Annotated in this window: 48 protein-coding genes and 2 tRNA genes (2 of these 50 cut by a window edge); 15 read left to right on the forward strand and 35 right to left on the reverse strand. The window is 70.2% G+C overall.

Annotated elements, in window-relative coordinates; genetic code table 11:
• The 6 genes from AB0D74_RS09420 to AB0D74_RS09445 all read right to left on the reverse strand — a co-directional run.
• On the reverse strand, window positions 1-1,416 hold the 5' portion of the coding sequence (locus tag AB0D74_RS09420) for an HAD-IC family P-type ATPase (protein ID WP_362582288.1). It extends 1,314 nt beyond the left edge of the window; the window shows 1,416 of its 2,730 coding nt (coding positions 1-1,416); it begins with the start codon at window positions 1,414-1,416; the stop codon falls past the left edge of the window.
• Window positions 1,413-2,468, reverse strand: a complete 1,056-nt coding sequence (locus AB0D74_RS09425; RefSeq protein ID WP_362582291.1) for a polyphosphate kinase 2 family protein — start codon at window positions 2,466-2,468, stop codon at window positions 1,413-1,415. Before AB0D74_RS09425 ends, AB0D74_RS09420 begins: the two co-directional genes overlap by 4 nt.
• Window positions 2,469-2,557: 89 nt before the next feature.
• Window positions 2,558-2,860 (reverse strand): DUF6400 family protein, encoded by a 303-nt coding sequence (locus AB0D74_RS09430; RefSeq protein WP_362582294.1) that lies wholly within the window; start codon window positions 2,858-2,860, stop codon window positions 2,558-2,560.
• A 105-nt stretch (window positions 2,861-2,965) separates the two neighbouring features.
• Window positions 2,966-3,574: a VOC family protein gene (locus AB0D74_RS09435; RefSeq protein WP_362582297.1), complete on the reverse strand. Its 609-nt coding sequence runs from the start codon at window positions 3,572-3,574 to the stop codon at window positions 2,966-2,968.
• Between the two features lie 87 nt (window positions 3,575-3,661).
• A complete protein-coding gene (locus tag AB0D74_RS09440; protein ID WP_362582299.1) occupies window positions 3,662-4,435 on the reverse strand; it encodes an SDR family oxidoreductase in 774 nt (257 codons plus the stop codon).
• Complete coding sequence (locus AB0D74_RS09445; protein WP_362582302.1) at window positions 4,401-5,123, reverse strand: isochorismatase family cysteine hydrolase; 723 nt, start codon at window positions 5,121-5,123, stop codon at window positions 4,401-4,403. Before AB0D74_RS09445 ends, AB0D74_RS09440 begins: the two co-directional genes overlap by 35 nt.
• Window positions 5,124-5,456: 333 nt before the next feature.
• Between AB0D74_RS09445 and AB0D74_RS09450 the strand changes: the two genes are divergently transcribed.
• Window positions 5,457-6,272 (forward strand): S1 RNA-binding domain-containing protein, encoded by an 816-nt coding sequence (locus AB0D74_RS09450; protein ID WP_362582305.1) that lies wholly within the window; start codon window positions 5,457-5,459, stop codon window positions 6,270-6,272.
• A gap of 138 nt (window positions 6,273-6,410) precedes the next feature.
• On the opposite strand, the gene AB0D74_RS09455 is transcribed toward AB0D74_RS09450, so the two are convergent.
• Entirely contained in the window at window positions 6,411-7,106 is a 696-nt protein-coding gene (locus AB0D74_RS09455; protein ID WP_362582308.1) for a DUF899 family protein, read from the reverse strand.
• 110 nt (window positions 7,107-7,216) lie between these two features.
• Entirely contained in the window at window positions 7,217-8,560 is a 1,344-nt protein-coding gene (locus tag AB0D74_RS09460; RefSeq protein WP_362582311.1) for an alpha/beta hydrolase, read from the reverse strand.
• A 69-nt stretch (window positions 8,561-8,629) separates the two neighbouring features.
• Between AB0D74_RS09460 and AB0D74_RS09465 the strand changes: the two genes are divergently transcribed.
• Entirely contained in the window at window positions 8,630-9,247 is a 618-nt protein-coding gene (locus AB0D74_RS09465) for a TetR-like C-terminal domain-containing protein (RefSeq protein WP_362582314.1), read from the forward strand.
• A gap of 309 nt (window positions 9,248-9,556) precedes the next feature.
• Here AB0D74_RS09465 and AB0D74_RS09470 read toward each other — a convergent pair whose 3' ends face one another.
• From AB0D74_RS09470 to AB0D74_RS09480, 3 genes are all read right to left on the reverse strand, one after another.
• On the reverse strand, window positions 9,557-10,687 hold the full coding sequence (locus AB0D74_RS09470) for a catalase family protein (protein WP_362582318.1): 1,131 nt from the start codon (window positions 10,685-10,687) through the stop codon (window positions 9,557-9,559).
• 55 nt (window positions 10,688-10,742) lie between these two features.
• Window positions 10,743-12,095, reverse strand: coding sequence for a Dyp-type peroxidase (locus AB0D74_RS09475; protein WP_362582322.1), 1,353 nt, complete (start codon window positions 12,093-12,095; stop codon window positions 10,743-10,745).
• Between the two features lie 116 nt (window positions 12,096-12,211).
• Entirely contained in the window at window positions 12,212-12,802 is a 591-nt protein-coding gene (locus AB0D74_RS09480; RefSeq protein ID WP_362582325.1) for a hypothetical protein, read from the reverse strand.
• Between the two features lie 448 nt (window positions 12,803-13,250).
• Between AB0D74_RS09480 and AB0D74_RS09485 the strand changes: the two genes are divergently transcribed.
• The gene (locus AB0D74_RS09485; RefSeq protein WP_362582328.1) at window positions 13,251-13,928 is read left to right on the forward strand and encodes a GAP family protein; all 678 of its coding nucleotides are present in this window, start codon (window positions 13,251-13,253) and stop codon (window positions 13,926-13,928) included.
• Between the two features lie 48 nt (window positions 13,929-13,976).
• Here AB0D74_RS09485 and AB0D74_RS09490 read toward each other — a convergent pair whose 3' ends face one another.
• From AB0D74_RS09490 to AB0D74_RS09545, 12 genes are all read right to left on the reverse strand, one after another.
• Window positions 13,977-15,959 (reverse strand): TIGR03960 family B12-binding radical SAM protein, encoded by a 1,983-nt coding sequence (locus AB0D74_RS09490; protein ID WP_362582331.1) that lies wholly within the window; start codon window positions 15,957-15,959, stop codon window positions 13,977-13,979.
• A gap of 124 nt (window positions 15,960-16,083) precedes the next feature.
• A complete protein-coding gene (locus tag AB0D74_RS09495; protein ID WP_362582334.1) occupies window positions 16,084-17,589 on the reverse strand; it encodes a CYTH and CHAD domain-containing protein in 1,506 nt (501 codons plus the stop codon).
• Window positions 17,590-17,724: 135 nt separating this feature from the next.
• Complete coding sequence (rodA, locus tag AB0D74_RS09500) at window positions 17,725-18,924, reverse strand: rod shape-determining protein RodA (protein WP_362582337.1); 1,200 nt, start codon at window positions 18,922-18,924, stop codon at window positions 17,725-17,727.
• Window positions 18,921-21,176 (reverse strand): penicillin-binding protein 2, encoded by a 2,256-nt coding sequence (gene mrdA, locus AB0D74_RS09505; RefSeq protein ID WP_362582340.1) that lies wholly within the window; start codon window positions 21,174-21,176, stop codon window positions 18,921-18,923. The genes rodA and mrdA overlap by 4 nt, the downstream gene beginning before the upstream one ends.
• 115 nt (window positions 21,177-21,291) lie before the next feature.
• Complete coding sequence (gene mreD, locus AB0D74_RS09510; RefSeq protein WP_362582343.1) at window positions 21,292-21,969, reverse strand: rod shape-determining protein MreD; 678 nt, start codon at window positions 21,967-21,969, stop codon at window positions 21,292-21,294.
• Between the two features lie 14 nt (window positions 21,970-21,983).
• Window positions 21,984-22,937: a rod shape-determining protein MreC gene (gene mreC, locus AB0D74_RS09515; RefSeq protein ID WP_362582346.1), complete on the reverse strand. Its 954-nt coding sequence runs from the start codon at window positions 22,935-22,937 to the stop codon at window positions 21,984-21,986.
• Window positions 22,938-23,134: 197 nt separating this feature from the next.
• The gene (locus tag AB0D74_RS09520; RefSeq protein WP_004001297.1) at window positions 23,135-24,154 is read right to left on the reverse strand and encodes a rod shape-determining protein; all 1,020 of its coding nucleotides are present in this window, start codon (window positions 24,152-24,154) and stop codon (window positions 23,135-23,137) included.
• 328 nt (window positions 24,155-24,482) lie between these two features.
• Complete coding sequence (gene ndk / locus AB0D74_RS09525; RefSeq protein WP_093503045.1) at window positions 24,483-24,896, reverse strand: nucleoside-diphosphate kinase; 414 nt, start codon at window positions 24,894-24,896, stop codon at window positions 24,483-24,485.
• Window positions 24,897-25,367: 471 nt separating this feature from the next.
• A complete protein-coding gene (locus AB0D74_RS09530) occupies window positions 25,368-25,724 on the reverse strand; it encodes a DUF4233 domain-containing protein (protein WP_362582350.1) in 357 nt (118 codons plus the stop codon).
• 2 nt (window positions 25,725-25,726) lie between these two features.
• A complete protein-coding gene (locus tag AB0D74_RS09535) occupies window positions 25,727-27,184 on the reverse strand; it encodes a folylpolyglutamate synthase/dihydrofolate synthase family protein (protein WP_362583055.1) in 1,458 nt (485 codons plus the stop codon).
• A 73-nt stretch (window positions 27,185-27,257) separates the two neighbouring features.
• On the reverse strand, window positions 27,258-29,753 hold the full coding sequence (locus AB0D74_RS09540; RefSeq protein ID WP_362582353.1) for a SpoIIE family protein phosphatase: 2,496 nt from the start codon (window positions 29,751-29,753) through the stop codon (window positions 27,258-27,260).
• Window positions 29,754-29,921: 168 nt separating this feature from the next.
• Window positions 29,922-32,546 (reverse strand): valine--tRNA ligase, encoded by a 2,625-nt coding sequence (locus AB0D74_RS09545; protein ID WP_362582356.1) that lies wholly within the window; start codon window positions 32,544-32,546, stop codon window positions 29,922-29,924.
• 137 nt (window positions 32,547-32,683) lie between these two features.
• Between AB0D74_RS09545 and AB0D74_RS09550 the strand changes: the two genes are divergently transcribed.
• Window positions 32,684-33,682, forward strand: a complete 999-nt coding sequence (locus AB0D74_RS09550; RefSeq protein WP_362582359.1) for a hypothetical protein — start codon at window positions 32,684-32,686, stop codon at window positions 33,680-33,682.
• 66 nt (window positions 33,683-33,748) lie between these two features.
• Here AB0D74_RS09550 and clpX read toward each other — a convergent pair whose 3' ends face one another.
• From clpX to AB0D74_RS09575, 5 genes are all read right to left on the reverse strand, one after another.
• A complete protein-coding gene (gene clpX, locus AB0D74_RS09555; RefSeq protein WP_093503035.1) occupies window positions 33,749-35,035 on the reverse strand; it encodes an ATP-dependent Clp protease ATP-binding subunit ClpX in 1,287 nt (428 codons plus the stop codon).
• A 202-nt stretch (window positions 35,036-35,237) separates the two neighbouring features.
• On the reverse strand, window positions 35,238-35,903 hold the full coding sequence (locus AB0D74_RS09560) for an ATP-dependent Clp protease proteolytic subunit (protein ID WP_362582364.1): 666 nt from the start codon (window positions 35,901-35,903) through the stop codon (window positions 35,238-35,240).
• A gap of 67 nt (window positions 35,904-35,970) precedes the next feature.
• Complete coding sequence (locus AB0D74_RS09565) at window positions 35,971-36,579, reverse strand: ATP-dependent Clp protease proteolytic subunit (RefSeq protein WP_362583058.1); 609 nt, start codon at window positions 36,577-36,579, stop codon at window positions 35,971-35,973.
• A 371-nt stretch (window positions 36,580-36,950) separates the two neighbouring features.
• Entirely contained in the window at window positions 36,951-38,339 is a 1,389-nt protein-coding gene (gene tig / locus AB0D74_RS09570) for a trigger factor (protein ID WP_362582367.1), read from the reverse strand.
• Window positions 38,340-38,525: 186 nt separating this feature from the next.
• Window positions 38,526-38,602, reverse strand: a tRNA-Pro gene (locus tag AB0D74_RS09575).
• A gap of 224 nt (window positions 38,603-38,826) precedes the next feature.
• On the opposite strand from AB0D74_RS09575, the gene AB0D74_RS09580 reads away from it, so the two are divergent.
• Window positions 38,827-38,897: transfer RNA gene (locus AB0D74_RS09580), tRNA-Gly, on the forward strand.
• A 98-nt stretch (window positions 38,898-38,995) separates the two neighbouring features.
• On the forward strand, window positions 38,996-39,208 hold the full coding sequence (locus tag AB0D74_RS09585; RefSeq protein WP_362582369.1) for a hypothetical protein: 213 nt from the start codon (window positions 38,996-38,998) through the stop codon (window positions 39,206-39,208).
• Between the two features lie 41 nt (window positions 39,209-39,249).
• Here AB0D74_RS09585 and AB0D74_RS09590 read toward each other — a convergent pair whose 3' ends face one another.
• A complete protein-coding gene (locus tag AB0D74_RS09590; RefSeq protein ID WP_217549461.1) occupies window positions 39,250-39,444 on the reverse strand; it encodes a hypothetical protein in 195 nt (64 codons plus the stop codon).
• 460 nt (window positions 39,445-39,904) lie between these two features.
• Here AB0D74_RS09590 and AB0D74_RS09595 point away from each other — a divergent pair, with 460 nt between their 5' ends.
• Entirely contained in the window at window positions 39,905-41,029 is a 1,125-nt protein-coding gene (locus AB0D74_RS09595; RefSeq protein ID WP_362582373.1) for an acyltransferase family protein, read from the forward strand.
• Window positions 41,030-41,035: 6 nt separating this feature from the next.
• Here the strand turns inward: AB0D74_RS09595 and AB0D74_RS09600 are convergent, their stop codons facing one another.
• Together AB0D74_RS09600 and AB0D74_RS09605 are read right to left on the reverse strand one after the other, a co-directional pair.
• Complete coding sequence (locus AB0D74_RS09600) at window positions 41,036-41,482, reverse strand: HD domain-containing protein (protein WP_362582375.1); 447 nt, start codon at window positions 41,480-41,482, stop codon at window positions 41,036-41,038.
• Between the two features lie 399 nt (window positions 41,483-41,881).
• Window positions 41,882-43,045 (reverse strand): PP2C family protein-serine/threonine phosphatase, encoded by a 1,164-nt coding sequence (locus tag AB0D74_RS09605; RefSeq protein WP_362582377.1) that lies wholly within the window; start codon window positions 43,043-43,045, stop codon window positions 41,882-41,884.
• 174 nt (window positions 43,046-43,219) lie between these two features.
• Between AB0D74_RS09605 and AB0D74_RS09610 the strand changes: the two genes are divergently transcribed.
• A complete protein-coding gene (locus AB0D74_RS09610; RefSeq protein WP_362582380.1) occupies window positions 43,220-44,461 on the forward strand; it encodes a GNAT family N-acetyltransferase in 1,242 nt (413 codons plus the stop codon).
• Between the two features lie 22 nt (window positions 44,462-44,483).
• On the opposite strand, the gene AB0D74_RS09615 is transcribed toward AB0D74_RS09610, so the two are convergent.
• Both AB0D74_RS09615 and AB0D74_RS09620 read right to left on the reverse strand, forming a co-directional pair.
• Window positions 44,484-45,287 (reverse strand): DNA-formamidopyrimidine glycosylase family protein, encoded by an 804-nt coding sequence (locus tag AB0D74_RS09615; protein ID WP_362582383.1) that lies wholly within the window; start codon window positions 45,285-45,287, stop codon window positions 44,484-44,486.
• 345 nt (window positions 45,288-45,632) lie between these two features.
• A complete protein-coding gene (locus AB0D74_RS09620; protein ID WP_362582386.1) occupies window positions 45,633-46,118 on the reverse strand; it encodes a ribose-5-phosphate isomerase in 486 nt (161 codons plus the stop codon).
• Window positions 46,119-46,333: 215 nt separating this feature from the next.
• On the opposite strand from AB0D74_RS09620, the gene AB0D74_RS09625 reads away from it, so the two are divergent.
• Complete coding sequence (locus AB0D74_RS09625) at window positions 46,334-47,779, forward strand: amino acid permease (RefSeq protein WP_362582389.1); 1,446 nt, start codon at window positions 46,334-46,336, stop codon at window positions 47,777-47,779.
• A 3-nt stretch (window positions 47,780-47,782) separates the two neighbouring features.
• Here AB0D74_RS09625 and AB0D74_RS09630 read toward each other — a convergent pair whose 3' ends face one another.
• Window positions 47,783-49,492: a protein kinase gene (locus tag AB0D74_RS09630; RefSeq protein WP_362583060.1), complete on the reverse strand. Its 1,710-nt coding sequence runs from the start codon at window positions 49,490-49,492 to the stop codon at window positions 47,783-47,785.
• A 249-nt stretch (window positions 49,493-49,741) separates the two neighbouring features.
• Here AB0D74_RS09630 and AB0D74_RS09635 point away from each other — a divergent pair, with 249 nt between their 5' ends.
• On the forward strand, window positions 49,742-50,473 hold the full coding sequence (locus AB0D74_RS09635; protein WP_362582391.1) for an LPXTG cell wall anchor domain-containing protein: 732 nt from the start codon (window positions 49,742-49,744) through the stop codon (window positions 50,471-50,473).
• Between the two features lie 66 nt (window positions 50,474-50,539).
• On the opposite strand, the gene AB0D74_RS09640 is transcribed toward AB0D74_RS09635, so the two are convergent.
• Window positions 50,540-51,124, reverse strand: a complete 585-nt coding sequence (locus AB0D74_RS09640) for a biotin transporter BioY (RefSeq protein ID WP_362582394.1) — start codon at window positions 51,122-51,124, stop codon at window positions 50,540-50,542.
• Window positions 51,125-51,563: 439 nt separating this feature from the next.
• On the opposite strand from AB0D74_RS09640, the gene AB0D74_RS09645 reads away from it, so the two are divergent.
• The 5 genes from AB0D74_RS09645 to AB0D74_RS09665 all read left to right on the forward strand — a co-directional run.
• Entirely contained in the window at window positions 51,564-52,772 is a 1,209-nt protein-coding gene (locus tag AB0D74_RS09645) for an ROK family transcriptional regulator (protein WP_362582397.1), read from the forward strand.
• 195 nt (window positions 52,773-52,967) lie between these two features.
• Window positions 52,968-54,035, forward strand: a complete 1,068-nt coding sequence (locus tag AB0D74_RS09650; protein WP_362582399.1) for an ABC transporter substrate-binding protein — start codon at window positions 52,968-52,970, stop codon at window positions 54,033-54,035.
• Window positions 54,032-54,877, forward strand: coding sequence for an ABC transporter permease (locus tag AB0D74_RS09655; RefSeq protein WP_362582402.1), 846 nt, complete (start codon window positions 54,032-54,034; stop codon window positions 54,875-54,877). Before AB0D74_RS09650 ends, AB0D74_RS09655 begins: the two co-directional genes overlap by 4 nt.
• Window positions 54,853-55,560 carry an ABC transporter ATP-binding protein gene (locus AB0D74_RS09660; RefSeq protein WP_362582404.1) on the forward strand — a complete coding sequence of 236 codons (708 nt, stop codon included), beginning with the start codon at window positions 54,853-54,855 and terminating at the stop codon, window positions 55,558-55,560. Before AB0D74_RS09655 ends, AB0D74_RS09660 begins: the two co-directional genes overlap by 25 nt.
• 93 nt (window positions 55,561-55,653) lie before the next feature.
• A protein-coding gene (locus AB0D74_RS09665) for an LLM class flavin-dependent oxidoreductase (RefSeq protein WP_362582407.1) crosses the window boundary here: on the forward strand, window positions 55,654-56,724 show its 5' portion. It continues 267 nt past the right edge of the window; 1,071 of the gene's 1,338 nt are visible here — the first part of the coding sequence; the start codon lies at window positions 55,654-55,656; its stop codon lies beyond the right edge, outside the window.

Genomic DNA, 56,724 nt, shown 5'->3' on the forward strand with positions numbered 1-56,724 from the left:
GGGCGCCGCGCCCTTCACGAAGCAGCGCACGACGGGGCGGCCCTGCTCGTCGGTGGCCCGGTTGAACGTGGCCATCAGCTTGTAGGCGGGATCGAAGGGCAGGACGGCGAGCCGGGGCAGCCGTTCCCGGGTGGCGTCGACGTCCAGGCCGGCCTTGTGGCCGAGGACCAGCAGGGCGCCCTCGGTGGGGTCGCCGACGACCTTGCCGTCCACCAGCCGGGCGTCGTTGGCGACCAGGTAGGGCAGGATCGCGTCGGTCATGTCCGGGGAACTGCCCACCGGGTGCCGGATCCTGCCCTCCAGGCCGTAGCCGGTGCCGGAAACGGTGTAACGGTCGCCGGCGTCGACGACCTCCACGGCCGTCATCTGGTTCATGGTGAGCGTGCCGGTCTTGTCGGAGTTGATCGCCGAGGTGAAGCCCAGCGCCTCCACCGACGGCAGGTCCTTCACGATGGCCCGGCGTTTCGACAGGTCGACGGCTCCGATGGACAGGATCGTCTGGGAGACGGTGGGCAGCGCCTCGGGGATGGCGGCGATCGCCAGCGAGACGGCGCTGACGAAGAGCGCGTCCCACGCGGTGCCCCGGCCTCGGCCGAGCACGAACATCAGGATCATCGTCACCCCGGCCGTACCCGTGATCCACAGGGTGAGCCGGTCCATCTCCCGGGTCAGCGGCGAGGCCTCCCGGCGGGTGGTCGACAGCATGCCCGAGATCCGGCCGAGTTCGGTGTCCGCGCCGGTCGCCGTGACCACCATCGTGCCGCTGCCGTGGGTGACCGGGGTGTTCATGAACGCCATGTTCCGGCGCTCCCCCGGCGGCAGATCATCGGCAGTGAGCGTGCCCGCCTCCTTGGCGGCCGGCACGCTCTCGCCGGTCAGTGCCGATTCGTCGATCTGCAGGGCGTTCGCCGTGACGACCCGGCCGTCCGCGGGGACCTCGTCGCCGGCCGCGAGCAGCACCACGTCACCCGGTACGACCTCCTCGGCCGGGATCTCCGACTCGGTGCCGTCCCTGCGTACGCGCGCGTCGGCCTTCATCATCGACTTCAGCGCGTTCATCGCGCTGTCCGCCTTGCCCTCCTGGCGCATCCCGGCGACCGCGTTGACGACGGTCAGCACGAGCAGCAGGATCCCGGTGCTCCACTCCTTGATGACGAGCGAGACGACGGCGGCGGCCACCAGGACCAGTTGCATGTAGCTGCGGTACTGGGCGAGATAACGGCGCCAGCCCGGCAGCGGTTTCTCCTCGGGCAGCGCGTTCGGGCCGTGGGTCCGCAGCAGTTCCGCGGCGCGGGCGGTGGACAGACCGGCGGCCGGATCCACGTCGAAGGCGGCGGCCACCTGCTCGGGCGGACACGCGTACCACGGCCTGCCGTCGGCCGCCCGACCCTGCGGGACGTCTGCCGGCGCGGTCACGAAAACGCCTTCTTGTTCTTCTTGTTCTTCTTGTCTTTCTCGCCCTTCTCGCTCTTCCCGTTCTTCTTGTTTTTCTTGGTCTTCGGCCTGTTCTGCTTCTCCGTGGCCTCGTACGGGTCCGGGGCCGCCCCTGCGGGTGCCTCCGCCTCCAGGTCCTCCCTGACCTCGGCGAGTTCACGTCGTTTCTCGTCGCTGACCTGCGGGTACTGCGGGTCGATGTCCATCAGGGTGTGCACCAGGACGGCTGCCGCGCAGACCCGGGCGAACCACTTGTGGTCGGCGGGAACGACGTACCAGGGTGCCCAGCGCGTACTGGTGGCGGACAACATCTGCGAAAACGCCTGCTGATAGTCGTCCCAGTAGGCTCGTTCGCGCACGTCGGCCGACGAGAACTTCCAGTTCCGCTCGGGTACGTCGATGCGTTTGAGGAAACGGGTGCGCTGTTCTTCCTTCGACAGGTTCAGGAAGACTTTCACGATCCTGAAGCCGTTGTCGGTCAGGTAGCGCTCCCAGTCGTTGATCTCGCGGTAGCGCCGCTCCCACACGTCCGGGCCGCGGGCCGCGTCGGGCAGCTTCTGGCGGCGCAGGTTGTCGGGGTGCACCCGCACCACGAGCACTTCCTCGTAGTGGGAGCGGTTGAAGATGCCGATCTCGCCGCGGCCGGGCAGGTTCCGGGAGTAACGCCACAGGTAGTCGTGGTCGAGTTCGTCGTTCGAGGGGATCTTGAAGCCGACCACGCGCACGCCCTGCGGGTTCACTCCGCTCATGACGTGGCGGATGGTGCCGTCCTTGCCGCCGGCGTCCAGGGCCTGCAGACAGAGCAGCACGCCGTAGGTGTCCTGGGCGGCCAGCCGCTGCTGGTAGTCCGCCAGCAGCTCGATGCCGCCGCGGAGCAGTTCGACGCCGTCCTTCTTCTTGCGGATGCCCGCTCTGAAACCGGGGTCGAAGTCCTCGGCCAGTCGTACCCTGCTGCCGGGTTTCACCCGCAGCGGCTCGATGAACTCCGCGATGCGGTCGGCACCGCCGACTCCGCCGACTCTGTCGTCGCCCATGGCCCACCCGCCCTTCCGGACCGACCATGCTCCCGCCGGCCGCTGAGGACGGCCTCACCCTTCGGGGGTGGTTCCCGTCCGCGGGTGGTTCAGACGGCCGGGCCGTCGCCGCCGGGACGGTCGCCGCCCCCGCCGTCACCGCGGCCCCCGCCGTCACCGCGGCGCGGAAGGACACCGGCCGCGAGGAGGGTGTCGTACAGCCGCTGCTGTTCCGGATCGAGGCCGGAGTACAGCATGTCGTACGCCTCCTCCTCGCCCCGCATCGTCTCCACGGGGTCCCAGCCGTCGCCGAGCGCCGCCATGACATGGGCGCGGCGGGTCAGCTCGTGACCGGTGAGGTCGACGGAGAACTCGACCGGCTCGGCGGGAAGGGAGGCATCTTTGTCGGACATATAACCGAATTTAGGTAGGCCTTCCGGGTGACGACAAGGGCCCGTGGGGCACTTCACAGCAGGTCGGAGCTGAGGGAACGCTGCTCGTCACCGTCTGCGGCCGGCTCACGAGGGCGGTTCGGTCCCGGCCTGCTCGCTCACCAGGTACCGCGCGTACCAGTCCGGCCAGTCGGGGTCCTCGCCGCCGGTGCGTGCCTCGTGCTCACCGTGTGCGGCCTCGGCCCGGCGCAGCGCGTCCGCCAGGTCGTCCACGGAGGAGAAGGTGGTGGTGGCGGGGTCGAGCCGTCCCGGGAGCCGGGTGGTGACCTCCTGGAGGAGCCAGCCGTTGCCGTCCGGGTCGCTGAACGACAGGAAGGAGCCGTAGCTGCCGTCGGGGCCGGCCACCCGGGCGTCGGCGCCGGCGTGGTGGAAGACGCCGCCGGTGTCGTGGAACACGTCGCTCGGGCGGGCGCCGTGCCGGGCGAGTTCGTCGTGGGCGGTGCCGATGTCGTCGACGATCAGGTGCAGGCCCTGGGCCGAGCCCGGAGCCTGGTCGGTGACCGAGGAGCCGAAGATGACCGATGCCGGGGAGCCCGGCGGGGTCACCTGCACCACCCGGAAGTCCCCGTCGCCCTCGACGTCCGCGTCGAGCCGCCAGCCCAGCGTGGTGTAGAAGTCCTTGGCCCGGTCGACGTCGGTGACCGGCACGACGACGACCTCCAGTTTCATGTCCATGGTTTGCGTCTCCCGTCTCGTAGGCGTAGGCGTTCAGGGATGTGCGGGGGCGTGTGAGGGAGCGGGGATGCCCGCGGGCGCGGGCGGTCAGTGGGCGAGCAGTTGCTGACCGCCGTCGATGTCGTAAGTGGCGCCGGTGAGGGCGTCGTTGACCATGATGTGCACGGCGAGAGCGGCCACGTCCGCCGGGCCGACCACCCGGCCGATGGGCAGCATCCTGCGCAACTCCTCACGCCGTTCCTCCAGTCGGTCGCCGAGGAGGGCGGCGGACAGCGGGGTGTCCACGAACCCGGCGGCGATGAGGTTGACCCGGACCGGGGCGATCTCCAGGGCCAGGTTGGCGGTGAGTGCCGGCAGCGCCGCGGTGACCGCGCCCGCGACGGCCATCCCGGGCGCGGGCCGCCGGCCGCCGGTGCCGCCGATGAACAGCAGTGTTCCCCCGGCTCTGACCTTCTCCCGGCCCGCCCGCGCCACCGCCAGCGTCACGGCGAGCCGCGCGCCGAAGTCCCGGGCGGCGTCGGCGGGATCGAGTTCGTCGAGGGGGGTGTACGACGGGCTGCCCGCCGTCACCAGCACGTGGTCGACGCGTCCGGGCAACTCGCCGAGGTAACGCTCCAGGCGGGCGACGTCCTGGGCGTCGAACGCGGCCGTGCTCAGCGGGCGCAGTTCGTCCGCGGCCCGCTCCAGGCGCTCGGCGTTGCGCGCCACCAGCACCAGGTCGCCGCCGGCCGCCCGCACCTGGCGTGCCGTCTCCAGCCCGATGCCGGCGCTGCCGCCCACCACGACGACCGTCTGCCCGGCCAGCTCTCCGTGCGCGCCGCTCGGTTCACCGCCCATGACCGCCTCCATGAGCGACTCCATGACCGGTTCCAGGAACAGTTCCAGGAACGGCTCCGGGAACGACTCCAGGGCCGCCCGCGTCCCCGTCGTCCACGAGGCCGGCGAACTCGTCGGTGGTGAGCACGGCGTGGGCGTACAGGGGTGCGTTGAGATCGAGCGTCGCCGTCATCTCCGCCCAGCTGAAGGAGCCGATGGCGTCGCGGACGAGGGTCACGTGGTAGCCGAGTTCCTGTCCGAAGCGCGCGGTGGTGTCGACGCAGGTGTTGGCCCGCATGCCGATGATCACGATCTTGCGGATGCGGTGCTGCTTGAGCATGAGGTCGAGGTCGGTGTTGGCGAAGCCGCTGGAGGCCCAGTGCTGCCGTACGACGATCTCGTCCTCGCGCGGCCGGAAGTCGGGGTGCCACTCGCCTCCCCAGCTTCCTTCCGCGAACGTCTGGTCGGCCATGGTGCGCTGCTGGGTCGGCGACAGGTGGTCCCAGGTGCGGTAGTCGCCCGGTGTCGTCCGGTGGTGGGGCACGATGAGGACGGGGCAGCCGTGGCCGCGGGCGGTGGCCAGTACGGCCCGCATGTGGTCGAGCAGCCCGACCCGCTCCGCCACCTCCTTCGCCCGGGGCCACAGTTTTCCGCCCTCGGACAGAAAGTCGTTGTAGGGGTCGACGATCAGCAGAGCGGTTTCCCGCGGGGAGTACCGCGCTTCAGAAGTCATGGGGAGTTCCCGACTGGCCGGCGAACGGGCCGATCGCTGCTGGGACGCGCAGAGCGGGGAGGGACGGGGCCGCCCTCGCTCTCCGCCACGGCCACCCGACTCCGGACCTCAGTCTGTCACCCACCTGGCGGAACGGCATCCGGGCCCGCTGCCCGGTTCCGCCGCGTGCGGCCCCTCTACCGCCCATGTACCGCCTGTGTACCGCCTCCGTACCGTCGTCGCGCACCTTCACCTTGACGTCGAGTCGCCGTCTTTCGATCTGGCGAGCGCGGGCCACGATGGGGATCACCCAAGCCATGCGTTGAGCGATCTGTCCGTGAGAGCCTTGGCGGCATGGGGGATGCGTCGGCTGGACCGGACGTCCGGCGGTTTCTGGCGGCGATCCGTGTAGGCGACGTCTGCCGTGGGACGGTCACTGCGGTTACTCAGTCCGAGATGTTGGTACTCCTGGACGACTTCACCGACCGGCCGCTCGGGAAGGTGGGGCCGTTGGACGGTTCCTGGTGCCGGCGCTTCTCCGATGTTGCTGTGGTCGGGCAGAGGGTCGCTGGCGAGGTGATGGCGGTAGATCTCGATACGGGCCGGGTGCGGCTGTCGATGGCGGCCACTGAGAACCCGGAGCTCTGGGCGTTCCTCAAGCGGCTTCGTCCTGGTGAGTTCCTGTCCGGCACGGTGGCGGCGATCGAGCCGTTCGGGGTCTTCGTGGCATTGGACGAGGGGCCTGAGCATCCGGTGTATCCCGGCGTCGGCTTCATCACGCATCCCGAGCTGTCCTGGCGTCGTTTCGAGGCAGCGTCCGATGTCGTTGAGATCGGGCAGCGGGTGGTGTGCGAGTTCTTGCAGTTCGACACATGGAACGGGGAGGCCCGGCTGTCCCTGCGGGCGACGCAGCCGGACCCCTTCATAGTGTTCGTCGACGGCATCGCGGTGGGACAACGGCTGAGCGGGCGGGTGACGAAACTGGTCCCGTTCGGTGTCTTCGTGGAGGTCGCCGACGGCATCGAGGGCCTGGTGCACCTGTCCGAGCTGAGCTCGGTGCCCGTGGCGGCGCCGGAGGACGTCGTACAGGTCGGCGATCAGTTGACGGTCGTCGTCACGGACATCGACCCCGAGCGTCGTCGGCTCTCGTTCTCTCGGCGACAAGCTTGAACGGTTGCGGTTCAGATCGTGCCCGCAAATGGACACCGGCATCCAGATCGGCCCGACCGGCCCGGCGGACGGCCCGACCGGTGGCCTGCGTGGCTGTCGCGGGCCGATCGGGTCGGGCGGTCGTCGGCCGGGGCTCGTTCACCCGGGGTCCGGGCCGTAGAGCGCGGCGATGTTCTCGGACGTCGCCCATCGGCTGTACGTGGGGGACTGGGGCCAGCCCGCGGGTGAGTCCTGCCATTCCTCCTGGCGGCCGTACGGCAGGAGATCTATCAGTGCGAAGCTGTGGCTGAGCTGCTCGGTGCCCCGGCCGGCGGTGTGCCAGGTGCGGTAGACGGTGTCGCCGTGGCGCAGGAACACGTTGACCGCGAAGCCTCCGTCGGGCGGTGCCCCGACGTCCGACCCGAACGGGCTGTTCGCGGTCGAGTACCACGCCATCCGGTTGCCGACCCGCTGCCTGTAGGCGAGTGCCTCTTCGATCGGTCCCTGGGTGACGACGACGAAACGCGCATCGTAGGTGTCCAGGAACTCCAGGCGGGTGTACTGCGAGGTGAACCCGGTACAGCCCGGGCACTGCCATTCCTTGCCGGCGAACCACATGTGGTTGTAGACGATCAGCTGGCTCTTCCCCTCGAAGACGTCCGCCGGCCGAACGGGGCCGTTCCCGCCTTCGAGTGTGTAGTCGGGCATCTCGACCATCGGCAGGCGGCGGCGCTCGGCGGCGATGGCGTCGAGCTCCCGCGTCGCGGCCTTCTCCCGGGCTCGCAGTGCCTGGAGCCGGTGTTCCCAGGTTGTCGCGTCGACGACGGGTGGTAGTGCGATGTCGGTCCCGGTCATGGTTCCCTCACAGATCTCGTGCGCGGCTTCGGCTGGTACGGAGGCAGACTCCACGGCCCCGCGGAACTGATCGGTCGGCCGGTGAACGCGGCAGAAGGCGCCGGTCCGGATCAGGTCCCGAGGAACGCGGGGATGTCCGCGCGGGTCGGGTAGTCCGGCAGGGGCGCCGGCCGGTCCTGAAGGAATGCGGTGATGACGGCGACGGCCCGTTCGTCGTTGTCGTCGAGGCCGTTCCACATGTGGTGTCCGACCCCGGGCATGTACTGCGTGCGCCGGACGGCGGGGTCGTCCGCGAGGACGGCGGTCGCCCATTCACGGAGCTGGGAGGAGCACTCGGCGATCATCAGCATCGCGGGGGTCCGGGAGCGCCTCAGCTGCGGGGCGATGGAGGGGGAGTCCTTGACCGTCTGCTGGATGCGGAGGCTGGCGGCCGGGCTGAAGGAGAAGTTCCGCGCCGTGTCCTCGGCGGGGATGCGGTGCGCGTCCCGTGCGCAGTAGGCGGACGCGGTGTCGCCGCCGAGATCGGCGGCGGTGAACGCGTTGTCGCCCTCGGCCTGTCCGATCAGTCCGGTGCCGGGGGTGAGCAGCCCGAGCCGCATGAGGCCGAACGCGACGGCGTAGCGCGGAACATGCGTCGAGCGTGGTCCGGTCGGCGCAGGCGTGAGGCCGCGCGCGGACCGGCGGCCTTTGTGCCCGGCGATCCGCGCGGTCGGGCCGTCCATCGGGCCGGGCTCGGCGATGATCGCCCGGTGCAGGCGTGCCGCCGTGTGCCGGTCGGCCAGCGCCCGGGTGAGTACGACCGCCCCCGAGGAGAATCCGAGGACGTCGACACTGCCCCTGCCCAGGCGGTCGATGAAGGCGGCCAGGTCACCGACCGACCTGGAGATCGTGTACTGGTCCATGGGAAGCAGGTCGCTGCGACCGCCGCCGGCCTGCTCATAGGCGTAGACGTCGTAACCCTGCCGCGCCAGGAGCCGCAGGAAGCGGTGGTCGAGCAACGAGATGCCGCGGACCGGGCCGCCGTTGAGGTACACCAACGGGATCGGGTGCCGGGCGCCGGTGCCCGCGGGCGGGTAGTGGTACACCGCGACCCGGCTGCCCGTGGCCAGGTTCCAGTGCTGCGTGGCCACGGACGGCAGGGCCGGCGGGTAGCGCCGTGCGGTGGGGGCGACGGGTATGCAGACCGACGCCGTCAGGGCCGCGGCGACGACCACCGACAGGAACGGCATCGGACGGGCCGGCCCAGGGCGGCGCCGGCCCCGCCGCAGTGCGGTGACGGCGGTGGCGATGACCAGGGTCGTCGACCACGCGGCGAGCCCCGAACCCGCCCCGTCCGTGACGACGATCAGCGCGAGAAAGAGGACGAGCAGCGCCACGACCGCCGCCAGAGCGAGGAGCGAGCGGACTGCGAAGCGGGCTGCGAGACGGGCGAGGCGTTTGGCGAACGTAGGCACGACGGTTCCCCCACTGGTTTCAGAACACTGTTCTGAAACGATGTTATCAGTGCGGGTAGGCTGCTCGTCGTGGGTAGGCCGAGAACGAATGACGAAGAAGTCAAGGAGCGGCTCGTGGCATGCGCGACCGAGCTGCTCGCCACCGGTCCGCAGGAGTCCGTCACGGTGCGCGCCGTGGCCGCCGCCGCCGGCGCGTCGACGACGGCGGTGTACTCGCTGTTCGGCGGCAAGGACGGACTGATCGGCGAGGTGCGCGACAGAGCGGTCCTCGGGCTCTTCCAGGGGCTGTCCGCGGTGCCCGCCACCGCTCAGCCCCTCGCCGACATCCGCGCGCTTGCCGTCGCGTACCGCCGGTGGGCAGGCGAACACAGCCACCTCTACGCGGTGCTGTTCGGCGGGGTGCAGTCCTTCGACCCGTCGGGCTCGGTCTCCGCCGGCGACCCGGTCCGGCCGCTCCTCGCCGCGATCGACCGCGCCCTGGCGGAATCCGTCCTCCAGGGCGAGAGGACGTCGATCGCCCTCTCCGTCTGGGTGACCCTGCACGGGCTGGTGACACTCGAACTGGCCGGTGCCCTCGATGCGGACACCGCCGAGGCCACCTTCCGGACGACGATCGACGCCACCCTCCGCGGCTGGACGACCCCTACGGTGTTCCGCAGCCTTCGGCACGCCGAACCCGCTCCGTGACCGCTGACGACGCCCCCCCCCGGGCACCGAACTGCGGGACATGACGGCCGGGGCGGCCGTCGCCGTACCCACGAGCCGGCTCATCGTCACGCGCCAGTACGCCACGCGTCCCACGTCGCCCAAGAGACCGCCCTGGACCACCTCGGGATCGACGCGATCTGCTGTACGGTGCCCGTCTGCGGGCGGCCGACTGCCAACAACCATTGCGCCCAGCCGCCAGGCCGATCGACGCTCCTGTTACCGAAGCCGCCTGGCCCAGACCCCTTCGCCGCGATCTGATGTCACGTCAGACCAAGGGCGACGCGGGCTTCATCGGGCCGGACCAAGCACCTCGTTGACGCTACGTGGCTCTGTGCGCGGCTGCTGGTTGAGCTTGTGGCGCTCAATGGAGGATCGCCTGTATACCTCTTTGCGGACCCGCATGATGTTGCCCAGGGGCGCGTGCTCGGCGGTGACCCGCCAAGGCGTGAAGGACAGCGCGTCCATCTTCTCCAGATTCTTCGGGCCGGAGATGTCCTGTCGTGGCAGCCGCAGCTTGGCCACGGTGACCGACGGCGAGAACTGTTCAGGCCACTCGACGGTGGTGTCCTCCACCGGCATGCGCGCCAGGTCGGTGCAGAGCTGAACCTGGATGTCGAAGACGTACGGCCGCTCCTGCAGTTCGGCTTGCAGGGCCGGCCGGAAGACTTCCGGTGCGGAGGCCGGGTCGACGGTGCGCCGGATCACCGCAGCGGCGGAGGTCGGGTCGGGAGTGATCCGTACCTTGGCGATGTAGTCCCCGTGCCGGACCGCGCCCATCGTCCAATAGCTCGACAGCAGTACGTTGATCGGGGGGATCGTGGACAGGCGCAGGAAGGCCAGGAACTCGTCCCAGGCCCAGTTGTCCTGGTCCAGTGTTCCCTTCCCGGTCACGAAGTCGGTGAAGAAGCGATGCGCGCCGGGGCGGCCCTGGGAAAAGTAGGCCGGCGCGTTCAGGAACAGTTCTTGGATGAACAGGTAGTGCTCGACCGTGTTGCAGAAGAAGACGGGTCCGTTGATGTTCGCGTAGTCGAATGTGCCTGTGTCCGGTTCGTCTTCCAGCAGGGTCGGGCCGGGGATGTCGAAGATCTTCAGTGCCAGCCCGATGGCAGCGCCGAGTCGCGCGTCGGCTCCGGCATGGGGCGAGCCGTTGGAGAAGCGGATGAGTGCGTCGTGGGTGCCCGGGGTCGCGTAGATGCCTTGGGCGTACTCGGGGGGAAGTCCGTCCAGGATCTCGACTTCCCCTCGGACCAGCCCGTAGCCCTTGGCGTGGGCGTCGCGGAGGGCCCGTCCGGTGCCACCGGCGCTGACCGACTCGGTGATGTAGTTCTCGGTCTTTTGGATCACTGTCTGCAGGTTGCGGTCGAATTTCGGGTCATCGTCTTCGACGTCAGGCGTATAGGGGACGAACTGAGCTGCCATGACTTCGACCTCTCCTCGGAGAGCGTGATCGGACCTTCGGAGGAAGGAATTACCGTCAGTCCTTCAGTTCGGCGAGCCACTGCAGGGCACGCAAACCCGGCAGGAAGCAGTACTCGCCGCCACGGGTGACCACGAAACTGGGCAGGTTCTGCAGACGACGCCGGACCGGCTTCTCCGGGATGGTGACGCTGCCGGTTCCGCCGTGGTGCCCGGCCACCGGGTCTTTTTCGCCGGGGTAGCCGATGAAGTTTCCGTCGTTGACCCACTCGGCCTTGATGAACTCGAACTGCCGTTCCAGGTGAGCCCCGATGAACACTCCGACCAGGCCCCGGTCGGCGCCGTCGTCCTCCAGCACTCCCTCCGGCAGCGGCGGGCCGTAGGTGGTACCCCGGCGGATGAGGCGGTGCATCCGTGCGTCGCCGATGATGGTGGAATCGCGGGGGTTGGTGCGCCGGATGTGCGCACCGGCGGGGCACCGGTAACCTCGTTCGTCGTTCTCCCTGTAAAGGAAGTCGTTGACGCGGTGCGGATCGGCCGCGAGCTCCGGATCATCGCGGTCCGGTGACAGCGCCAGGGGTGCCCCACTGGGCCAGCGCCCGACCATCTTCGCCGCCAGCAGCGCCTCCTCCTCGGCGCCGGAAGTGTTCGCGCGCAGGTACCGGCGCCAAGCCGCCACGTCGGTGTGGATCTTGCGCACGGCCACGTAGGTCCCGTTGCGCCCCAGCACGTCGGGACTGGGCATGGGAGGCAGGTTCCCGGTCTCGTCGGGGTAACCGAGGATGAACTCACCGGCCTTGATGGGGGCTTCCTGCGGGTTGGAACCGGGCAGTCCGACGCCCTCGATGTTGGGATGGCTGATGCCGTCACGGAAACCGAAGGTGGTCCGCCCCGTCGGGAGCTGGCGGACCTCCTGCCGCCAGATCACCTGGACGCCGGGCGTGTCCTCGTAGGCGACGCGGGCCCGCTCCAGTCGCTTCTCCAGTCGCGCCGCGTCGGACGACAGGGCGCTCAGTGCAATATGGACATCCCCCGTCCCGAACGGTGCCTCCCAGTGGGCCGGGGCGCTTTCACCCAGGTCACCGATCCGCTCCGCCCGAGCGGCCATGCCCTCACGAAACGCCTGCGGAAAGCTGTCCAGCGACTCCTGGGGCACTCCCAGAGCCTGCAACCCCTGATAGGTGAACGCCACAGCGACCCAGGCATCCTGGCTCTGGTCCACGTTCGGCAGACCGCCCGAGGTCACCGGGAGCAGCTGCCGCAGCAGGGCACGGCCGGCGTGGCGGTCGTCGACGCGCAGGAAGATGAACCGTCCCTCGTAGGGGACGGGCCTCGGACGCAGTGCGCCGCTCTGGACGTCGTCGATGTCGACGCGCACACCGGTCGCGCTGTTGCTGTCCGCCGGGTTCATGATCGCTTGTGCCTCCACATCGGTCTCTGCCTGGACAGCCCCGTAGCGGCTGGTGCGCGCCCGCGATGCGATCCGCCGAAGCCGGGCCGACTCTGAGGGTTACCCGGGCCTGGGGTCTAGGCCGAGGCTTGCTCCAGCAGCTTCTGGAAGGCAGGCGTGGCAACCAACTCCGCATTGGCCGGGTTCTCCAGCGCCGTCCGGAACTCGGGGGTGTCCAGCACCTCCTGGAACGCCTCGTCCACGCGCTGGTCCTTGTAGATCTGCTGAACGGTCAGATCGGGATAGGCGCTGACGAAAACACCCGCGGGTGCCTGGTGGGCGACAAACCAGTCCTTCGTCCCCGGATCGCTGATACCGGGGAACCCTTCGCTGTGCGAGAAGACCCTTTCGAAGTTCGCCCCGACGACCGTCTTCGCGAAGTCGTCGATGTAGGTGTCCCAGGAGCCGTCGAAGACGCTGGCGAACATGAACCGGGTGTCGTCGTCGAAGATCACGTGTCGTGCGTCATGCAGGGTGCCGATCTGTCGCACCGCCGCATGGGTCCGCTCGTCAGCCGCCGCGTCGGCCATCTCGGCGAGATCCCTGCGCAACGCATCGGCCTCGCCCGGCTTGATCTTGGTGAATACGGTGAACTCGTTACAGACCCCGTCCGACCTGCCAGGGCGCTCGGGGTGAGCTGATCGAGTTCCGCCTGTCGCCGCAGTCATCGTGAGAATCTCCTGCCACGGATCGGTGCGAGGGACGCCAAGTACCCGAACGTGGGGCACCATCGCCCTCACACGTCAATCCTCACTGCAGGCCCCCTGTGTCGCATCTCGTCCCCGCGCGTTGCGGTCACCTGTGGCGGACACCACGACCGATTACGCTCCGTTCCACATCTGCTGCACGTTGTCGAGAGGGACAGGAAACTTCGGGTGCGGGGTCCTCGCGTCCCGAGAAGCTGCCGAGGACAGATCCGGTCAGGCGCAGGACGATGGAAAAGGGACGTGCCGAGCACGTCTCCGTGCCCCTTCCGGGGGCCGCTTCCGCACAGCCGTGAAGACAGCGGCGCAGCCGATGGCAGGGTGTCCATTGCGCCGTCCAGGCCGTTGCGGCTCTTGCTTCCGCCGACCCTGCCCAACCGGATCGCCACCCTGCCCCCATACGGAGGCAACCATGGGAAAAGTCCTCGGTGACGTACTGGGTTTCGCAGCCGCCGTCGCGGTCAGCCCGCTCCCGATCATCGCCATCATCCTGATACTCGCCACGCCTCGGGGACGCCTCAACGGGATCCTCTTCACGGTCGGCTGGATCCTGGGGCTCGCTGCACTGGGCGCGATAATGCTGGGAATCGCTTCCCCCGCAGAAGCCTCCGCCCACCATCAGCCGGCCACCTGGGTGGGAGCTCTCAAACTCGCCCTGGGCCTGTTCCTTCTCCTCTTCGGCGCCCGGCAATGGCATCGGCGCCCAAAGGACCCTTCGCAAGCCCAACTGCCGAAGTGGATGGGTGCGATTGACCGCCTCACCGCGGTCAAGATCTTCGCACTCGGACTGGCCCTGGCCGCGCTCAACGCCAAGAACGCCCCGCTGACCATCGCCGCGGGCGCCACGATCGGCTCAGCCGGGCTGCCGGTCGGACAGCAGATCGCATCGCTGGCGATCTTCGTTCTGATCGCCACCCTCGGCCTGTTGACCCCGCTGGGCGTTTTCCTGCTCGGTGGAGAGCGAGCCAAGACCACGCTCGGCAACTGGAAAGACTGGGCAGCTCAGCACAACGTCGCCGTGATGGCCGTCCTGTTCTTCGTTCTCGGCTTGAAACTGGCCGGAGACGGCATCTCGATCCTCGTCTCCTGACTCGCCCCCGCCAGCGCCTCGACCACCCGACCGAGTGCCTCGCTCGCGTCAGTGCGTGTGACCGCTCGGCGCCGGTGTCGGACCTGCGTTGTTGACCGTAAGGGGCAGCAGCTTCTTGCCGGTCGGGCCGATCTGGATGCTGGTGTCCATCTGGGGGCACACTCCGCAGTCGAAGCACGGGGTCCAGCGGCAGTCCTCGACCTCTGTCTCGTCGAGGGCGTCCTGCCAGTCCTCCCAGAGCCAGTCCTTGTCGAGGCCGGAGTCGAGGTGGTCCCAGGGGAGGACCTCCTCGTAGGTGCGCTCGCGGGTGGTGTACCAGTCGACGTCGAGGCCGACGGGGGCGAGGGCCTTGTCGGCGCAGGCCATCCAGCGGTCGTAGGAGAAGTGCTCGCGCCAGCCGTCGAAGCGGCCACCGTCCTCGTAGACGGCGCGGATGACGGCGCCGATGCGGCGGTCGCCGCGGGACAGGAGGCCCTCGACGATGCCGGGCTTGCCGTCGTGGTAGCGGAAGCCGATCGAGCGGCCGTACTTCTTGTCGCCGCGGATCTTGTCGCGGAGCTTCTCCAGGCGGGCGTCCGTCTCCTCGGCGGAGAGCTGCGGGGCCCACTGGAAGGGGGTGTGGGGCTTGGGGACGAAGCCGCCGATGGAGACCGTGCAGCGGATGTCGTTGGAGCGGGAGACCTCGCGGCCCTTGGCGATGACCTTGGTGGCCATGTCGGCGATCTGGAGGACGTCGTCGTCGGTCTCGGTGGGCAGGCCGCACATGAAGTAGAGCTTGACCTGGCGCCAGCCGTTGCCGTAGGCCGTCGAGACGGTGCGGATGAGGTCGTCCTCGGAGACCATCTTGTTGATGACCTTGCGGATGCGTTCCGAGCCGCCCTCGGGGGCGAAGGTGAGGCCGGAGCGGCGGCCGTTGCGGGTCAGTTCGTTGGCCAGGTCGATGTTGAAGGCGTCGACGCGGGTGGAGGGCAGGGAGAGGCCGATCTTGTCCTCGGTGTAGCGGTCGGCCAGGCCCTTCGCGATGTCGCCGATCTCGGAGTGGTCGGCGGAGGAGAGGGAGAGGAGGCCGACCTCCTCGAAGCCCGTCGCCTTGAGGCCCTTGTCGACCATCTCGCCGATGCCGGTGATGGAGCGCTCGCGGACCGGGCGGGTGATCATGCCGGCCTGGCAGAAGCGGCAGCCGCGGGTGCAGCCGCGGAAGATCTCGACGGACATGCGTTCGTGGACCGTCTCGGCCAGGGGGACGAGGGGCTGCTTGGGGTAGGGCCACTCGTCGAGGTCCATGACCGTGTGCTTGGAGACGCGCCACGGGACGCCCGACCTGTTGGGGACCACGCGGGCGATACGGCCGTCGGGGAGGTACTCGACGTCGTAGAAGGCCGGGATGTAGACGGAGCCGGTCTTCGCGAGGCGGAGGAGGACCTCCTCGCGACCGCCGGGGCGGCCCTCCGCCTTCCACTCGCGGATGATCCTCGTCATGTCGAGGACGGCCTGCTCGCCGTCGCCGATGATCGCCGCGTCGATGAAGTCCGCGATCGGCTCGGGGTTGAAGGCCGCGTGGCCGCCCGCGAGGACGATCGGGTCGTCGAGGGTGCGGTCCTTGGACTCCAGGGGGATGCCGGCCAGGTCCAGGGCCGTGAGCATGTTCGTGTAGCCCAGCTCGGTCGAGAAGGACAGGCCGAACACGTCGAAGGCCTGGACGGGGCGGTGGCTGTCCACGGTGAACTGGGGGACGCCGTGCTCGCGCATCAGCGCCTCCAGGTCCGGCCAGACGCTGTAGGTGCGCTCGGCGAGGACGCCCTCCTGCTCGTTGAGGACCTCGTAGAGGATCATGACGCCCTGGTTGGGCAGGCCGACCTCGTAGGCGTCCGGGTACATGAGCGCCCAGCGGACGTCGCAGGTCTCCCACGGCTTGACCGTGGAGTTGAGCTCCCCGCCGACGTACTGGATCGGCTTCTGTACATGCGGGAGCAGAGCTTCGAGCTGCGGGAACACAGACTCAGCGACCTGGGCGGCGGCTTCGGCAGGCATCTCGCGGACCTTTGTGAGGTGGCTGGGGGCTCCCCGGCCGGAGGCTGGGGCGGCTCCCCGGCCGTGACCGGGGAGAGTGACCATCAAGCCTAACCCGGTCGGCGGACTCCCCCGTACGTCCGGATCACACCGGCGCCCCGGCCTTGATGGCCGCCCACGCCCCGGGGGTCTCGGCCTCCACCGCCGCCGCGCGCTGCTCCTCGTGGCCGTAGAGCAGCCCGTAGGTGAACGTGCTCTCCCCGGCCGCGTGGGCCACCGCGGACAGCTCGCGCAGGGTCTCGCGGGCCATGACGCTGTCCTGGTGTTCGCCGAGCAGGGTCTGCAGGGACTTCATGGATTTCAGCAGGGTCTTCGCCGGTCCGCCGAGGGCGGGGCGGGCGGTCTCGGCGGCGTAGCGGGTGCGTTTGGCCTTCTTGCGGGCCTCGTGCAGGCCGAGGTCGCGGTCGTGGCCGGGGGGCTGGGCCATGGCCGTCTCGATCAGGTCGGCGACCTTGGCGAAGTCCTTGTGGACGGCTTTGGCGAGGATCTCCTCGGGGTCGCCCGCGGCGGCCTTCAGCAGGGGCGGGTCGGCGGCGAGGGAGTCGAGGGTGTCGAGGAGGGCGAGGTAGCGCTTGGAGTCGAGGACGCCGAGGAGCCGGCTGCGGGAGCCGCGTTCGCCCGCCTGGGCCCAGTGGTGCAGGCGGTCGTGGACGGGGCCGTCGACGAGGGCGGGGGGTACGGCGGCGAGGTCTGCCTCCAGGCGTTCGGCCAGGACCTCCTGGTCGCGGCCCACGCCCAGTTCGCCGGCGAGCCATTTGAGCTCGTCGGCGATCGGGTCGGTGACCTGGCGGTCGAGGACCTTGCCGAAGGTGCGGAAGGTGCTGCGCAGGCGGCGGGTGGCGACCCGCATGTCGTGGACGCCCTCCTCGGTGTCCAGGCGGACGGCCGGGTCGAGCTCGACGACGGCGTCGCGCTGGGCGCGGACGTAGGCCATGACGTGGTCGCCGGCCGTGCGGGGTGCGGCGGGCCCGGTCTTCGGCGGGCGGGGCTTGCCGCCCTTGGTCTCGGCGAGGGCGCGGGCGAGCTTGGACGCGGACTTCGAGGGGCGTACGCCCGCCTTGCCCAATCGTTTCTCCACCTTGTCGAGGAAGGCGGGGTCGCCGCCGTCGGCGAGTTCCACCTCGATCTCGGTCCACTGGGCCTTGCCGTCGCCGCCGAAGAGCCGGTCGGCCCGGACGCGGTCCACGCTCACCTCGGCGAGCAGGGCGCCGTCGGCGTCGACGAGGTGCCGGATGTCGCGGGTGGTGCGCAGCCGGATCACCGGGACCAGCTGCCCCTCGCGGACCCGGGAGCGGGCCAGGGCGGCGAGTTCGCCGGGGAGCGTGTCGGAGAGGGGGGCGTGGATCTCGTCCCGGACGCCGGGAGCGACGGGGAGCTTGAGGTGCCAGCCGGCGTCGCTGCCTCCGCTGCGGCGGCGCAGGGTGACCTTGGCCGAGGCCAGGCGCAGGTCGGAGGTGTCGTGGTAGGTCGCGTCGAGGTCGGCGGTGCCCTTGTCCACGACGTTCGCCACGCCGGCGACACCGGTCAGGTCGGGCAGGCCGCTGTCCTCGGATTCGTACTTGCGCTCGATTTCGCGCTTCGTATCCGCCATGAGTTGAATCTAGTGGTCGGGCCGCCGCAGGGGCAGAGGCCAAAGAGGGTAAATCGAAGGAAAACTGAATTCATACAGGAGGTGAACAAGCCACCGTGGCGTGTTCACCTCCCTGAGTTCCCCGCGCGGGACCGCCTATGCCGACATCGGCCGCTGCACCCTGATCGACTGCAGCAGGCCCACCGCCACCCACACCGCGAACATCGACGAACCGCCGTACGACACGAACGGCAGCGGCAGGCCGGTGACCGGCATGATGCCGAGGGTCATGCCGATGTTCTCGAACGCCTGGAACGCGAACCAGGCCACGATCCCCGCCGCGACGATCGTGCCGTACAGCTCGGTCGTCTCGCGGGCGATCCGGCAGGCGCGCCACAGGACGACGCCGAGGAGCACGATGATCAGGCCCGCGCCGACGAAGCCCAGCTCCTCCCCCGCGACCGTGAAGACGAAGTCGGTCTGCTGCTCGGGGACGAACTGGCCGGTGGTCTGCGAGCCGTGGAAGAGGCCCGCGCCGGTCAGGCCGCCGGAGCCGATGGCGATGCGGGCCTGGTTGGTGTTGTAGCCGACGCCGGCCGGGTCGAGGCTGGGGTTGGCGAAGGCGGCGAAGCGGGCGATCTGGTACTCGTCGAGGATGTGCAGCTGCCAGATGGCGACGCAGCCGACCACGCCGGCGGCGAGCAGGCCGAAGACCCAGCGGTTGGAGGCGCCGGAGGCGAGCAGCACGCCGAGGATGATGGTCACCATCACCAGGACCGTGCCGAGGTCGGGCATGAGCAGCACGATCAGGATCGGGACCGCGGCCAGGCCCAGGGACTGCAGGACGGTGCGGTGGTCCGGGTACTTCTTGTCACCGGCGTCGACCCGCGCCGCCAGTATCATCGCCATGCCCAGAATGATCGTGATCTTCACGAACTCGGCGGGCTGCAGCGAGAACCCGCCGCCGAGGACGATCCAGTTGCGGCTGCCGTTGATGGTGGCGCCCAGCGGGGTGAGGACCGCGAGGATGCCGGCCAGCGAGAGGCCGTAGAGGATCGGTACGGCGTTGCGGAGCTGGCGGTGGCCGACCCAGATGGTGCCGATCATCAGGGCGAGTCCGATGCCCATGTTCATCAGGTGCCGGACCAGGAAGTAGTACTGGTCGCCCTGGTTGATCTCGGTGCGGTTGCGGGTCGCCGAGTAGACCAGTACCGAGCCGAGCAGGGACAGGGCGAGGGCGGCCAGCAGCATCGGCCAGTCCAGGCGGCGGGTGAGCGAGTCCCGGGCGAGGATCCGGGTCCAGCCGGCCCGGGCCGGGCCGTATCCGGAGACGGAGAAGCTGTTGACGCCGGTCATGTGAGCATCCTCCGGCTTCCCCGCTTCCGGGCTCGCCTGCGCGTGTTGCGGTTGCCCGTGGACGGTGAGGCCGTGGTGGCGGCCGGGGTCTGTCCGTCGCCGGTGGTCTTGTCGCCCTGCTGGGAGTAGACCTGGAAGTCCTTCGCCGGGTCCTTGGACACCTTCGGGGAGGTGATCGTGCCGTCCGTGCGGACCTTCGGCAGGCCCTGCTGCGGGGTGTAGAGCAGCGCCTTGCTCTTGTCGACGGAGCCGCTGGCCGACACGCCGTACAGCGCGCTGTAGATGTTGCGGACCGCCTCACCGGAGGCACCGGAACCGGTACCGGCCTGGGCGATGGTCATGATGACCGTGTAGTCCTTGCTGTAGGTGGCCAGCCAGGACGTGGTCTGCTTGCCGTAGACCTCGGCGGTACCGGTCTTGCCGTGCAGGGCGATCTTGTCCTGCGGCCAGCCGCCGAACTTCCAGGCCGCCGTACCGCGGGTGATGACGCCCGCGAAGGCCTCGTCCATGCCCTTGAGGGTGGCCTGGGTGACCGGCAGCTTGCGGACCACCTTGGGCTTGATCTCCTGGACGGTCCTGCCGTCGGCGCTGATGATCGCCTTGCCGATGGTCGGCTGGTACTCGGTGCCGCCGTTGGCCACGGCGCCGTAGATCATCGCCTCCTGTATCGGCGTGACGAGGGTGTCGCCCTGGCCGATGGAGTAGTTGATCTCGTCGCCCTCGCGCATCTTGTTGCCTTCGAGGCAGTTCTCGTACTCGATCTTCTCGACGTAGGTGCCGTCCTTCTTCCCGGACTTGCACCAGGCGTCCTTGTTCGCCTTCCAGTAGTCGATCTTCCACTGGCGGTCGGGGACGCGGCCGGTGACCTCGTTGGGCAGGTCGATGCCGGTCTCCTTGCCGAGGCCGAACTGGTGGGCGGTCTTGAAGAAGTAGTCCTTCGGCTCGCCCGCCTTGGGGTTGATGCCGCCGTCCTTCTTCCACTCGCGGTCGGCGAGGCCGTAGAAGACGGTGTCGCAGGAGACCTCCAGGGCGCGGCCCAGGGAGATGTCGCCGAAGTTCTCGCCCTCGAAGTTCTTGAAGACCTGGCCGCCCACCGAGTAGGAGCTGGTGCAGGGGTAGCCGCCGTCCCACGCGTAGCCGGCGTTGACCGCGGCGGCGGTGGAGACCACCTTGAACGTCGAACCGGGGGCCGCCTGACCCTGTATGGCCCTGTTGAGCAGCGGGTAGTCGGAGTTCTTGCCGGTGAGGGCCTTGTAGTCCTTGGCGGAGATGCCGCCGACCCAGACGTTGGGGTCGTAGGTGGGGGCGGAGGCCATGGCGACGATCCGGCCGGTCTTGGCCTCCATCACGATGACGGCGCCGGAGTCGGCCTTGTAGTTCTCGTGGGTGATGCTGTCGTACTGCTTGCGGGCGGCCTTCATCGCCGTGTCCAGCTCGTACTCGGCGACCCGCTGGACCCGGGAGTCGATGCTGGTGACCAGGTTCGAACCGGGCTCGGCGGCATCGGACTTGGCCTTGCCGATGACGCGGCCGAGGTTGTCGACCTCGTAGCGGGTGACGCCGGCCTTGCCGCGCAGTTCCTTGTCGTACTCGCGCTCCAGGCCGGAGCGGCCGACCTGGTCGGAGCGCAGGTACGGGGAGGAGGTGTCCTTGGCCTGCTGGATCTCGTCGTCGGTGACCGGGGAGAGGTAGCCGAGGACCTGGGCGGTGTTGGACTTGCCGGGGCTCGCGTACCGGCGGACGGCCTCGGGTTCGGCGGTGATGCCGGGGAAGTCCTCGGAGCGCTCGCGGATCTGCAGGGCCTGCTTGGCGGTGGCCTCGTCGGTGATCGGGATCGGCTGGTACGGCGAGCCGTTCCAGCAGGGCTGGGGGGTCTTGGCGTCGCAGAGGCGGACCTTCTGCAGGACCTCCTCGGGCTTCATCCCGAGGACGCCCGCGAGCTTGGTCAGGACCGCCTTGCCGTCGTCCTTCTGCTTGAGCAGGTCGGTGCGGGAGGCGGAGACCACCAGCCGGGTCTCGTTGTCCGCGAGGGGGACTCCGCGGGCGTCCAGGATCGAGCCGCGCACGGCGGGGTCGACGACCTGCTGGACGTGGTTGCCGGAGGCCTCCTTCTGGTACTCGGCGCCCTCGCGGATCTGCAGGTACCACAGACGGCCGCCGAGGGTGCCGAGCAGGGAGAGGACGAGGATCTGGATGACGACGAGACGGATCTGGACGCGTGGGGTCCGACCGGTCTCGGGAATGTTGGTCACTGGGCTGCCTCCCCCTCTCCCTGCACAAATGCGCGTGCGCGTACGAATGATGAACGATCGACCTGTGAGACCGCGTTCCGCCCCCGTGCACCCGTTCGGGTGAACTCCCCCCTGGTCACAGGCGCTTGACCCCCTTGATGCGGCCGACGCGGACGTTGCGGGTGCGGGCCCTGGCCTTGAGGCCGCCGAGGGCGCCGCGCTGGCCGCCGATGCGCATCCCGGTGCCGGAGGAGATCCAGCCGGAGGAGATGTCGCCGGCCTTGCCGCCGGAGTTGGCCTCGGTGAGCGGGTCGTTGTCGGCGCGGCGGGCCAGGGCCATGACGCCGGGGACCACGAACGGGGCGAGCAGCAGGTCGTAGAGGGCGGCCGTGATCAGCAGGCTGGTCATGCCGACGTGCCGGGCGGCGGTGTCGCCGACGAGGGCGCCGACGCCCGCGTACAGCAGGGTGGAGCCGATGGCGGCGGCGACCACGACGAGCATCGGGCCGGTCGCGGACTTCAGGCGGCCGTTCTCCGGCTTGATGAGGCCGGCGCAGTAGCCGACGACGCAGAGCACCAGGGCGTAGCGGCCGGCCGCGTGGTCGGCCGGCGGCGCGAGGTCGGCGAGGAGGCCGGCGCCGAAGCCGACGAGGGCGCCGCCGACATGGCCGTAGACCATGGCGAGGCCGAGGACGGTGAGCAGCATGAGGTCGGGGACGGCGCCGGGCAGGTGGAGGCGGGCGAGGACGCTCACCTGGATCACCAGGGCGACGACGACCAGGGCGGAGGAGAGCAGGATCCGGTTGACACGCATGGGGGATTCAGCTCCTACTGCTGCTCGCCGGTGGTGTCGGACGCGTTGGTGCTCGCGCCCGCGGACGGGGTGACCGTGACGGTCACCGTCGGGGTCGGGGTCGGCCTGGGCTTGGCCGGGAGCACCTCGTCGCGCGGGTCCTTCTTCGGTGCCTGGACGACCACGCCGACGATGTCGAGCTTGGTGAAGGACACGAACGGGGTCACGTACAGGGTGCGGGTCAGGCCGCCGTTGGAGGGGTCGACGCTGGTGACCGTGCCGACCGGGACGCCGGGCACGAACGGCTTGTCGCCCTGGGAGCCGAAGGTGACGAGCCGGTCGCCCTTCTTCACCTCGGCCTTGCTGTCGAGGAGTTCGACGCGCAGCGGGCGGTCGCCCTGGCCGGAGGCGAAGCCGAGTTCGTCGCTGCCCTCCATACGGGTGCCGACGGTGAAGTCGGGGTCGTTGGCGAGCAGCACGGTGGAGGCGTCCGGGCCGACCGTGGTCACGCGGCCGACCAGGCCGTTGCCGTTGAGGACGGTCATGTCGCGTTTGATGCCGTCGTTGTAGCCGACGTCGATGGTGACGGTCCAGGAGAAGCCCTGCGCCGACCCTATGGCGATGACCTGGGCGCCCTTGATGCCGTACTGGCCCTCGGCGGCGACGTTGAGCATCTTCTCGAGCTGGCTCAGGCGGCTGCGGTTGCGGTCGTCGCTGCCGAGCTTCGCCTTGAGGGTCGCGTTCTGCTTCTCCAGCCGGGCCAGCCGGTCGTGCCGTTCGCCGGAGTCACGGACGGCGGAGACGGCGTTTCCGACCGGGTCCACCACCGTCGACATGCCGTTCTCGATCGGGCCGAAGACCGCTGCGGCGGCCTGCCGGGCGCCGTCGACCGGGGAGTTCCTGCCACCTCGGATGTCCACCGTGATCAGCGCGAACGCGATGGCGATCAGCAGCACCAGGAGCAGCCGGCTCTCTTTCGTGTCCCTCACGTGCGGCGGCCGTGCCTTCCTCAATAGGAACTTGCGGGGCTTGATTGCGATTGCGGTAGCTTGTGAAGCATGCGGGGGGTGGGGTGCGGAGGCTTGTGGGGGGGTGGAGAACTCGCCCTGTGCGAGCCTATGCCTCCATATCAACGATCCGCCGTACGAGAGGGGATCATCTCGTACGGCGGAATCGAAGAGTTACGTCATCTGCGCGGCTGGGCGTCCAGGACCTGCTGGAGCGCCTCGAACTCCTCGACGCACTTGCCGGAGCCGAGCGCCACGCTGTCCAGCGGGTCCTCGGCGATGTGGATCGGCATGCCGGTCTCCCGGCGCAGCCGCTCGTCCAGACCGCGCAGCAGGGCTCCGCCGCCGGTCAGAACGATTCCCCTGTCCATGATGTCGCCGGACAGCTCCGGCGGGCACTTGTCGAGCGTGGTCTTGACGGCGTCGACGATCGCGTTGACCGGCTCCTCGATCGCCTTGCGGACCTCGGCGGCCGAGATGACGACGGTCTTGGGCAGGCCGGAGACCAGGTCCCGGCCGCGGATCTCGGTGTGCTCGTCGGAGTCGAGGTCGTACGCGGAACCGATCGTGATCTTGATCTGTTCGGCCGTCCGCTCACCGAGGAGGAGCGAGTACTCCTTCTTGATGTGCTGGATGATCGCGTTGTCCAGCTCGTCGCCCGCGACGCGGATGGACTGGGCGGTGACGATGCCGCCGAGCGAGATGACCGCGACCTCCGTGGTGCCGCCGCCGATGTCCACCACCATGTTGCCGGTGGCCTCGTGGACCGGCAGGCCGGAGCCGATGGCGGCGGCCATGGGCTCCTCGATGATGTGCACCTGGCGGGCACCGGCCTGCGACGACGCCTCGATGACGGCACGGCGCTCGACGCCGGTGATACCGGAGGGCACGCACACGACCACCCGCGGCCGGGCGAGGTAGCGGCGCTTGTGGATCTTCAGGATGAAGTAGCGGAGCATCCGCTCGGTGATCTCGAAGTCGGCGATCACGCCGTCCTTCAGCGGGCGCACGGCGACGATGTTGCCGGGCGTGCGCCCGATCATCTTCTTCGCCTCCGCGCCGACCGCCAGAATTCCACCGGTGTTCGTATTGATCGCGACAACGGACGGCTCGTTGAGTACGATCCCGCGACCCCTGACGTACACCAGCGTGTTGGCGGTCCCGAGGTCGACAGCCATGTCACGGCCGATGAACGACATTGAGTTCCCCATCAGGATTCGTCTGGCCTTCCCGGGAGCTTTTGAGGGCATTTCAGGTCGGCGAAGTGGGTGCTGTGACGTGAAGGCTTACATCGTAGACGCGCCTGCACGAACACTGCGCGAGGGTCTTCGCCATTGTCAGCACGTGTACGGCCGCCTCGCTTGTGGAGACGGTCCGACGGGGCCACTCGTTCCCCCGATCGGCACGCATATGCCGAGGGACGGCCGAAATCGTTCGGCCGTCCCAGGTCACGCAGCTCAGCGGGCTGACGCCTCGTCAAGAACTTCCACGAAAACTCCGTACGGGCCCTTTGCGGGGCCCGGGCGGCTATGCGCGGCCGGGGAAGAAGATCTTGACCTCGCGCTCGGCGGACTCCTCCGAGTCGGAGGCGTGGATCAGGTTCTCGCGGACGATCACGCCGAAGTCGCCGCGGATGGAGCCGGGGGCGGCGGCGATCGGGTCGGTGGGGCCGGCCAGGGCGCGGATGCCCTCGATGACCCGCTCGCCCTCGACGATCAGGGCGACGGAGGGGCCGGCGGACATGAACTCGACCAGCGGCTCGTAGAACGGCTTGCCGACGTGCTCGGCGTAGTGCTGCTCCAGCGTGGCGCGCTCCAGGGTGCGCAGCTCCAGCGCGGTGATCTGCCAGCCGGCCTTGCGCTCGATTCGGCTGATGATCTCGCCGGTCAGGCCCCGACGGACGGCGTCGGGCTTGAGCAGGACGAGGGTGCGCTGGGTCACGGGAGAGCTCCTTCGGTACTGGCCGTGTGCGGTGAGGAGAGGCTACAGGGCCGGTCTGAGCGGCCGTTACACAGTGTGCGGGTCGTTAGGGGCGCCGTCTTCGGGGGCTGCCGCCCCCGGCCCCCCGCTTCGGCCTGAACGGCCTCGTCCTCAAACGCCGGACGGGCTGAGTGGCGGCGCGGACCGGCCCTCGCCCTGACACACCTGACAAGCCAGGAGGCGGTACGCACCGGCCCTCGCCCTCACGGCCTCAACGGGCTGAGAGGGGGTACCGACCGGCCCTCGCCCTCACACGCCGGACGGGCTGGGAGGGGACGCGGACCGGCTTTCGTCCACGCGCGCCCGACGAGCAGGGGATACAGACCGGCCCTCGCCCTCACCCACCCGACGAGCTGGAAGGCGGTACAGACCGGTCCTTGTCCTCGCCGCACGCCCGACGAGTTGGGAGGGGATACCGGCCGGTTCTCGTCCTCATGCGCCCGATGGGGTGTTCTGGGTGGGTTGTGTGGTGAAGCGGGACTTGGCCTCGTCGATTTTTTTGCCGTAGTGGACCGAGGCCCACCACAGGGCGGCGAAGATCGCGCCCATGAAGTACATGGTGGGGACGTAGATCCCGGAGGCGACCAGGGCGATCTGGAGGGTCCAGCCGAGGGCGACGCCGCCGGGGCGGGTGATCACGCCGCACAGGGCCACGCAGAGGAACATCGCGATGCCGCTGACCAGCCACACCGTGCTGGTGGACAGGTCGGGGTCCTTCATGGCGACCAGCGCGGCGAAGCCGATGACGAAGAACTCGCCGATCAGGGTGGAGGAACAGAGCGTGCGCATGGTCAGGGCCTCCCCAGGAGCAGGCGGGCCTCGCCCACGGTGATGACGGAACCGGTGACCAGCACGCCGCCGCCGGCGAACTCGCCCTCCTCCTCGGCCAGCGTGATCGCCGCCTCCAGGGCGTCGGGCAGCCGCGGCTCGACCTGGACGCGGTCCTCGCCGAACACCTCGACGGCAATCGCGGCCAGCTCGTCCGCGTCCATCGCGCGGTGGCTGGAGTTCTGGGTGACGACGACCTCGGCGAAGATCGGCTCGAAGGCCTCCAGGAGGCCCAGGACGTCCTTGTCGCCGCTGGCCCCGATCACGCCGATCAGCCTGCTGAAGTCGAAGGCCTCGCCGACGGCCTCGGCGGTGGCGCGGGCGCCGGCCGGGTTGTGGGCGGCGTCGAGGACGACGGTGGGAGAGCGCCGTACGACTTCGAGGCGGCCCGGGGAGGAGACGGCCGCGAAGGCCTTGCGGACCGTGTCGATGGCGAGGGGCTCGGGGCGCTGGGAGCCGACCCCGAAGAACGCCTCGACCGCGGCGAGCGCGACGGCCGCGTTGTGGGCCTGGTAGGGGCCGTGCAGGGGGAGGTACACCTCGTCGTACTCGCCGCCGAGGCCGCGCAGCGTGAGCATCTGGCCGCCGACGGCGACCTGGCGGGCGACCACGCCGAACTCCAGGCCCTCGCGGGCGACGGTGGCGTCGACTTCGACGGCCTTCTTGAGGAGCACCTGCGCCGCGTCGACCGGCTGCTGGGCCAGGATGGCGGTGGCGTCCTGCTTGATGATCCCGGCCTTCTCGCCGGCGATCTCCGCGGTGGTCTCGCCGAGGCGGTCGGTGTGGTCGAGGTCGATGGGGGTGACGACGGCGACGTCCCCGTCGATGACGTTGGTGGCGTCCCAGGAGCCGCCCATGCCGACCTCGACGACGGCGACGTCCACGGGGGCGTCCGCGAAGGCCGCGTACGCCATGCCGGTGAGCACCTCGAAGAAGGAGAGCCGGTACTCCTGCTGGGCGTCGACCAGCTCGACGTAGGGCTTGATGTCCTCGTACGTCTCGATGAACCGCTCGGCGGAGATCGGGGCGCCGTCGAGGCTGATGCGCTCGGTGATCGACTGCACGTGCGGGCTGGTGTAGCGGCCGGTGCGCAGGTCGAAGGCGCCGAGCAGGGCCTCGACCATGCGGGCGGTGGAGGTCTTGCCGTTGGTGCCGGTGATGTGGATCGACGGGTAGGACCGCTGGGGCTCGCCCAGCACGTCCATCAGGGCGGCGATCCTGGTGACCGACGGCTCCAGCTTGGTCTCGCCCCAGCGGGTGGCGAGCTCCGCCTCCACCTCGCGCAGGGCCCGGTCGACCTCGGGGTCCTCGGGCCGGCCCGGGACGTCGGCCTGTTGCGGGCCGCCCTGGGTGCGCAGGGTGCGGCTGCCGGCCTCGATCACCGCGAGATCGGGGTCACGGTCCGTCTCGGCCGCGACGATGTCGTCGAAGCCGGCCTCGAAGCCGTCCTCGAAGTCGCCGTCGAAGCTCTCATGGGGGTCGCGCGGAGGCAGATCACTCACGGCACCAGTCTACGGAGCCCCGCGGACGCGTGGGCGCGACGGTCGCCGGGAGCGCCTGCTCGCACCAGATCGTCTTGCCGGCGGAGGTCTGCCTGGTCCCCCACCGCTGGCTGAGCTGCGCCACCAGCAGCAGGCCCCGGCCGCCCTCGTCGAAGACCCGGGCCCGCCGCAGGTGCGGGGCGGTGCTGCTGCCGTCGGAGACCTCGCAGATCAGCATCCTGGTGTCGCGGATGAGCCGCAGCTGGATCGGGGAGCCGCCGTAGCGGACGGCGTTGGTGACGAGTTCGCTGACCACCAGTTCGGTGGTGAAGGCCAGCTCGTCCAGTCGCCAGGCGGCGAGCTGCTCGGTGGCCAGCGTCCGGGCCCCGGCGACCTGCTCGGGGTCCGCGGGGACCTCCCAGGCGGCCACCTGGTCGCAGGGCAGGCCGCGGGTGCGGGCGAGCAGCAGGGTGACGTCGTCGGCGGGTTCGCCGGTGCGCAGCGCGGCCACCACCCGCTCGCAGGACTCCTCCAGCGGCTCCGCCTCCCCGGCCGCGGTGAGCGCGCGGCGCAGCCGGTCGAGGCCGCGGCTCAGGTCGAGGTCGCGGGAGTGCACCAGGCCGTTGCTGAACAAGGCGAGCGTGGAGCCCTCGGCGAGGTCGAGGTCGGTGGTCTCGAACGGCAGCCCGCCGAGCCCGAGCGGCGGGCCGGCCTGGCCGGGGGCCGGCTCCGCCACACCCTGGGGAGTGATCACGAAGGGCAGCGGATGGCCGGCGCTGGCCAGCGAGCAGTGCCGCGAGACCGGGTCGTAGACGGCGTAGAGGCAGGTCGAACCCACCTCGCCGGTCTGCTCGCCGACGCCGTCGTCGAGGTGCAGGACCAGGTCGTCGAGGTGGGTGAGGAGTTCGTCGGGGGGCAGGTCGACGTCGGCGAGGGTGCGGACCGCCGTGCGCAGCCGGCCCATGGTGGCGGAGGCCTGGATGCCGTGGCCGACGACGTCCCCGACGACCAGGGCCACCCGGGTGCCGGACAGCGGGATCACGTCGAGCCAGTCGCCGCCGACGCCGGCCCGGGTGCCGGTGGGGAGGTAGCGGTAGGCGAAGTCGACGCTCGCGCAGTCGGGCAGGCCGTGCGGGAGCAGGCTGCGCTGGAGCGCCAGCGCGGTCTCGCGCTCCCGGGTGTAGCGGCGCGCGTTGTCGATGGCGGTCGCGGACTTCGCGGCGAGTTCCTCGGCGTCGGACAGGTCGTCCTCCTCGAAGGGCGGGGAGTCCCGGGTGCGCCAGAAGACGATCACTCCCATCAGGACGCCCTGTGCCGACAGCGGCGCGGTGATCAGCGAGCGCATGCCGTAGTCGAGGAGCCGTTCGCTGTGGCGCGCGTCGGGAAACCGCCCGCTTCGGGTGACCCGCAGGTCGGCCATGAGGGCCGGGGCGGCTGCGGTGTGCCGGTCGGCACCGGGCGGCGGGTCCACGGCGATCAGGGCTCCGGTGGGGTCCAGCGGGGGGTCGTCGCGGACGCCGCCGCGGGCGACGCGCCGCAGGACGGTCTCGGCGGCCGTCGGTTCCCCGCCGTGCAGCACCGACTCCTCCAGGTCGACGGTGACGAAGTCGGCGAAGCGGGGGACGGCCACCCGCACCAGTTCGTCGGCGGTGCGCCCCACGTCCAGGGTGTTGCCGACGGTACTGGCGTCGTAGAGCAGCCGCAGCCGCCGGTGGCTCTTCTCCAGCGAGCCCGCCATGGTGTTGAACGCGGCCTCCAGCTGCCCGATCTCCCGGCGCCCGGAGAGCGGCACCCGGGCGCCCATGTCCCCGGCGGCGAGCCGGGTCGCGAAGCGGGCCATCCTGCGCACCGGCCAGACGATCACCCGGGTCACGTAGGCGCCGTAGGCGACGATCAGCAGGACCGCCGCGCCGACGCCGACGGACGCGGCGATCGTCAGCATGCGCATCCGGGCCTCGAGTGCGTTCTCGCGCCGGCTGATCGCGACGCGTTCGTCGTGGAGGTAGCGGGAGAACTGGCCCCGGAGCGCGTCGAGCCGCTGCTTGCCCTCCAGCGTGCGTGCGGTGCTGCTCGCGTCGGGATCGCCGGTCCGGGCCTCGGCCACGAGCGGGACCGAGTAGTCGTCGATGAAGGACTGGCCGGACCGCTGGATCTGCCGGGCGAGCTGCCGCTGGCCGGAGGAGGTGCTGACGTCCACGAGCCGCCGCGCCTGTGCGGGGAACGCGGCCCGGGCGGTCCGCCAGGGTTCGAGGAAGGCGTCCTGGCGGGTGATGACGTAGCTGCGCTGACCGCCGTCCATGTCGAGGACGGTGCCCTGGACGACGCCGATCTGGTCCAGGGCGGGCCGGCCGCTCCGCGCGGAGAGCAGGGAGTGCTGGGCGTCCGCGATCGCCAGCACCAGCGTCAGGAAGACGAGGCCCATGAGCACTGCGAGCAGGCCGCCCGCACCGGCCGTCAGGGGGACCAGTCCCCGGTGCGGAGGCGTCCTCGTCCGGCCCCTGCGCTGCATGTGGGCGTTCCCTCCGCCGCATGGCACCAAAGCGGAACATTACGGTCATGTTCCTACTTCTGGATTGTAGGGCGACGGCCGGATGGCGCTGCGCGACCCGGGAAACGCCCGCAGGCGCCCGGCGGCCCCGTGGAGGGGGCTGCCGGACGCCTGCGGAAGCCGGTGCGGCTACGCCTGCGGGAGGCGGTCCAGCTGGGTCCGGATGCGGGCGATGTCCTCGTCGGCCTTGGCGAGCCGGGTGCGGATCTTCTCGACCACGTTGTCCGGGGCCTTCGCCAGGAACGCCTCGTTGCCGAGCTTGCCGGTCGCCTGGGCCTTCTCCTTCTCGGCGGCGGCGAGGTCCTTCGCGAGGCGCTTGCGCTCCGCGGCGACGTCGATGGTGCCGGAGAGGTCGAGGGCGACCGTGGCACCGGCCACCGGGAGGGTCGCGGTCGCCGCGAAGGCGTCGCCCTCGGCCTGCAGGCGCAGCAGCTGGCGGATGGCCGCCTCGTGCGGGGCGAGGGCCGTGCCGTCCAGGTCGAGGCGGGCAGGGACCTTCTGGCCGTCCTTGAGGCCCTGGTCCTTGCGGAACCGGCGGACCTCGGTGATGACCTGCTGGACCAGCTCGATCTCCTTCTCGGCGGCCCCGTCACGGAAGCCCGAGTCCTTCGGCCAGTCGGCCACGACGAGCGACTCGCCCCCGGTGAGCGTGGTCCACAGGGCGTCCGTGACGAACGGGATGACCGGGTGGAGCAGCCGCAGCATCACGTCCAGGACCTCGCCGAGGACCCGGCCGGAGACCCTCGCCTGGTCACCGCCCGCGAAGAACGTCGTCTTCGACAGCTCGACGTACCAGTCGAAGACCTCGTCCCAGGCGAAGTGGTAGAGCGCGTCGGCGAGCTTCGCGAACTGGAAGTCGTCGTAGTACGCGTCGACCTGGGCGACCGTGGTGTTCAGCCGCGAGAGGATCCAGCGGTCCGCCGCGGACATCTCGGCGGCGTCCGGCAGCGGGCCCTCGATGGTGGCGCCGTTCATCAGCGCGAAGCGGGTGGCGTTCCAGATCTTGTTGGTGAAGTTCCGGGACGCCTTGACCCAGTCCTCGCCGATCGGCACGTCCGCGCCCGGGTTGGCGCCGTTGGCGAGGGTGAAGCGGACCGCGTCGGAACCGTACGCGTCCATCCACACCAGGGGGTCGACCGCGTTCGGGTTCGACTTCGACATCTTCTTGCCGAACTCGTCGCGGACCAGGCCGGTCAGGGCGATGGTGTGGAAGGGCGCGACCCCGTCCATGGCGTACAGGCCGAACATCATCATCCGGGCGACCCAGAAGAAGATGATGTCGTGGCCCGTGAGCAGGACGTCGGTCGGGTAGAACTTCTCCAGGTCCGGGGTCTTCTCCGGCCAGCCCAGCGTGGAGAAGGGCCACAGGCCGGAGGAGAACCAGGTGTCGAGGACGTCCGGGTCCTGGGTCCAGCCCTCGCCGCTCGGCGGTGCCTCGTCGGGGCCGACGCAGACGACCTCGCCGTCCGGGCCGTACCAGATCGGGATGCGGTGGCCCCACCACAACTGGCGCGAGATGCACCAGTCGTGCATGTTGTCGACCCAGTCGAAGTAGCGCTTCGACATGTCCTCGGGGTGGATCCCGACCCGTCCGTCGCGGACGGCGTCACCGGCGGCCTTGGCGAGCGGCCCGACCTTGACCCACCACTGCATGGACAGGCGCGGCTCGACCGTGGTCTTACAGCGCGAGCAGTGGCCGACCGAGTGCATGTAGGGGCGCTTCTCGGCGACGATGCGGCCCTGTTCCTTCAGCGCGCCGACGACGGCCGAGCGGGCCTCGAAGCGGTCCAGGCCGAGGAAGGGGCCGTGGACGGTGATGATGCCGTGCTCGTCCATGATGGTCAGCGCCGGCAGGTCGTGGCGGCGGCCGATCTCGAAGTCGTTCGGGTCGTGGGCCGGGGTCACCTTGACCGCGCCGGTGCCGAACTCGGGGTCGACGTGGGTGTCGGCGACGACGGGGATCGTGCGGTCCGTCAACGGGAGCTTGATCCGCTTGCCGACCAGGTGCCTGTACCGCTCGTCGTCGGGGTGGACGGCGACGGCGGTGTCGCCGAGCATCGTCTCCGCGCGCGTGGTGGCGACGACGAGGCTGTCCTCGCCCTCGCCGTAGCGGATGGAGACGAGTTCGCCGGCGTCCTCCTGGTACTCCACCTCGATGTCCGAGATGGCCGTCAGGCAGCGCGGGCACCAGTTGATGATGCGCTCGGCGCGGTAGATCAGCTCGTCGTCGTAGAGCTTCTTGAAGATGGTCTGGACGGCCTTGGACAGGCCCTCGTCCATGGTGAAGCGCTCACGGCTCCAGTCCACCCCGTCACCGAGGCGCCGCATCTGGCCGAGGATCCTGCCGCCGTACTCGTCCTTCCACTGCCAGACCCGCTCGACGAACTCCTCGCGGCCCAGGTCGTGGCGGGACTTGCCCTCCTCGGCGAGCTGCTGCTCCACCTTGTTCTGGGTGGCGATGCCGGCGTGGTCCATGCCGGGCAGCCACAGCGCCTCGAAGCCCTGCATGCGCTTGCGGCGGGTCAGCGCGTCCATCAGCGTGTGCTGAAAGGCGTGGCCCAGGTGCAGGGAGCCGGTGACGTTGGGCGGCGGGATGACGATGGTGTACGCGGGCTTGTCGCTCTTGGCGTCGGCCGTGAAGTAACCGCGCTCTACCCAGCGCTCGTACAGCGGCCCCTCTACGTCGGCCGGCGCGTACTGGGTCGGCAGTTCGGTGCTGGGCGCTGTGGGCTGCTGCTGAGCATTCTCGGTCACGGGGCCCAGTTTAGGGGTGTCTCAGGGGTGTCCCGAAACGCGTTTGTTCCGTAACGGTGGGCACCCCCGAGCCATGAGTCCCCTGTGCCTGCGCCAGGATGTCAGGAACACATAAGCATCTGGAGGGGAACCCAGAGATGAGCTACAACCAGCCGGGCCCGTACGGCGCGCCGCCGCCGCAGCAGCCGGGACCCTACGGGCAGCAGCCGGGCCCGTACGGCCAGCCGCCGCAGCCGCCCCAGGCGCCCCAGCCCGGCTACGGCTACCCGCAGCAGGCTCCGCCGCAGCCGGGACCCTACGGCCAGCCGCCGCAGCCCCCGCAGCCGGGCTACGGCTACCCGTCCCAGGGCGTTCCCCCGCAGGACAACCCGTACGGCCAGCAGCAGCCGCCCTACGGCCAGCCCCCGTACGGCCAGCAGCCCTACGGCGTGCCGCAGCCGCCGGCGCCGGGCGGCGGGAAGAAGAAGACGGGGCTGGTCATCGGGGCGGTCGCCGTGGTGGCGGCGATCGGCGTCGGGGCGTACTTCGTGCTCGGCTGGAGCGGATCCGGCGCGCTGAAGAACGACGGTCCGCACAAGCTGTCCGCGCCGGCCTCGATCCTGTCCGCCAAGTACAAGCGGGTCGGTGACGCCAGCGAGCAGAAGGCGAGTTCGAGCGACGCCCAGGACCTCGCCAAGTCCGGTGTCACCGACGCCACTTCGGTCACCGCGATCTACTCGACCCTGGACCTGGCGTCGCTGGACACCAGCAACCCGGCGGACGTCGCGAAGGCGCAGACCGCCGAGAACGTCACGCTCTTCGGGGTGTACGGCTCGGTGAAGGACCCGCAGGCCGCGCTGGACGCCACCTTCGCCAACATCAAGAAGGACGGCTCCTCGGACGACAGCGTGCAGCTGACCGGGGACGCGCAGTCGGTCTCGCCCGCCGGGCTGGACGGCGCGGTGATGAAGTGCCAGCAGGCGAAGGGCAAGAACCAGCTCACCGGCAAGGCCCAGACGGCCTACCTGTGCATCTGGGCGGACTACAGCACCATCGGCATGGTGGAGCCGACGGCGGCGGTGAAGACGTACAGCCTCGACGAGTCGGCGAAGATCGCGGCCGGCGTGCGGGGTGAGGTGCGCGTCGTCAAGAGGTAGCGCCGACGCACGCGAAAGCGCCGGGTTCCTCCGCGGAGGGCCCGGCGCTTCGCTGTGGAGACGGGGTTACGCCGACTTCTGCTCCCCCGCGCCCCGGCCGCGCGCGTCGCGCGGGATCAGGGTCGGGTTGACGTTGGAGTGGACGACGTCGGCGGTGATGACGACGCGGGCCACGTCCTTGCGGGACGGGACCTCGTACATCACCGACATGAGGACCTCTTCCATGATGGCGCGCAGACCACGCGCGCCGGTCTGGCGGAGGATGGCCTGGTCGGCGATGGCCTCCAGGGCCTCACGCTCGAAGTCCAGCTCCACGCCGTCGAGTTCGAAGAGGCGCTGGTACTGCTTGACGAGCGCGTTGCGCGGCTCGATGAGGATCTGGAGCAGGGCCTCGCGGTCCAGGTTGTGGACCGAGGTGATGACCGGGAGACGGCCGATGAACTCCGGGATCATGCCGAACTTGACCAGGTCCTCGGGCATGACGTCCTCGAACTGGTCCTTGGACTGCAGCTCGCGCTTGGAGCGGATGGTCGCGCCGAAGCCGATGCCCTTGGCGCCCGCCCGGGACTCGATGATCTTCTCCAGACCGGCGAACGCACCGCCCACGATGAACAGGACGTTCGTCGTGTCGATCTGGATGAACTCCTGGTGCGGGTGCTTGCGACCGCCCTGCGGCGGGACGGAGGCCGTGGTGCCTTCGAGGATCTTGAGCAGGGCCTGCTGCACACCCTCGCCGGAGACGTCCCGCGTGATCGAAGGGTTTTCGCTCTTACGGGCGACCTTGTCGATCTCGTCGATGTAGATGATCCCGGTCTCGGCCTTCTTGACGTCGTAGTCCGCGGCCTGGATCAGCTTGAGGAGGATGTTCTCCACGTCCTCGCCCACGTAGCCGGCCTCCGTCAGCGCGGTGGCGTCGGCGATCGCGAACGGCACGTTCAGCATGCGGGCCAGGGTCTGCGCGAGGAGCGTCTTGCCGGAGCCGGTGGGGCCCAGCAGGAGGATGTTGGACTTCGCCAACTCGATGGCGTCGTCGCGGCCTTGGGCGCCGCCGTTCTCCCCTGCCTGGACGCGCTTGTAGTGGTTGTACACCGCGACCGAGAGGGCCTTCTTGGCGGGCTCCTGGCCCACCACGTAGCCCTCCAGGAACTCGTAGATCTCGCGGGGCTTGGGGAGTTCCTCCCAGCGCACCTCGCTCGTCTCGGCGAGCTCCTCCTCGATGATCTCGTTGCAGAGATCGATGCACTCGTCGCAGATGTACACACCGGGCCCTGCGATGAGCTTCTTGACCTGCTTCTGGCTCTTGCCGCAGAACGAGCACTTGAGCAGATCGCCGCCGTCACCGATGCGTGCCACGGTGTGCTTCCCCTTCGCCTGGGAGACGCCTGGACTCTTTCGAATCCAGCGGCTCCTGGTGCTGCCTTATGTCGACGGTACCTTGCCGGGCCCCCCGTACGGGCCCCCCTTGGCACGGTTCACTTTGACGTGCACCCTGCGGTGCGCGCGGTCAAACCATGCCAAGGGCGGCAGAGAATACATTCTCTGTCAGCGGCCTCTGTCAGCGGACGTCCGCGTTGTTCATCTTCCGGGTGGAGATGATCTGGTCCACGATGCCGTAGTCGAGCGCTTCCTCAGCGGTGAGGATCTTGTCGCGCTCGATGTCCTCGCGGACCTGCTCGATCGGCCGGTTGGAGTGCTTGGCCAGCATGTTCTCCAGCTGGTCGCGCATCCGCGTGAACTCGTTGGCGATGATCTCCAGGTCGGAGAGCTGGCCGCGGCCGGTGGAACCGGCCGGCTGGTGGATCAGCACCCGGGAGTTCGGCAGCGCCATGCGCTTGCCGGGCGTGCCGGCGGCCAGCAGGATCGCCGCGGCGGAGGCCGCCTGGCCCATGCAGACCGTCTGGATGTCGGGCTTCACGAACTGCATCGTGTCGTAGATCGCCGTGAGGGCGGTCATGTCGCCGCCCGGGCTGTTGATGTAGATCGAGATGTCCCGGTCGGGGTCCATCGACTCCAGGCACAGCAGCTGGGCCATGACGTCGTTGGCGGAGGCGTCGTCGATCTGGACGCCGAGGAAGATCACGCGCTCCTCGAAGAGCTTCGCGTACGGGTCGTACTCGCGGATGCCCTGGGAGGTGCGCTCGACGAAGCGCGGGATGACGTAGCGGGCGTCGGGCCGGGGCCCGTCGTAGCGGGCGTCAGCGGCGCCGGGGATGTTGGTCATGAGGGTGTTCACCGTCCTGGTGGCGTTCGGGGGGCTGGAGTCTCGGCGGAGTGCGGCCTGGCCGGGCTCAGGCGGCACCGGTGCCGCCGCCTCCCGGAACACCGGAGGCATGCGTGATGATCCCGTCGATAAGACCGTACTCCTTGGCCTCTTCCGGGGTGAACCAGCGGTCGCGGTCGCCGTCGCGGACGATCGTCTCGACGGACTGGCCGGAGTGCAGGGCGGTCAGCTCGGACATGGTCTTCTTGGTGCGCAGCAGGTACTGGGCCTGGATCTTGATGTCCGAGACCGTACCGCCCAGGCCCGCGGAGCCCTGGTGCATCATGATGTCGGTGTGCGGCAGCGCGAAGCGCTTGCCCGCGGTACCGCCGGTGAGCAGGAACTGGCCCATCGAGGCCGCCATGCCCATCGCGATGGTCACCACGTCGTTCGGGATGAACTGCATGGTGTCGTAGATCGCCATGCCGGCCGTCACCGAGCCGCCGGGGCTGTTGATGTAGAGGAAGATGTCCTTGTTGGGCTCGGCCGCGAGCAGCAGCAGCTGTGCGGTGATCTTGTTGGCGATGTCGTCGTCCACCTGCTGGCCCAGGAAGATGATCCGCTCACCGAGCAGCCGGTTGTAGACCTGGTCACCGAGGCCACCACCGAAGGAAGGCTCGCCGGCGGCGGAGGGCATCAGATTCGTCACGTATCCACCTGCTCGTCTGTACGACGGCGCCGGGCCGTCTCACGTTTCCCTAGCCGGGGGCTTGGCCGGGGGCTGCAGTCCTGTCGGACTCCGGTCCCCTTGCCCTCGTACTCATGGACCCTAACGCGATGGTCCCTTCGGGGAATCCCGGTAACAGGGCTGTTCGCCGGGGGCGTAGCGCCGTTCGGGGTGCGGTACGGGGGCGCGTGCGGGTGCGTGGGGCTGGTCGCGCAGTTCCCCGCGCCCCCGAACGGCGGCTGCGCCGCCATCGGGGGCAGCCGCCCCGGCCGCAACGACGAAGGGGCCCCCGGGACAGTGCCCAGGAGCCCCTCTGTACGCCGTTACGGGCGCCGTAGGGCTCAGCCCTCGGTCTTGTCCTCGGCGGGGGCGTCGGTGGCCTCGGCGGCGGCCTCGGGGGCCTCCGTCTCGTCCTCGTCCTCGTCGTCCAGGTCGACGATCTCGCCGTTGGTGTCCTTCACCGTGGCGGCCTCGACCACGACGGCCAGGGCCTTGCCGCGGGCGACCTCGCCGACCAGGAGCGGAACCTGGCCGCCCTCGACGACGGCCTGGGCGAACTGGTCGGGGGACATGCCGGAGGAGGCCGCGCGCCGCATGAGGTGCTCGGTGAGCTCCTCCTGGTTGACGTTCAGCTTCTCGACCTTGACCAGCTCGTCGAGGACGAACTGGGTCTTGATGCCCTTGACCGCGGCCTCGCGGGTCTCGGTCTCGAACTCCTCGGCGGTCTTGCCCTGGATCTCCAGGTACTTGTCGAGGTCGAGGCCCATCTGGCCGAGCTGGTGGTGCTCCAGGTTGTGCTTGCGGGTGTTGATCTCGTCCTCGAGCAGCTTCTCGGGGACGGGCACCTCGACGAGCTCCAGGAGCTTCTCCAGGACGCGCTCCTGGGCCTGCGTGGCCTGGTCGTACGTCTTCATGTTGGCGAGCCGCTTGCGGCTGTCTTCCTTGAGCTCGTCCAGGGTGTCGAACTCGGAGGCGAGCTGTGCGAACTCGTCGTCCAGCTCGGGCAGTTCGCGGGCGGCGACCTGGGTGACCTTGACGGTGACCTCGGCGTCGCGGCCGGCCGCGGAGCCGCCCTTGAGCTCGGAGGTGAAGGTGGCCTCGCCACCGGCCTCCAGGCCCTTCACGGCGTCGTCGATGCCGTCGAGGAGCTCGCCGGAGCCGATGGTGTACGAGACACCGCTGGCGATGCCGTCCTCCAGGACCTCGCCGTCGACCTTGGCCTCCAGGTCGATGGTGACGACGTCGCCGTCCTCGGCGGCCCGCTCGACCGGCGAGGTGGAGGCGAAGCGCTCGCGGAGCTGCTCGACCGACTTCTCGACGTCCTCGTCGCTGACCTCGACCGCGTCCACCTCGACCTCGATGCCCGAGTAGTCCGGGATCTCGAGGGCCGGGCGGACGTCGACCTCGGCGGTGAAGTTCAGCGTCTCGCCGTCCTTCAGCTCGGTGATGTCGACGTCGGGCTGGCCCAGCGGGTTCAGCTCGGCCTCGTTGACCGCTTCGGTGTAGAACTTCGGAAGCGCGTCGTTGACCGCCTCCTCCAGGACCGCACCGCGGCCGAACCGCTGGTCGATGACGCGGGCCGGGATCTTGCCCTTGCGGAAGCCCTTCACCGTGACCTGCTGGTTGATCTTCTTGTACGCCGCGTCGAGGCTGTCCTTGAGCTCCTCGAAGGGCACCTCGACAGTGAGCCGAACCCGGGTCGGGTTCAGGGTCTCCACGGCGCTCTTCACGGTTCGGTCTCCTTGTGGCTGACTTCTCGGGTTCTGCCGGTGCCAGAGGGGCCCGGCGGAGTTTCGCCGCCCGGAGGAGTTCGTAGGCCGCCGTGCGGGGGCCGGGACACGCGGGCGCGCAGCTTGCATAGTAACCGCAGCGGCTCAGCGCCCCAAAAGGCGATCAAGACGGACGCCGTCAGGTGGTGGTCGGGGTGGCGGGATTTGAACCCACGGCCTTCCGCTCCCAAAGCGGACGCGCTACCAAGCTGCGCCACACCCCGTTCCGGTGCGACACGTAGGGTACATGCCCGGGCCGCCTGCGTCGGCCGCTTTGTTCACCCGTACCGGCGACGCGTCCGCGGCAGGTCCCGGGCCGCCTCTCCCGGTCGTCCTCCCGGTCGTCCTCCCGGTCGTGTCCCCGCAGACCAATCGCGTTGGCCTAGGCGGCGGACGACCCGCTACGATGCCTTCTGTGCCGCGGTCCCCGACCTGCGGCGCATGTTGTGCGGGCGTAGCTCAATGGTAGAGCTTCAGTCTTCCAAACTGACTACGCGGGTTCGATTCCCGTCGCCCGCTCCGAATGGCCCAGGCCCAGGCCAGGGGGGTAAATTTACCCCTGTGACCTGGGCCTGCGGCGTTGTCGGGGCCTGGTCCGCGGCGAAGGAGAAGCCGGCATGGCCATGGGAGCCGCCGGGCTGCCCGGCAGAGAGTGGATGGTCAAGGACGCGAAGGGTCGTACGTACAGCTACGACTCGGAGGAAGAGGCGTTCCAGGAACTCCCCGGGCACGGTGAGGGTGCAACCGTGTGGACCCGCGAGGTCTACCGGGTCCTCTTCGTGACGAGGTCGGTCGACGGCTGGAAGCAGGTCCCCGTCGCGCACGGATAGACGGACGGACGGGCACTGCCACCGACGGCCGGCTCCCGCGGTCAGAAGTTGATCGAGTTTATGGTCTGCGCCAGCGAGTCGAGGAAGCGCTGGATGGAGGGGGCCATCCCGGTCGACGCGAGGAAGAAGCCGAACAGGACGGCGACGATCGCGGGGCCCGCCTTGATGTTCCCCCCTCTCATCAGCACCACAAGGATGATCGCCAACAGCAGCACTACAGACAGTGAAATAGCCACAACTGATCACACCCTCGGTCGGTCCGCTCTCCGGCCCTGGGGTACGGCCCCGCACCCCCGCCAGATCCATCGTGCCACCAACCCGGCCGCACTATGCGGTTCGTGACACAACGTCGACAACTCACCTCACACCGGCATCTGCCCGCACTGCAATTCGAGGCCCCACCCGCCCGCGGATCCACGGCAATTGACGGACATGGTTTCCGTGTCCACACAACTCGCGCGCAGCCCATTCGAATTATTGACACAGGCACGGCAAAGGGCGGCGACCTGCGGCCGTTATGCACCAATTAGTAGGGATGAATAAGGACATCGCGGGTGTAAGTGGAGCATGGAACTGCATAGGCGCAGGCATCGCCCCCGGTAAATCATCCGGCCCTCAGGATTCGGTTGTCGCCGATTACCAGGAAACACATGGGCGGTTTTACGAAATCCCACAGGCGACGCTAGGGTGCCTCAGATGTCTGACGCCGCCACGTCCCCCGGCCAGAACCGAACACCACGTCCCCCGGCCCGACCGCCGGCGGGCAGACCGCGCGACGCGTTCTTCGACAACGCCAAGTACCTGGCGATCGTGCTCGTCGCGATGGGTCACTCATGGGAGCCGCTGAAGGGCGACAGCCGCGTCCTGGAGGCGCTGTACTGCGTGGTGTACGCGTTCCACATGCCGGCGTTCATCATCGTCTCCGGCTACTTCTCCCGGAACTTCGACATGCGCCCCGACCGGCTGAAGCGGCTGGTCACCGGGGTTGTCGTCCCCTATATCCTGTTCGAGACCGGCTACTCGCTCTTCCAGCGCTTCGTCGTCGGCGACTCCGGCCAGGACATCAGCCTGCTCGATCCCTGGTACCTGACCTGGTTCCTGTGCGCGCTGTTCGTCTGGCGCCTGACCACGCCCCTGTGGAAGGCGGTCCGCCATCCCCTTCCGGTCGCCTTCGGCGTCGCGATGCTGGCGTCCGTGTCGCCGTCCATCGGTGACGACCTCGACCTCCAGCGGGTGCTGCAGTTCCTGCCGTACTTCGTGCTCGGCCTGTGCCTGCGGCCCGAGCACTTCCGGCTGGTGCGCCGGTGGCCGGTGCGGATCGCCGCGGTGCCGGTGTTCGCCCTCGCGCTGGCCTTCGCGTGGTGGTCGGTGCCGCGGCTGAACACCGCGTGGTTCTACCACCGGGACTCCGCGCAGGAGCTGGGCGCGCCGTGGTGGTGCGGGCCGTTGATGGTGCTCGGCATGTTCGGCTGCTCGATGCTGCTGACGGCCGGCTTCTTCTCCTGGGTACCGGGCCGGCGGACGTGGTTCACGGCGCTGGGCGCGGGCACGCTGTACGGCTACCTGCTGCACGGCTTCGTCGTGAAGTACGGCGTCCACGCGGGCTGGTTCGACCCGGAGTGGCTGCACGGGCCGCTCGGCGAGATCCTCGTCACGGCGCTCGCGGGCGCGTGCGTGACGCTGCTGTGCACGCGGCCCGTGCGGCGGGTGTTCCGGTTCGCCATGGAGCCGCGGATGGACTGGGCGTTCCGGCGGGACGCGGTGGAACCGGCCCGGGAGCGGGAGCGGGAGCCGCGGAGCCGGGAGATGGCCGGCGTGTGAGGGTGCCTACCCGGCGAGGCCGAGGAGGGCGCGCATCCGGGCGTACTTCTCGGTCAGCCGTGTACGGGTGTACTCGTCCAGCACGGCGAGACGGCCGGGGTCGGCGTTGTGCGCGAGGTCGGCTTCCTTGACGAGGAGGGCGCCGGGGGTGGTGCGGACGCGGTGGGCGTACGACTCCGGGGGCTCGCCCGGGTGTTTGGTGAGGGCGAGCACGATGGCCTTCGTGCGGGGGCTCAGGGCGGCCGTGTCCAGCCACTCCTCGGTGAGGGCGTGATCCTCGACGGCGTCGTGCAGCCAGGCGGCGGCGATCTGGTCCGGGTCGCCGCCGCGGGCACGGACGCCGTCGGCGACGGCGGCGAGGTGCTCGGCGTAGGGACGCCCGGCCTTGTCGGTCTGCGCCGCGTGAGCGGTCCGGGCGAGCGTCTCCACGTCGGCGAGGCTGAGGATGTCCACGGTGCGAGTATCCCGTGGCCGGGCGGAGGCTGGGAACGCTCACCGGCGCCGACCGCGCACCGCCGCGCCCACCCGTGCCGCCCTGCGGCACGCCTGCCCGCAGCTGAGTAGCCCCACAAGGGGCGCGGCACGAAGCGCTCCGTCAGGGGCGCGGGGAACTGCGCGACCGGCCACCGCGCGCCCGCAGGCGTCAGGGGTCCGCAGCCACACCCTCGGGCCGCGGTACGAAGCGCCCCGTCAGGGGCGCGGGGAACTGCGCGGTCGGCCACCGCGCGCCCGCAGGCGTCGGCGGCCCGCAGCCGCATCCCGGGGCACGGCGCGAAGCGCTCCGTCAGGGGCGCGGGGAACTGCGCGGTCGGCCACCGCGCGCCCGCAGGCGTCGGCGGTCCGCGGGCGCGGTCATCGTGTCGCCTCGCGGCAGATGAGGAGGAGGGCTCTGTCGTCGTTGACGTCCTTGGCGACTGCCTCGATGAGGTGCCAGGCGGCGCCGTGGAAGCCGCCGGCGACGTAGCGGTCGGCTTCTCCCGTGAGGCGGTCCATGCCTTCGACGATGTCGCGGTCGGCCGTCTCGACCAGGCCGTCCGTGAAGATCATGAGGACGTCGCCGGGGCGCAGAGAGCCCTTCACGGGGTCGAACTGGGCGCCGTCGTACACGCCGAGGAGGGGGCCCTCGGCGGCCTTCTCCTCCCAGCGACCGCTGCCGGCGCTGAGCTGGAGGCCGGGCGGGTGGCCCGCGGAGTACAGCTCGTAGTCGCCGGAGTCGAGGTCCAGGACCAGGTGTATGGAGGTCGCGAAGCCCTCGTCCCAGTCCTGGCGGAGCAGGTAGCCGTTGGCGGCGGGGAGGAACGCGTGGGGCGGGAGCGAGCCGAGGAGGCCGCCGAACGCGCCGGAGAGCAGCAGCGCGCGGGACGCCGCGTCCATGCCCTTGCCGGAGACGTCCGTGAGGACGACCTCCATCGTGCGGCCGTTGTTCGTGCGGGCCGCGACCACGAAGTCGCCGGAGAAGGACTGGCCGCCGGCCGGCCGCAGGGCCATCTCGCGGTGCCAGCCGGGCGGCAGCTTCGGCAGCTTGCTCTGCACCCGGATGCGTTCGCGCAGGTCGAAGAGCATGGTGCCGCCGCGCCGCCAGGGCACGCCGACCCGGCTGCGGAACTGGGCGGTGAGCAGACCGAAGAAACCGCAGGCGGCGACGACGAGGACCACGCCCGGGGTGACCCGGGAGGGGCCCTCGGTGTAGGGGCCGAGCCGTACCGACTCCACGATCAGGGCGGTGGCCGCCGCCGCGTACAGGCCGAGCAGGCTCGCCGGGCGCAGCAGCAGGCCGCCCGCGATGATCGGCAGGACCAGCGCGGCCGGCGAGAACCAGACCGAGTTGGCGAGGGTCATCGAAGCGAGGACCGGGACGGTCAGCAGCAGTCCGACCAGGGCGATCCAGTCGGAGCCGTCGCCACGGAAGTAGTCCACGGCGCTTCTGCGCACGCCGACGCGGACCCGGTGCCACTGCACTTTCCACCGGGCCGGAAGCGTCTCGGCCTTCGCGCGCCGCTCTCGGTCTACTGCCATTAGTTCGGGACCCTATCCATCGGACCAGCTGCTTGGCACGGGAGGTCCCACTTGTCCCCCGTCCGAGGCTCACCTTCGAGTGCGACTTCACAGTGAACTTCACCGGAAGCCCCCGCGTCGCCGTCCGGGAGAAATTCGCTGGCTCGTCCTGCAATGCCCTGCTAGTCATGGCGTATGGCGACCGAGCGTGCGACCGAGTTGAAGGTGTTGCGTCCCGAGGAGTTCGACGGGTGGTGGGACCACCTGGTGCGGGCCTTCGGCGCCGGTTCGGCTTCGGCCGAGGAGCGTGCGCTGGACCGGTCCCTGACGGAGTGCGAGCGGTCGCTGGCCGTCTGGGACGACTCCGAACTGGTCGGGACGGCGGGCGCGTTCCGGTTCCGGATGACGGTGCCGGGCGGTGCCGTGCTGCCCACCGCGGGGATCACCATGGTGAGCGTGGCCGCGACGCACCGGCGGCGCGGGGTGCTGACGTCGATGATGCGCCGCCAGCTGGACGACATACGGGAGTGGGGCGAGCCGCTGGCCGCCCTGACCGCCTCCGAGCCGGCGATCTACGGCCGGTTCGGGTACGGCGCCGCGACCTTCCAGCTGCATGCCGAGATCGACACGGGCCGGGTGACGCTCGACGTGCCGGCCGGCACCGGTGACATACGGCTGCGGTACGCCGACCCGGCCGCCGTGCTCGACGCGTGCGAGGCGGTCTACGCGGAGCTGGTGCCGCTGCGGCCCGGGATGCTGGCCCGGCAGCCGGGCTGGGAGCGGGCGGGCCTGCTGGACCCGGAGAGCGAGCGGGGCGGGGCGTCGGCGCTGCAGTGCGTGGTCGCCGAGCGGGACGGGAAGGTCACCGGGTACGCCCGGTTCCGTACGAAGCTGGGCTGGTCGCCGAGCGGGCACGACGGCACGGTGTCCCTGGAGGACCTCGCCGCGCTCGATCCGGCGAGCGACGCGGCGCTGTGGCGGTTCCTGTTCGGCATCGACCTGATGTCGAAGCTGACGGTACGGGGGCGGCCGGTCGACGACGCCTGGCAGCACCAGGTCTCCGACATCCGGCGCTGTCTGACGCGGTTGCGGGACATGGGGTACGTGCGTCTCGTGGACGTCGGCGCGGCGCTCGCGGCGCGCACCTACCAGACGCCGGTGGACGTGGTGCTGGAGGTGGCGGACACCTTCTGCCCCTGGAACGCGGGGCGTTGGCGGCTGACCGGGGACACCAAGGGGGCGTCCTGCGAGCGTACGACGGACGCGGCCGAACTGACGCTGTCGGTACGGGAGCTGGGGGCGGCGTACCTCGGTGGCGTGTCCCTGCTGTCGCTGGCGCGGGCCGGGCGGGTGGGCGAAGTGCGGCCGGGGGCGCTGGCGGAGGCGTCGGTGGCGTTCGGGTCACCGGTGCCGCCGTGGCTGCCGCACGGCTTCTAGGCCGCCGGTTCTCCCCGCGTGGTCAGCGCTGCTGGCAGGCGGGGCACCAGAAGAGGTTGCGGGCGGCGAGGTCCGCGGTGCGGATGCCGGTGCCGCAGAGGTGGCAGGGCAGGGTGGCCCGGCGGTAGACGTACACCTCGCCGCCGTGGTCGTCGACGCGGGGCGGGCGGCCCATCGCCTCGGGGGTGTGCTCGGGGCGGACGGTGTCGATGCGGTTGTTGCGGACGCCCTCGTGCATGAGTCCGACGAGGTCGGCCCAGATGCCGTCCCATTCGGCGGGGGTGATGTCCTTGCCCGCGCGGTAGGGGTCGATCCCGTGCCGGAACAGGACCTCGGCGCGGTAGACGTTCCCGACGCCCGCGATGACCTTCTGGTCCATCAGCAGGGCGGCGACGGTCGTACGGCTGCGGGAGATCCTGCGGTACGCGGCGTCCGGGTCGGCGTCGGCACGGAGCGGGTCCGGGCCGAGGCGGGCGTGTACGGCGTCCTTCTCCTCCCCCGTGATCAGCGCGCACGTGGTCGGGCCGCGCAGGTCGACGTACGACGTCGCGTCCGCGAGCCGCAGCCGGACGGTGTCGGTGGGTGGCGGTGCGGGGGCGTCACCGAACCCCACCTTGCCGAAGAGGCCGAGATGGATATGCACCCAGTCGCTGTCGCGGAAGCCGAGGAAAAGATGTTTGCCGTGCGCCTCGGTACGGGTGAGGGGGGCACCGTCGATCAGCGCGGCGGCGTCGGAGAACTTGCCCTGCGGGCTGGTGACCCGTACGGGTCCGCTGAGCCGCCGGTAGTCCAGCGCAAGCCGATGAATCGTGTGCCCCTCTGGCACTGAGGCCATTCCTTTCCCACCCACCCACCCGACTCGGTCAGTGGAGAGGTGAACGTCGAACAGATCCGAAGCGCCCCACCAGTCAACATCCCACAGCGCCCCAGCCAGGGTCCCCCGCAGGTACCCCGCAGAAGCCAGGCCAGAGCCGCCCGGCGGGAAGCCCTGCCAGGGCCGCCCCACAGGCACCCCGCAGGGAGCCCGACCAGGGCCCCGCTCCGCAGGTGCCCTGTAGGCGCCCCGTAAGGGGCGCGGGGAACTGCGGGGTCAGGCCGCGCGTGCCTGCGGTCGAATGTCTGGGGTCACGCACCCGCCTCGCTTCGCAGGCGACCGGGTCGGGTGGGTGGGCTACGGCTGGGGGTGGTGGGCCGGGATCGGGGGGAGGTCGCCTGTGGTCTCGTAGGCGGAGAGCATGTCGATGCGGCGGATGTGCCGCTCGCCCTCGGAGAACGGCGTGTTCAGGAAGGTCTCGACGAACTTCGTCGCCTCGTCCTGCGTGTGCATGCGCGCGCCCACCGCCACGACGTTCGCGTTGTTGTGCTGCCGGCCGAGCGACGCGGTCTCCTCGCTCCAGGCGAGCGCCGCCCGCACGCCCTTCACCTTGTTCGCGGCGATCTGCTCACCGTTGCCGGAGCCGCCGATCACGATGCCGAGGGAGGCGGGGTCCGCCGCCGTCCGCTCGGCCGCGCGGAGGCAGAAGGGCGGGTAGTCGTCGTCGGCGTCGTAGATGTGGGGGCCGCAGTCCACGGGGTCGTGACCCGCCGCCTTCAGCCACTCGACGAGGTGGTTCTTGAGTTCGAAGCCCGCATGGTCGGAGCCGAGATACACGCGCATGGGATGAGTGTGACACGGGCGTGAACGCGCGGCAGGGGCGGGGCCGCATACCGAAAGCGTCCCGGAAATTGTGAGTAACACTACAGAACCTCAGGAAAACCTCAAGTAACGATCCGGATTCAAAGGTTCAGGAATCAGTCCACCTCCGTTTCACTGGACCGACTCGTACGCCGCTCGTACGAGAGCCCGCTCACCCGGCGCAAAGGATTCCCCCCATGACTGGCACCGGTCCCCAGGACGGTCTCCACGCAGGACTCAAGAACCGGCATCTGTCGATGATCGCCATCGGCGGTGTCATCGGTGCCGGCCTCTTCGTCGGTTCCAGTACCGGCATCGCCACCGCAGGCCCCGGCATCCTGCTGTCGTACGCACTCGTCGGCACGCTCGTGGTGCTGGTGATGCGGATGCTCGGCGAGATGTCAGCCGCCAACCCCACCTCCGGATCGTTCTCCGCGCACGCGGACCGCGCGCTCGGCCGCTGGGCCGGGTTCTCCATCGGCTGGCTGTACTGGTTCTTCTGGGTGGTGGTGCTGGCGGTCGAGGCCACCGCCGGTGCCACGATCCTGGAAGGCTGGATCCCGGCCGTACCGCAGTGGGCCTGGGCGCTCATCGTGATGACGGTGCTCACCGCGACCAACCTGGTCTCCGTCGGCTCCTACGGCGAGTTCGAGTTCTGGTTCGCCGGCATCAAGGTCGTCGCGATCGGCGCGTTCATCGTCGTCGGCCTGCTGGCGGTGCTGGGCGTGCTGCCCGGCGCCGACACCGACAAGGCGGGCTTCTCCAACCTCACCGGCCACGGCGGTTTCCTGCCGCACGGGCCCGGCGCCATCCTCACCGGCGTGCTGCTCGTCGTCTTCTCCTTCATGGGCAGCGAGATCGCCACCCTGGCCGCCGGCGAGTCGGAGGACCCGCAGCGCGCGGTCACCAAGTCCACCAACAGCATCATCTGGCGGATCGGCGTCTTCTACCTCGGCTCGATCCTCATCGTGGTCTCGCTGCTGCCGTGGAACGACCCGTCGATCAAGGAGAAGGGCTCGTACGTCGCCGCCCTCGACTCCCTCGGCATCGCGCACGCCGGCCAGATCATGAACTTCATCGTGCTGACGTCCGTGCTGTCCTGTCTCAACTCCGGCCTGTACACGGCCTCCCGGATGGCGTTCTCGCTCGGGCAGCGCGGTGACGCGCCGAAGGCGTTCGCGCGGACCACCGCCCGCGGGGTGCCGACGGCCGCGATCGTCGCGTCCGTCGTCTTCGGGTTCGTCGCCGTCTTCTTCAACTACCGGTTCCCGGACTCCGTCTTCCTCTTCCTCGTCAACTCCAGTGGCGCGGTGGCCCTGTTCGTCTGGCTGGTCATCTGCTTCTCGCAGCTGCGCATGCGGAAGATCATCCAGGCCGAGGCGCCGGAGAAGCTCGTCGTGAAGATGTGGCTGTACCCGTACCTGACCTGGGCGACGGCCGGTCTGATCGTCTTCGTGCTGGGTTACATGCTGACCGACACGGAGGGCGAGAGCAGCGGTCGTACGACGGTGCTGCTCTCGCTGCTGGTCGCCGCGGCGGTGGTCGCGGTCGCCCTGGTGAAGCAGAAGGTGACGGGCGGGGGCCGGGCGGACGCGGAGGCCGGCGCGGACGCCGAGCCCGCCGACCAGGTGTCCGTCGGCTGACCCTCACAGCAGGGTGAAGCTGTCCTTCACCTTCTCGTACGTCCGTACGGCCTGGGCTTCGACCGCCGGCTGGTACCAGGTGTTGATCTGGTACGACTTGCCGCCGGCGTCGAAGCCCAGCAGCCGTGCGTGCCAGGGGGTGCCCCCGAGGGTGAAGGTGTACTCCCAGACGACGGCCGGGTGGCCGCGGAAGGTCGTCTCGGCCAACCGGATCTTGGTGTAGTCCTGGCCCTGGTGGGCGCTCTGCTCGGAGGCGCTCCAGGTCTCCATGAGGTTGCCGCGGGCGAGCGAGGACTTGGCGACGAGTTCCTGGCCGCCGTCGGGGGAGGTGTAGTGGACCTCGGCGCCCGTCTTCACGTCCCTGCGCCAGCCGGCGGGCGGCGCCCAGGCGAAGCCGCCGGCCTCCTCGTGGGTGCCGGGTGGGAGGGAGCGGGGGCGGGCGGTGCCCGCCACGGTTGCCGGGGGGTCGGTTGCAGCCGAGGGGGTCGTGGAGGTGCCGGTCGTTGTGTTGCTGTCGCCGCCGCCTGTTGTGGTGGTGAGGAGGAGGACGGCGAGGGCGGTGGCCACGGCGGCGATTCCCAGGACGGCGAGGAGAGTTGTGCGTCGGGGGGCTTTGGCCGGGTGGGGACGTGCGGGCGCGTCGTGGCTGGGCGCGCGCCGCGGCGGAGCCGCTGATCGGTGCAGCCCCGCGCCCCTTTCGGGGCGCTGCGGTTCCGGGCGCTGTGGTTCGGGGCGTTCGCTGGTGGGGCGCTCCGGTGTCCGGGCCGCCGAACTGCCCGACGGGGTTTCCGAGCGGACCTCCGTGCGGGGCTCGGAGGCCGCCTCTGTCGATGCGCTGACCTGTGGCCGTGGGGGTTGGTCCTGCGGGGTCGGAGGGCGCAGTACGTAGGTGGGGGTTCGGCGTTCCACGGGGGGCGGGTAGGCCACCGGGTGCAGTTCCCGTTCGACCTCCGCGAGGCCGGGGCGGGCCGTCGGTTCCTTCTCCAGGAGGGCTGCCAGCACGTCGCGCAACGGGCCTGCCGTGGGCGGAAGTTCGGGCTCCTCGTAGAGGACGGCGTGCAGGGTGGCCAGGGTGGTGTCGCGGGAGAAGGGGGACCGGCCGCCGAGGGCCGCGCACAGGGTGGCGCCGAGCGACCAGAGGTCGGAGGGCGGGCCCTGCGGGCGGCCGGAGACGCGTTCGGGCGCCATGTAGTCGGGGGAGCCGACGAGCATGCCGACCATGGTGAGCGCCTTGGCGTCCTGGATCGCGGCGATGCCGAAGTCGGTGAGGACGACCCGGCCGGCGGCGCTCTCGACCAGCACGTTCCCGGGTTTGATGTCGCGGTGCAGCACTCCCCCGGCGTGCACCTGACGCAGCGCCGCGACCAGGCCGAGGCCGATCCGGGCGGCTGCGCGCGGGCTCAGCGCGCCCTCCTCGGCCATGATCCACTCCAGGGAGCGGCCATGGACCAGCTCCATGACGATCCAGAGGCGCTCGCCCTCGTCGACGACGTCGTAGACCCGCACCACATTGGGGTGGTCGATCCGGGCGGTGGCCCTGGCCTCGCGCAGGGTGCGTTCGCGGCGGGTGCGGGTGTCCTCGGCGTCGAGGCCGTCGATCCGCATCTCCTTGACGGCGACCTGCCGGTCGAGCGTCTCGTCGGCGGCCCGCCACACCCGCCCCATGCCGCCCTGCCCGATGCTCTCGGCCAGCCGGTAGCGGCCGGTCACCAGCAGCCCGGGAACCCCGCCCGTCCCCGCGCTCTCCGGGCCCCCCGGATTCTCCGGATTCCCCGCGCCAACTGAATTCCCTGAATTCTCTGAATTCCCCGGCAATTCGCTGCACCCCCTCAACGACCGCCCCTGCCGGCACACAATGGTCACACTTACGGCCGTACCAGCATAGTGCGGAGAAATCTTGTGGTACCTCTTCAAGTGACCGCGAATTCAGGCGCGGTCCAGGGGGATGCAAGGGGGACGAACATGAGTTCTCGTCGTACGGTCCGGCGGCTGACCGTGGTCACCGGATCGCTGGTCACGGCGTCTTTCTCGGCCGTGATGATCCTGCCGTTCACGGCCGTCGCCGACGACCAGGGACCGGGCAGCGGCAAGGGGGGAAAAGCGGTCGACCAGGCGCCGGACGGTGTGCGGCTGACGACCACGCTGCCCGAGCGGATCTCGGTCGACAACAGTTCGCAGAAAACGGCGATCACCGCCACCGTGAAGAATGAAGGGACCAAGGACAGCGACGACATCAGTCTTCTGGTGGTCGGTTTCGACGACCTGAGGATCAAGGGCGTTCAGGGCTGTGCCGCGATCGCGCAGAAAGACCTGCCGGCCGGTTCGAACAGCGCCTTCACCTGCTCCGTCGGCGTGCTCGGCGCGGGCAGGTCGAAGTCCTATGTCGTGGACGCCGCGTTCGACCTCGGCGGGACCGGGAAGATCTGCCTGCCGGTGCAGAGCGCGGACGGGAAGAAGACGTTCTGGCAGCAGGGCCCGGTGCCGTTCGGTACGACGAACCCGTCGCCGAACGCGCCGGCCACCCCGCTGCTGCTCGGCACCGACAACAAGCCGGTGGGGCCGAGCGGCGACCAGTTGCCGAAGACCGGCGCGGGCAGTGCCGTGCTGCCGCTCGGCGCGGCCGGCGCGGCGCTGATCGCGGCCGGTGCGGCGGGGGTGTGGTGGTCGCGGCGACGGCCGCGGCAGCCGTCGTAGCAGCCCGGACAGGAGTGGGGCCCCGGATGCCGATGCGTCCGGGGCCCCACCGCCGTTCGGGTCGGGTCAGCGCTTGTCGACGAGCTTCCACGCCGCGGGCACCGCGCCCATCGCCAGGACCGCCTTGACCGCGTCGCCGATCAGGAACGGGGTGAGGCCGGCCGCGATCGCCGCGGACGCGGACATGTCGGCGGCGTAGGCGAGGTAGGGCACGCCGATCGCGTAGATGACCGCCTCGCCGAGCAGCATCGTGCCGGCCATGCGCAGCACGCCGCGGTCGGCGCCGCGCCGGGCCAGGGCGCCGACGACGGCGGAGGCCAGCATCATGCCGAGGATGTAGCCGAAGGAGACGGAGACACCGGAGGTGCCGCTCGCGAACCAGGGCACCCCGGCGAGGCCGGCCAGCGCGTACAGGGCGAGGGAGAGCAGGCCGCGGCGGGCGCCGAGGGCGGTGCCGACGAGCAGGGCCGCGAAGGTCTGCCCGGTCACCGGGACCGGGGAGCCGGGCACCGGGACGGCGATCTGAGCGGCGAGGCCGGTGAGCGCGGCACCGCCGAGCACGAGGGCGGCGTCGCGCACCCGGGACGCGGGCAGGAGGTCGGCGAGGACGGTGCCGGTGCGGGTCGACGCGGCGGCGGTGGCGGTGCTCATGGGGACTCCGCGGGGTGGGGGCAGGCAAGGGACTCCGTGACGCTATCCCGGCCCGTCTGAGCCGGACACGTCAGCGATCGACAAAGGCCGGAAGCGGCACTTGGTGGGCTCCCCACAAAGGGTGTGGGTTACACGCGGTACGAGGTGACGCCGATCACTGAGGCAGAGATGTTTCAGTCACGTCAACGGCGTTGAACAGGCCTGTGGAGTTCCACCAATCGAATCCCAGCACTCTGGTGGGATTCAAGGTTTCTGGCCTACGCTTCCGGACATGGTCGCCCAGTCCCTGAACCTCACGTCGCGTCGCTATGTCGACCTGCGGCGGCAAGGGGCTGCCGTCTGTCGCCGTCCGCTCTGAGGCCGCGCGGCGGGAGACCGTCCGGCGCGCCTCGGCTCCCGAGACGAGACGTGTCGGCCCCGTTCCCGAGGACGGTTTCCCATGCCCCGTACCGCGGCACCCCCGCCCACCTCCGCGCCCCGTGACCGGCGGCGGACCAGCGCCAGTGTGGTCCTCCGCTCGGTCCTGGAGCACGGGCCGGTCGCCCGCTCCACCATCGCCCGGCTGACCGGGCTCTCCCCGGCCTCCGTCACCGACTACTGCGCCCGGTTCACCGAACTCGGCCTGATCCGGGAGACGGAGGCGCCGCGGCGCGTGAAGGGCGTGGGCCGGCCGCACGTACCGGTCGACCTGGACGACTCGCGGTTCGTGGTCGGCGGGGTGCACGTGGCCGTGCCGTACACCACGGTCGCCCTGCTCGACCTGCGCGGACGGGTCGTCGTACGGCGGGAGTTGAAGCACCGGGACACCGATCCGCGCGCGGTGCTGGCGCGGGCCGCCGCGGGGCTCGACGCGCTGCTCGACGAGACGCCCGGCAGCCGGCCGCTGGGCGTCGGCGTCGCCGTCGGCGGCTGGGTGGACCGGGACTCCGGGACCGTCGTCGAGCACCCCCTGCTGGGCTGGCGCGAGGTGCCGGTGCGCGAGCTGCTCGGCGCGCACACCGGGCTGCCGGTCCATGTGGACGGGCACGCGCGCGCGTTGGTCAACGGGGAGCGGCTCTTCGGGCGGGCCCGGGGCAGCCGCAGCGTGCTGCACCTGTTCGTCGGGAACGTGGTCGACGCGGCCTTCGCCACCGGCGACGAGGTGCACCACGGCCCGCGCTCCCAGGCCGGCATGATCGGCCACCTCCCGGTGCCGGGCGGCACCGAGCCCTGCGGCTGCGGACGCACCGGCTGCCTTCAGGTGGAGCTCAGCGAACGCACCCTGGTGCGGCGGGCCCGGGCGGCCGGGGTGACGGACGGCGGCAACCCGATGGACGTCCTCGCGGCGGCCGGGGCCGGCGATCCGGCGGCCGTACGGCTGCTGGTGGAGCGGGCGCGGCTGACCGGGCGGGCGGCGGCGCTGCTGCTCGACGTCCTCAACCCGGAGAGCGTGGTCGTCACCGAGGTCGGGGTGCTCTACCGCGAGGACTGTCTGGCCGCGCTGCGGGAGGCGGTCGGCACGGAGCGGGCGGCCGTGGTCGCGCCGACCAGTTTCGGGGCCTCGGTGCTGGCGGTGGCGGGCGGTTCGGTGGTCCTCGACGTGCTGTACCGGGACCCGCTGAGCGCCTCGCCCGCCACGGCTCCGGCCCTGTCACCAGAGCTTATTTAATTCAGAAACTCGGAATATTGACAGCCGTCGTCCACGGCAAGGAACATCCCTCTCATGACCTGTCGCACCCTCTGTTGCTGACGTCTTGACGCGCCCCGGGCGCGCATTTCCCTCTGCGTGAGATCTCTCTTTCCGGCCTTCCGTCGCCGGGAATTCGCCCTGCCTTTCTGCTGCTTTTCTCCCCGGAGCACTCCCATGCCTTCTGCGTCCTCCTCCGGCATCGACCGCCGGATCTTCCTCACCTCACTGCTCGGCGCCTCGGCGGCCGTGGCCGGGCTGAGCGGCTGCGCGGGCGGCAGCGCCGCCGCCGACACCGCGGGCGCCTCGACCGCTCCGCTGGCCGACAAGGTCCCGGCCGGCACCAGCCTGAAGATCGCCTCCTATCTGGGCACGCAGCAGCTGGCGTTCAAGCTGGCGAAGCTGCCGGAACTGCCGTTCACGGTGTCGAGCTGGGTGAACATCGGCGCCGGTCCTGATGTCATCAACGCGTTCCGCGCCAAGTCCCTCGACCTCGCCAACAACGCGGGAATTCCGCCGATCCAGGCGCAGTACCAGGGTTTCGCCGCAAAAATCGTGGCGATCGAGCTGACCCGCAAGCCGAACTATCTGTTCGCCACCAAGCCCGGCAGCGACATACGCACGGTCGCCGAATTCAAGGGAAAGAAGCTCGCCTTCTCGCAGGGGCAGGCGCAGGGTGTCGTCCTGCTTCGGGCACTGAAGGAGGCCGGGCTCGCCTACGACGACGTGCGCCTGGTCCCGCTGACCAGCAACCAGTTCCTCACCGCCCTGCAGTCCGGCCAGGTGGACGTGGCCCCGCTGGCCAACACCCAGGCACCGGCCTACCTCCAGCAGTACGGCTCCAAGGGCGCCCACACCATCGCCACCGACGTCGTCGACCTGCTGAACCTGCTCTGGGCGCCGCAGGCGGTGCTGAACGACAAGGCCAAGGCCGCCGCGGTCGCCGCGTACATCCCCGAGTGGGCCAAGGGCCTGGTCTGGCAGTGGGAGAACCCGGGCACCTGGAACGAGGAGTTCTACGTCAGGACGCAGAACCTGACCCTCGCCCAGGCCCAGGGCATCACCAGGCTTGCCAACAAGCCGCTGTTCCCGCCCCGTTGGGACGAGGCGATCAAGTGGGAGCAGGAGACCGCCGATCTGCTGGCGGCGGGCGGGTTCGTGAAGAAGACCGATGTCTCCGGGCTCTTCGACCACCGTTTCGAGTCCCTCGCCGCGAAGGCCGTACCGGCGGAGTACCGGAAATGACCGCCGTGACCACCGGCACCGTGCCGGTCCCCGTCGCGGAGGCCGAGGCGCGCCGGGTCCGGCCGCGCCGCCGGCTCTCCCCCGGCCGCCGGCTGCCCGCCGCCCGGCTCGCCGGTCCGCTCGTCGTCCTCGCCGCCTGGGCGATCGCCTCCGCCGCCGGGCAGCTCGACCCCGGCGCGATCCCGGCGCCCTGGACCGTCCTGGACACCGCCGTCCACCTGTGGACCGCCGGGACGCTGCGCACCGACATCCTGACCTCCGTGGAACGGGCCGGGTACGGCTTCGCGATCGGCCTGACCGCCGGGGTGCTGCTGGCCCTGGCCTCCGGGCTCACCCGCACCGGCGAGGCGCTGATCGACGGGACCGTGCAGATCAACCGGGCGATCCCCACCCTCGGCCTGATCCCGCTGTTCATCCTCTGGCTGGGCATCGGCGAGACCTTCAAGATCGCCATCATCGCGATCGTCGTCTACATCCCGGTCTACCTGAACACCCATGCCGCGCTGTCCGCGATCGACAGCCGGTACGTCGAACTCGCCGAGGTGCTGGACCTGTCGAGGCTCCGGTTCGTCCGGGAGGTCGTGATCCCCGGCGCGCTGCCCGGATTCTTCGTGGGGCTCCGGCTCGGCGTCACCGGCTCCTGGCTCGGCCTGGTCGTGCTGGAGCAGATCAACGCGACCAGCGGCCTCGGCTACATGATGTTCCAGGCCCAGAACTACGGGCGCAGCGACATCATCCTCGTCGGCCTGCTGATCTACGGCGTCTTCGGCCTCGTCTCCGACACCGTGGTCCGCGTCGTCGAACGGAGGGTGCTGTCATGGCGCCGCACACTGAGCAGCTGACCCGCCCCGCCGTCCGACTCCGCGGCCTGACCAGGTCGTTCGGCGACCGTACGGTCCTCGACTCGGTCGACCTCGACCTGCCGGCCGGGCAGTTCACCGCGCTGCTCGGGCACAGCGGGTCCGGCAAGTCCACCCTGCTGCGGGCGGTCGCCGGACTCGACCACGGGGTCACCGGCAGCGGTGAACTCACCGCGCCGGAACGGGTGTCGGTGGTCTTCCAGGACTCCCGGCTGCTGCCCTGGCGCCGGGTCCTCGACAACGTGGTGCTGGGCCTGGACGGCCGGGACGCCCACGACCTGGGGCGGGCCGCGCTCGACGAGGTCGGCCTCGGCGGCCGGGAACGGGCCTGGCCGGGCGAGCTGTCCGGCGGCGAGGCGCAGCGGGCCGCGCTCGCCCGCTCCCTGGTCCGTGAGCCCGAACTGCTCCTCGCCGACGAGCCGTTCGGCGCGCTGGACGCGCTCACCCGGATCAGGATGCACCACCTGCTGCGCGAGCTGTGGAAGCGGCACCGGCCGTCCGTGCTGCTCGTCACCCACGACGTCGACGAGGCGATCGTCCTCGCCGACCGGGTGCTGGTCCTGGAGCACGGGCGGATCGGCCTCGACCTGGCCCTCGACGGGGGTTCCCGCGGGGAGTACCGGTCGCGGTTGCTGGCGGCGTTGGGGGTCACGGAGGACACGTGAACGTCCGCGGGGGCTGCCGCCCCCACACCCCCGCTTCGGCCTTCGGCCTCGTCCTCAATCGCCGGACGGGCTCAAACGTTGCAAAGGACCCCCATGACCCGCCAGCTCCACCTCAACGCCTTCCTCATGAACACAGGTCACCACGAGGCGTCCTGGCGCCTCCCGGAGAGCGACCCCTACGCCCACGTCGACCTCGCGCACTACGTCGGGCTCGCGCGGACCGCCGAGCGCGGCACCTTCGACTCGCTCTTCCTCGCCGACGGCCCGCACCTGTGGGGCAGCGTCGGGCAGCGGCCCGCCGGGGCGCTGGAGCCGCTCACGCTGCTCACCGCGCTGGCGACGGCGACCGAGCACATCGGTCTGATCGCCACCGCCTCCACCTCCTACAACTCCCCCTACAACCTGGCCAGGAAGTTCGCCTCGCTGGACATCATCAGCGGCGGGAGGGCGGGCTGGAACATCGTCACCACGGCGGGGGCGGAGGCCGCCCGCAACTTCGGGATCGACGGGGAGCCCGCGCACGCCGAGCGGTACGCGCGGGCCGCCGAGTTCCTCGACGTGGCGCTGAAGCTCTGGGACAGCTGGGAGGACGACGCGATCGTCGCCGACAAGGCGGCCGGCGTCTGGGGCGACGACGCGAAGATCCACCCGCCCCGGCACCGGGGCCCGTACTTCAGCGTCGAAGGCGCCCTCAACGTGCCCCGCTCCCCGCAGGGTTACCCGCTGCTGGTGCAGGCCGGGTCCAGCGAGGACGGCAAGGCGTTCGCCGCCCGGTACGCGGAGGCCGTGTTCACGGCGCAGCAGACCGTCGAGGAGGCGCGGGACTTCTACGCCGACCTGAAGTCCCGTACGGCCGCGGCCGGCCGCGACCCCGACCACGTCAAGGTGCTGCCCGGCATCGTCCCCGTCATCGGCTCGACGGAGGCCGAGGCGCGGGCGCACGAACAGCTCCTGGAGGACCACATCGTGCACCGGCACGGGGTCGCCAACCTGGAACGGCTCCTCCATCTCCCCGCCGGAACACTGGAGTTGGACGGCCCGCTCCCCGCCGGGCTGCCGTCCGAGGACGCCATCGAGGGTGCGAAGAGCCGCTACTCGCTGGTCGTCGGGCTCGCCCGCCGCGAACGGCTCACCGTGCGGCAGCTGATCGGGCGGCTCGGCGGC

The organism is Streptomyces sp. NPDC048278 (assembly GCF_040652195.1).
Taxonomy (GTDB): Bacteria; Actinomycetota; Actinomycetes; order Streptomycetales; family Streptomycetaceae; genus Streptomyces.

Excerpts from the sequence above, each read along its gene's own strand:
- AB0D74_RS09425 (WP_362582291.1), bottom strand. The coding sequence starts at position 2,468 with ATGGGCGACGACAGAGTCGGCGGAGTCGGCGGTGCCGACCGCATCGCG.
- AB0D74_RS09430 (WP_362582294.1), bottom strand. The coding sequence starts at position 2,860 with ATGTCCGACAAAGATGCCTCCCTTCCCGCCGAGCCGGTCGAGTTCTCC.
- AB0D74_RS09435 (WP_362582297.1), bottom strand. The coding sequence starts at position 3,574 with ATGGACATGAAACTGGAGGTCGTCGTCGTGCCGGTCACCGACGTCGAC.
- AB0D74_RS09440 (WP_362582299.1), bottom strand. The coding sequence starts at position 4,435 with ATGGAGTCGCTCATGGAGGCGGTCATGGGCGGTGAACCGAGCGGCGCG.
- AB0D74_RS09445 (WP_362582302.1), bottom strand. The coding sequence starts at position 5,123 with ATGACTTCTGAAGCGCGGTACTCCCCGCGGGAAACCGCTCTGCTGATC.
- AB0D74_RS09450 (WP_362582305.1), top strand. The coding sequence starts at position 5,457 with ATGGGGGATGCGTCGGCTGGACCGGACGTCCGGCGGTTTCTGGCGGCG.
- AB0D74_RS09455 (WP_362582308.1), bottom strand. The coding sequence starts at position 7,106 with ATGACCGGGACCGACATCGCACTACCACCCGTCGTCGACGCGACAACC.
- AB0D74_RS09470 (WP_362582318.1), bottom strand. The coding sequence starts at position 10,687 with ATGGCAGCTCAGTTCGTCCCCTATACGCCTGACGTCGAAGACGATGAC.
- AB0D74_RS09475 (WP_362582322.1), bottom strand. The coding sequence starts at position 12,095 with ATGAACCCGGCGGACAGCAACAGCGCGACCGGTGTGCGCGTCGACATC.
- AB0D74_RS09480 (WP_362582325.1), bottom strand. The coding sequence starts at position 12,802 with ATGACTGCGGCGACAGGCGGAACTCGATCAGCTCACCCCGAGCGCCCT.
- AB0D74_RS09485 (WP_362582328.1), top strand. The coding sequence starts at position 13,251 with ATGGGAAAAGTCCTCGGTGACGTACTGGGTTTCGCAGCCGCCGTCGCG.
- AB0D74_RS09490 (WP_362582331.1), bottom strand. The coding sequence starts at position 15,959 with ATGCCTGCCGAAGCCGCCGCCCAGGTCGCTGAGTCTGTGTTCCCGCAG.
- AB0D74_RS09495 (WP_362582334.1), bottom strand. The coding sequence starts at position 17,589 with ATGGCGGATACGAAGCGCGAAATCGAGCGCAAGTACGAATCCGAGGAC.
- rodA (WP_362582337.1), bottom strand. The coding sequence starts at position 18,924 with ATGACCGGCGTCAACAGCTTCTCCGTCTCCGGATACGGCCCGGCCCGG.
- mreD (WP_362582343.1), bottom strand. The coding sequence starts at position 21,969 with ATGCGTGTCAACCGGATCCTGCTCTCCTCCGCCCTGGTCGTCGTCGCC.
- AB0D74_RS09520 (WP_004001297.1), bottom strand. The coding sequence starts at position 24,154 with ATGTCGTTCATCGGCCGTGACATGGCTGTCGACCTCGGGACCGCCAAC.
- AB0D74_RS09530 (WP_362582350.1), bottom strand. The coding sequence starts at position 25,724 with ATGCGCACGCTCTGTTCCTCCACCCTGATCGGCGAGTTCTTCGTCATC.
- AB0D74_RS09540 (WP_362582353.1), bottom strand. The coding sequence starts at position 29,753 with ATGCAGCGCAGGGGCCGGACGAGGACGCCTCCGCACCGGGGACTGGTC.
- AB0D74_RS09550 (WP_362582359.1), top strand. The coding sequence starts at position 32,684 with ATGAGCTACAACCAGCCGGGCCCGTACGGCGCGCCGCCGCCGCAGCAG.
- AB0D74_RS09560 (WP_362582364.1), bottom strand. The coding sequence starts at position 35,903 with ATGACCAACATCCCCGGCGCCGCTGACGCCCGCTACGACGGGCCCCGG.
- AB0D74_RS09565 (WP_362583058.1), bottom strand. The coding sequence starts at position 36,579 with ATGCCCTCCGCCGCCGGCGAGCCTTCCTTCGGTGGTGGCCTCGGTGAC.
- AB0D74_RS09585 (WP_362582369.1), top strand. The coding sequence starts at position 38,996 with ATGGCCATGGGAGCCGCCGGGCTGCCCGGCAGAGAGTGGATGGTCAAG.
- AB0D74_RS09595 (WP_362582373.1), top strand. The coding sequence starts at position 39,905 with ATGTCTGACGCCGCCACGTCCCCCGGCCAGAACCGAACACCACGTCCC.
- AB0D74_RS09605 (WP_362582377.1), bottom strand. The coding sequence starts at position 43,045 with ATGGCAGTAGACCGAGAGCGGCGCGCGAAGGCCGAGACGCTTCCGGCC.
- AB0D74_RS09610 (WP_362582380.1), top strand. The coding sequence starts at position 43,220 with ATGGCGACCGAGCGTGCGACCGAGTTGAAGGTGTTGCGTCCCGAGGAG.
- AB0D74_RS09620 (WP_362582386.1), bottom strand. The coding sequence starts at position 46,118 with ATGCGCGTGTATCTCGGCTCCGACCATGCGGGCTTCGAACTCAAGAAC.
- AB0D74_RS09625 (WP_362582389.1), top strand. The coding sequence starts at position 46,334 with ATGACTGGCACCGGTCCCCAGGACGGTCTCCACGCAGGACTCAAGAAC.
- AB0D74_RS09635 (WP_362582391.1), top strand. The coding sequence starts at position 49,742 with ATGAGTTCTCGTCGTACGGTCCGGCGGCTGACCGTGGTCACCGGATCG.
- AB0D74_RS09640 (WP_362582394.1), bottom strand. The coding sequence starts at position 51,124 with ATGAGCACCGCCACCGCCGCCGCGTCGACCCGCACCGGCACCGTCCTC.
- AB0D74_RS09645 (WP_362582397.1), top strand. The coding sequence starts at position 51,564 with ATGCCCCGTACCGCGGCACCCCCGCCCACCTCCGCGCCCCGTGACCGG.
- AB0D74_RS09650 (WP_362582399.1), top strand. The coding sequence starts at position 52,968 with ATGCCTTCTGCGTCCTCCTCCGGCATCGACCGCCGGATCTTCCTCACC.
- AB0D74_RS09655 (WP_362582402.1), top strand. The coding sequence starts at position 54,032 with ATGACCGCCGTGACCACCGGCACCGTGCCGGTCCCCGTCGCGGAGGCC.
- AB0D74_RS09660 (WP_362582404.1), top strand. The coding sequence starts at position 54,853 with ATGGCGCCGCACACTGAGCAGCTGACCCGCCCCGCCGTCCGACTCCGC.